Genomic DNA, 44,126 nt, shown 5'->3' on the forward strand with positions numbered 1-44,126 from the left:
TTTCTGCCGGTGATGACGCTTTAGCCGAGGATTTTTTCTTAATGGAAACTGACGATGCTGCCAGTCATTCGGGTGGATGGACTCAAACAGTCGAGTCCGATGACAACTTTGCTGGTGGCAGTGACGAAGGAGATTTGAGCAATGGATGGACCGAAGCGTCGGATGTTGACGATGACGGCGGGAAAGCCGGAAAAGGGAAAGGTGTGGGCAAAAACGAAGACATAAACCAAGACTTGGAAGATTCAGACAGTCTTGATGCCTTTAATCATGACACAGACGACTTTTCCGATCATGGTGATTGGTAGCGAGGACAACTCACTGCTTTATTGGAGACATCCGGTTACGAAACAAACGATAATGACGGCAATACGCAACAAAGGCTGAACGGTATGAGTGTCGTTTTTTCCAAGAAAGCTGGTCCACCTCATGGCATCAGGTCATTACCTCTTCTCTCTGGCAACCTGATCGACCTGTTCTTTGCGTCCTTCAGCATTAATGTGCTTTCGTTGGCTTTACCAATCATACTTATGCAGGTGTATGACCGCATTGTGCCCACACGATCAATGAACACCTTGCTGTGGCTCGTCGTCGGCTTTTTCTGCGTTGTATTGATTGAATCGGGGTTACGACTATGCCGTTCAACCATAACAAATTGGATCTCGGCCAGGTTCGAGCACACCATGTCGGTGAACTGCATCGAGAAATGGCTTAACGGGGTGCTTGATCACTTCGAGAAGGATGGCACCGGCGTCCATCTCGACCGCCTTCGCGCTGTGAGCACGTTGCGTGGCTACTATGCCGGACAGTATTTTCAGCTCTTGCTTGATCTGCCTTTTGCTTTGCTATTTCTTACTGTCGTCGGATTTCTGGGAGGACTGTGGACGGCAGGATGCATCCTCGCTATTTCCATGGTGTTCTTAATCATCATCTCTTTTACGAGGAGACGTTACAGCATAAATCGCAAACGTCAAAAGATGCTTGGTGACCGACGTTACAACTTTCTTGTCGAAGCATTATCCGGCGTTCATACGATTAAAGCCATCTCTCTCGAAGAACAGATGTTGCGCCGACACGAACGACTTGAAGCCGAAGTGGCGAAGAGTGATTTCGATGTCATTAGTGTGGGCAATCTGCCTGTAAGCCTTGGCGGGATTTTTTCTCAGCTCATACTTTTTACTGTATTGTTTGTCGGAGGCACACAGGCCATTCAAGGGTACATCACGCTGGGCAGTCTGGCAGCCTGCACCTTGTTAAGTGGACGTTTTTTCCAACCGATACGCAAAGTGGCCGCGTTTTGGGTTCGGCATGCGGACATTGAAATTGCGCTCACCCAAATTCAACAGATTGAGGCATTGCGACAAGAGTCCGATGTCTCCGCACCCTGCCTTCCTGATGAAATTCTTGGCCGCATTCGGCTTGAGAATCTTTCTTTTCGCTACAATGAACATTTGCCATGGGTAGCGAACGCTATCGACCTGGAAGTGAATCCGAAAGAGATGGTCTGTCTGCGACACAGAGGATCGCATGGCACAACAACGTTACTCAACCTTATTTATGGTTTGGTGATTCCAACAGAAGGCCGAGTATATATTGACGGCATCGATATGGCCGAAATTTGCCACAACAACTTCAAAGGCCGCATTGAGTTCATTCCACAACAAGGAACACTTTTTAGCGGAACTATTTTCGACAACCTGACGTTGTTCAATCCAGCCTACCGCGAAGCGTCCCTGGATGCGGCCGCACTGCTTGGACTTGATGAAGTCGTCTCGGAACTACCTTTGGGGTATGAAACACAGGTTGGAGCCAGACTTTACGAGTTTCTTTCTACAGGTATTATCCAACGTATCTGCCTGGCCCGCGCTCTCACGATTCGCCCTCGAATCCTCTTATTGGACAAAGTGAACGACTCCATGGACAGCGAAAGCGACCAGCTCTTTTTTTGGCTGCTCGGTAAGCTTAAAGGGTGTTGCACTATTATTATAGTTACATCCGATCCTCGTATTATATCTCTGTCCGATAGGGTCTACCATCTTGTTGATGGTGTGTTGATCAAAGAAGAGGCCGAACGATGCTAGAAGCAAAGACCGGAACAACCGAAACCAGGGAACTGGCCTGGACACGATGGGTGTTGCAGTCGGCACGAGTTTGGGATGATGTATCCGATATTGTACAGGTTATCGGGATCAAGGGGGTGGATGAAGACCATAGAAAGTTCACTCAGTATGCTCTTGATCTTAACATTGTCATTCAGGCGTTTCATAACTCCAATGTATCCCTCGATAACCTGAAAAAAGGGGAGGAAATTTTCACACTGCTCATCGACTACGCCGGACTCCATTTCAATCGTGAAGAAAAGATTATGACCGAGATGAATAGCCCGCTCAAAGAGGCACATCTCGAACAACACGCTTTTTTCCTGAAAATGATCCAAGATCATTACAGCGATTTTAAACGCGGTAGGCTACAAATGGTATCCGGACTCAAATTGTCCATATTAGACTGGTGGGTTAACCACATCAACGTGGTGGACTACAACACCTTCGTCCTCGGACAAAAAGCTCCTCCGGACACTGTTGAGAACGGGAGGCAGGCATGATGGTCACTCCCTCCCAAACATTGGGTTTTGTCTTCCCGGGAGGACTCGGGCCATGCATCCCGCCTCTTTTGGATGCATTGGGCTGGAGAGGCAGCGATGCGCATTTGGCAGAATCGTTTCCGCACCTGAGCGATAGCATCGACTTGTCCGACTTGCTCAATGTAATGGCGAATCTCAAATTTGGAAGCCGATCAGTACACATTCGGCAAGACGCCTTGGACCCGCGTATGTTGCCCTGTCTTTTTGTAGACGAGAACGGCCGCGTTGCTGTTTTAGCCAAAAGCGACGGAAGATCTCAACTTGTCTTTGATGCAGACACGCAAAGCTACAGCACCCTGTCGCCGCAGCCTATCAAGGGGACGGCCTTCTTTTTCACTCCGGTAGATATTCAAGGGCACTCTTTGCACCGCAAGCAACAGCAATGGTTTCGGAAAGCGTTGAGCCGTTTCCATAAAACCATAAAACAGGGCTTGCTCATTTCTTTTCTTCTCAGCGTCCTGGCATTGATTATGCCCCTCTTTGTTATGATGATTTATGATCAGATGCCTTTTTTCGAAAACAACACCACCCTGGCCTACATCAGTATGGGCGTTATAGTATTTGTGTTGAGCGATTTTGGGCTTCGTGTCATGCGAAATGGCATCTTAAGTTTTATCGGAGCCAGGTTAGGCAATATCGTCGGCAATGAAGTCTTCAGACGAATTTTATACTTACCCCCATCCTTTACGGAGTCGGCATCTATTGGTTCTCAGGCCGCCCGTATACGAGATTTCGAAACCATACGCGATTTTTTTTCAGGACAAGCATTCATAGCTTTACTTGAAATCCCATTTATTACCCTGCTTGTTGTGGCTATGGGATTTTTAGGTGGATACGTCGTTTTTGTTCCACTCCTCGCTATAGGGTCATTCCTTCTGCTGGCGCTTATCTACTTGCCCAAAGTTCGTCGATCCAATGCCGCCGTTGCCAAAGCCAACGCCGCCAGACAAGAACTGGTCATGGAAATTCTGCTCAAAATGCGGGCTATCAAAATGACCAGCACTCCCGGCATGTGGGAAACCCGATTTCGGCAGCTCTCAGCTGAATGCTCCGCGCAGTCATACCAAGCGGCTCAACTGGCTTCACAGATCAATGTTTGGACGAATTCGCTTATCATGGGAGCCGGCGTCTGCACCATGGCGTTTTCTGTCAAAAATGTTCTTGCCGGTACCATGAGCATGGGTGCGTTGGTGGCCTGCATGATTCTGGTCTGGCGTATTCTTGCTCCATTACGCTCAGCATTCGTGGTTATGCTGCAGGTGGAGCGGATCAACAAGAGCGTGAACCAAGTTGATCGGCTTATGAATCTCGACATTGAACACCGAAGCGAGTCATTGCTCAATTTGAATAGAAATATCCGTGGTCAAGTCGCGTTTTCCCAAGTGTCCATACGGTATATGAAAGATGCCCAACCAGCCTTGCTGAGTGTCAGCTTTAAGATAGAAAACAATGAAATTCTTGCTGTAGCCGGACATGATGGAGCTGGGAAGTCCACCATTCTAAAACTCATTATGGGACTGTACTCCCCGCAAGCAGGCCGCATTACGCTCAACAACACCAGTTTGGGACAGATAGATCCACTTTCCCTGCGCAGAAGCATTAGCTATGCCCCTCAGGATCCTCATTTTTTTTATGGTACCATTGCCCAGAATTTGCGTTTGACCAATCCATTGGCATCCGATGATGCACTACGCGATGCCTGCAAACGATCTGGCATATTAGAAGCAATTGAGGCCATGCCCGAAGGCATGGGGACACGTATTGGCGATCATCGCATGAAGCAGATACCGGTTTCCTTTTTAAAAAAACTTAATCTGGCTCGGGCATTGTTGCGACCGGCTTCATTGGTACTCCTTGACGAAGTATTGGAACGACCGGGAGCAGATGAATCCAGCATCATTTTGGATGCACTGGAAGAACTTCGAGGGCATGCCAGTATTGTCATGGTCACGAATTCCGCTCCCTACCTCAAACTCGTGGATAAGATTCTCTGGCTGGAAAAAGGACGTGTGCGTGCATTTGGCGCCAAGGACGCCGTTTTGCCTCTTCTCCCCGCAGAATATCGTTGCTGATGAGACAAGAACCGATGCGCCTATGAGGGATACTGTATGAAAAAAAATGCTCCACGTGTACTTAAGCGCGACACGCTTCACCTTTCACAGGCGCTTTTACTGGAAGAGACCGGCGTTCCTCGGTTGGTGCGATATGTCATTATATCATTGACTCTAATCATTGCCGCGTTCATCACCTGGGCCAGTCTGACGAAAATAGATGAAGTCGCAGTTGCTACAGGAAAGATTATTCCGTCCGGGCATGTGAAACTCATTCAGAGCGAAGATGGCGGCATTGTTTCGGAGATTCTGGTGATGGACGGCCAAGCTGTGGAGAAAGGTCAAAAACTTGTTCTGATGGACCCAACGGTTTCCGTATCAACACTGGATCAGCAAAAAGTACGTCGGATGTCGCTTCAGTTACGTGAAGAACGTCTTCAAGCGCTTATCAATGACCACGAACCAGATTTTGGTTCGATTCCGGCAAAGTATTCTCGACTGGCTGAACAACAATCACTTCTTTATGCGCAAAAAAAGGAATCACTACAAATAGCCAGCGACATTCTCAACAATCAAATAAAGCAATACGAAGCTGAATATACTGAGCTGGACAACAGCGAGCAAACCCTTCGGCAGCAGTACAAATTGTTAGAGGATGAATATAAAACCTATGAAGACCTTTATAAGAAAGAGCTTGTAGGTAAACGTGAATTTTTTAGTATTAAACGACAATTTCTGCAGGTTCAGGAATTGCTCAACCAAATCCCCATGCGACGTATTCAATTAACCGAAAAATTGACGGAAACCAAAAATCGCCTTCTCAAGCTCAAAGAGGAAGCCTTGGATAATTGGATGACAGAACAGGCCGGAGTCCAGGCTGAGCTTGCCGAAATTGATGAAATCATCAAGCGATTTGAGATGGATGTCTATCAACTTTCGATCAAAGCCCCTACAAACGGAGTTGTGCATAATGTCCAGGTGTATTCGGCGGGAGAAGTCGTCAAACCTGGAGCCACGCTTATGGAATTGGTGCCAGTTGGTGAAAAACTGGTTGCCGAAGTCCGTATTTCCTCCCGTGACATAGGGCACGTCAGCCTCGATCAGACCGTAACGGTAAAACTGACAGCGTATGATTTTTCAAGGTATGGCGGCATGAAAGGGAAACTTGTTGAAATCTCACCCACGACCATTGTCGGAGAAAACGGCAGCGTGTTTTACAAGGGCATTGTCGAGTTGGATAAAAACTACATCGTCAAGGGCGATAAAAAACTCCTCATTCTCCCCGGCATGACCGTTCAGGCAGACATTAAAACAGGCAACAAGACTCTCATAGGCTATTTTCTAAAACCTATCACGCTGTCGCTTCAACAATCATTTCATGAGCGCTAACCGTTTACAGTCAGGGAGTGATTCGCCGCCGATACTGGCATGTCGGCCATATAAGGGAAAGGTGGTAATTCTATTGAAGCCTCCCCGGTAGACTTTTCGTTGCCATCACAGCTCAGACCCCATGCTGGCCTACTCCACTTTATACATTGAGAGAGCAGAGTCCATGATGGGGTGAACATGCTGTGCGAAGGAAAGTGGATATGCTTTAGAATCTACACCAAGGAGAATATATCATGTCCGTCGACCTTGCATCTACGTTTGTGCAACAGGCTCTTCAGGACCCCTCTCTCTGGAAAGAAATTGAGCAAGCCCCGAGCGCCGCACATGTGACACAAATTGCTAACAATAAAGGCTTCCAGTTCAATGAGCATCACCTGAAGTTGGCCATGGACTATGCCGAGAAGCACCTCGCCAAGGGACACGCGCAAGAAAAAGGAGTGCCCGCGCAAACGAAAAGCCTCCTGGACGCTGCCCACACGGGCTTCCAGACCTTCGAGGCATTTGCAGAGCCCTACAATCCTGGAATTGGCGTAGCGGCGGCAATGGATGGTATCCACCAGATAAAAATCGACCAGGCGCAAAAACAGCGCGCCATAGCCATTGCCCAGGCCATGGCCCAGCAAAATGGCATCGTGCACAAGCAGGCAACATACATACACGACGAGATAAAGCAGCTTGAACAAAACGGCATGAGCGGCGACCAGGCTGCCAAGTACGAGATGTACCGGCAGGTGGCGCTCACTGGAATAATGAAAAGGCTCAAGGATGGCGACGCATCCATCGTCCCTTCCGGCCAAGATGCGGCCATATATCCCGAGAGCCTGGAACACCCTGGCAATACAGCCACCTCGATTCTGCGTGATATCGCCTTAAATATCCTCGGTCATCAGTTCTTCCCTGGCATGGACGCAGCCAAAGCTGTTGCGACCATGCAAGAGCTGGCGTCCAACTCCACCGTGCTTTCCAAGGGGTACACGGACATGATTGGCGCGTTGAAAGCGGGCGGCGTCTCCACGAAAGATGCGCCTCAGAAAGTGAGCAACATGCTGGCTGATTTGAAGAGCATGGGCTTCTCCCGGACAAACTGCGCGTTGGTGTTGGAGTCTGTCGCCTCCATGGCCAAAGCCAAGGGGTTGCCCGCCAAATCCGTCGAGTACCTGGTGGGCCAAATGCCCAACATAGCCAACGGTTTTTTCCAGACTGTGAAGGGCTCGCCCTCCCCGGCCGACTACCTCAAGGCTTGTGGCTACATCCAGATGTATGTCGCCACCTTGGGGCAAGAGATCACCGGCGGCAAGGACATGACAACGAACAAGCTCCAGACAATGATGACCAATCTGGGCACCCAACTCTTCGGCCTTGTGAGCACGGGCAGCAGCTACCCACAGGCTATGGGCAAACTTTATCGCGAGGCGAGCCTCGCCGGACAGGACGGCAGCCTGACACAGGCGATCCTCGGCGCTTTCACCGCGAAAGGTCTTTCCACTCATCAGGCCAAGACAACCCTCGTCAGCCTGAGCAGCAAATTGCAAAGCTGGGCCTACTCCAAGGTCGACAGCTACAAAATCCTCAACGCCATAGCTCAACTGGCCAAGAGCAAGGACCTCTCAGTCAACAGTCTGAAAATGTACATGGACAGCGTTGGAGAGTTGACCCAGGAACTCTTCTCCGCCATCCCGGGTAAAGCTTCGCCCGCGGACTACGCCAAGGTCACCGATCAGCTGGTCAGCTACATCCAGGTCTCCAGCAAGTTCCTGCAGGATGGCCAAACCATCGACCAGCACGTCATGGACCAGCTCTCCAACAACTTATTCAATGGCGTGACCAAGCTTCAAAGCACTTACGGCGTCTCTACAAGCCAAGCCTATGCCATGTACTGTAGCCGAGTCGCGCTTGAACAGGCTTTTTCCGATGGCGGCCAGAAATCCCCTGCTGCGGACAAGGCCTTTGGTGATGAGTACGCAGCGCTGATAAAGCAGGGCAAGACGCCAGATCAGGCCGCCCAGGTTCTATCCTTGTGCGCTGGCTACGTCTCGGCCAAAGCCACACAGAGCGTTGCGCCCTCCCAGGCCTTGCAGGAGTACTTCCAGGGGATAACGGCCTACGCCAAAACCTACGGATTCGCCAAAGCCACGCAGATAATGACCTACCAAGGCATGTACGAGACTGCGCAGCACAGCTCAAATCTGAAAGACGATCAACTCTCCCCACAACAGGACATGGATACGGACGACATCACTGCGGGGCATCAGTTTGAAGACGCTCTAGCCAAGGCTGTGTACCAGGGCGCAGACCCTGTAGACGCAGCCAGGTCACTCTACGCAGAAGCCAAGGATCTGGCCGATTCGGTAAATCAGGGCCTCGCCAGCGTCGGGACGACAGTCTACAAGGCGGCTAACGACGGTTACACTTCCAAAACGGAGGTAGAAAATGACGTCGCCAATGCAAAAAAATACTATTTGAGCTGTGTGAAGCGCAATCTGGCTGAAGGCATGCCACCTGTCGCAGCCATAGCCGAAGCGGGAATAGAGGCCAAGGCCAATGCTCTAGCTCGAATATGGGGAAAACCACAGGGCTACTACGCGCCTTTCAGGGAAAATTTTGAAAAGTATCTCAAACAAGGCATGTCCCCCATGAGCGCCCTGGTCACGGCATACAAAGAATTCGTCAAAACATACGGTAAGAACGAGAGTTCTGGGGGAGAAATCTATAAGTATCTTGCCGAACAGTTTAATGATTATACAAAAAGTGCCGTCATCAACGCCAGCAAGAGCATAAACTGGGCGAGTACATCAGCACACGCCTTCTGGCCGCTCTTTAAAATGGCTGGCAAGACTGAATTGAAAAAGGGCCTCAAGTCCGTATTGACGGACCTTTATCAGGAGGCGCGTTACGGCTCAGTCCAGGACTCGGCCCGGATGAACGCAAACGAAGGTCTGGATGCCGTATTCAATGACGCCGAAGGGCTCGGCGATCTGACCAGCGAAACACCACTTACGGATTTGCTGGGCGGTGCTGACGTTGTCTCCGATGTCCTCGCCGATTCCTGGGCAGGCATAGGCATAGATGTCGGCGTTGAAATCGCCTCCGAAGGGGCTATGGACATAATTGGGGAAGTGATTCTTGGCATCTTCGCCTGTTGCTGAGACCATCTGAATGTTGTCCGCGTGGCAGGCTTACGCCACGTACGGTGCTCTCTGGCCCACTACACCGAAAATGAAGTAGGAGGAATCCATGGACTCAAAGCACATTGTCGGCAAAATCGTAGGCGCGGCATACGTGACCAATGACCTGGATGAGGCTAAGAACTTCTATGCGAACGTTTTTGGCTGGAGCTACCGACCCGCTTCCACGCCATTTGACAACCAGGCATTTCTGGCGCTGAAGGATGACGCAGTCGTCGCCAGCATGGGGGATTACCCCGCGGACCGCCATCCAGACTCGAAACCTGGCTGGCGGATCATCATCGCCGTGGAAGATGTGGAAGCCGCTATTCAGGCAGCTGTCGAGTCGGGTGGCAAGATCATTCTCTCGCCCAGCGACAAGCGCGCAAATGGTGTGGGCATGGTCCAGGATGCTGATGGAGCCATGCTAGGACTGGTTCCGTTGGAGGCCGTCTCGAAGTTCAAGTTTAATCAACAGCGTATGGAGGATGACAACCAAGTTGTCGAAAGACTCAGGCGTCTTTCCCATGTGATAGGATGATTGTATTCGGGAGACAGCTCAGCAGCATTGGCAAGGTGGATTTGTTCATAAATCCTCCTCTGAAGCCCCTTCCAATACAGGCCAAATCAGCGACAGCGACGAAGAGGTGGGCCTACCTTTTACATACACATCCTTTTGTCCTTGACGAAAACTGCGTAGAGGCCAGGGTCAATGTCCTGCGTACTGTTTGTACGCGGATGGCATCAACCACGTTCAAAGACACGAACTCCTTGGTCAACAGTTCAAGAGCCCTACTCGCGTAACGGTGCAAGAGAAGTGGTTCGGTAATCCCCCCCCCAAAATAGTGGTCCTCAGAAGTAGAATTTTCTCGTAAACTTAAGCGAGAAGATTCGCATGAAAAAGCACGTTTCACGGACAGCCAGATTTTGAATATTTTGAAGCAGGTCGAGAACGGAATTACCGTTTCTGGGTTGTGCCGTGAGTACGGCATAAGCAATGCGACTTTTTACAAATGGCGAGCCAATATGAGGGATGGATGTTTCCTTGGTGGCTTGAATGAAAGAACTGGAAGCGGTTTTCCAATAAAAGTTGTACATACTATCAAAAGTATATCTGATTCCTATTTTCAGAAAATATAGAGTTCAAATCATCTTGACAACTCAAGTCGCAGTTCTTCTAACATTGTATTATTCAGCAAATAAAGCACGTATCTCTATGAATCCACAAACATCTCCATCTCATACCCAGTAATCAAAAAAAGACCCAACATCACTGTTGGGCCTTGTATTCATATTAAAGAAAGGTGAATGCTGCTTTATTTCTGCTTCTCTTTTATTTTCTCCATGGCATCGGTTCCGTCAGCGGCTTGCACGCCATCAAGCCAGGTTGCTATCGTATCGTTGTGCGTAGCGATCCAGTCTGCGGCAACCTTATCAGCCGGAATTTTCCGGTTAGCATAGTCCATAATCCACTGACTCTGTGTTTTGGCGTCGACCTTCATATTTTTCAAAAAGCGATAGACTTGCGGATGACGGTCTTTCAAGTCAACACTGACAACCGTATAAACTTTGGAATCACTCGCAAATTTTTCGGTTCCAGGCACACCGTCAAGATAAACCATATCAAGTGTCACATTCATCCAATGAGGTTTCCAGCAACCGAAAACAACCCATTCATGATCTTTCATCATGCTCTTCACTTGGGTGAGCATGGCAGCAACTGTGGCCCCGGTTTGTTTCCAATCACCGAGTCCGGCCACGTTGTTGGCGATAATTTCGCCCATATTCGTATTCATTCCCGAACCGGCTTCAATATTATACACGGTATGTTTGAATTGATCGGCATGCTTGTTGAGATCAGCGAATGTCTTGACGCCTGCTTCGGACACATATCGCGGTACACACAGACTGATTCTGGCTGTATCAAGGTTGGTTTGCGCGACTTCTACAGCTTTTTTTTCAAGAAGCGGATCAAGCATCGGATTTTGTTGTGGTATCCATCCCCCGAGAAACGCATCCACTTCGTCCGACACAAGCCCTTTGTAAATAATGGGAGGTCCAATTTCCAATTTCTGCATGGGATAACCAAGAGCGTCCAGTATCTGGTGAACAACTTCGGTTTTCACTTCTACTCCTGGCCACGGAGGAACCCCAAAACGCACTTTTTCCAATGCAAGCGCTGGTGTGGCAACAACGAGCAGCAAGGCCGACACGATCAGATACATGGTTAACTTCTTCATACATTCTCCCTTGTTATAGTTCGTCATGCCGGGCCGAAAAGCGAAGTCCGAATCTCTTCAATAAATAGAGAGTGACTCCAATCGCTCTTTCGCCGTTTCAAAAAACATGCTCCAGCCGTCACACAACCAGCTTGGAGCTTCACCGCCTGCCCCGGCACGAAACTTCGGGCAATCTCCCATGCACAAACGATAATATGTACAGGCAACGCACTGTTCGGGAAGCGAATTTTTCCGCGAGACAAAATCCTGATAACGAGAACTTTGCACAATGCTTTCAAATGCATCGTCAAACAGATTGCCTAAGAGGTATTGTTCTCCGACAAAAAAGTCGCAGGGATACACGTCTCCATTATATTCAACAACGAGATACTGATCACATTGGTGGCAAAGACGACATTCCGTGTTGGCGATCCCCGCCATTTTTGCAATGAGAGAATCGAAATTACGAATTGACACGTATCTGCGGTGTGATGTGTACCAAAATTCAAAAATTGATAAGAGAAATGTTCCCCATTGTTTTCCGCTTATAGTAAATGAACATGAATTCCCCAAATTGTCAAATTCAACACACGGTATGAACTGAATATGGTGAATCCCCAGTTCGAGAAGATGACGGTACACGCGAAGAGGGGAATCTACATTTGCGGTAGAGACAAGAACAGTGCCATTGAGCGGAACACCATGGCTCTGCAACGTTCGTATTCCATGAACAACTTTGGTGTAACTTTCACGGCGAGATGCCGTCCTCCGATATACATCGTGGAGATCGGCGGGCCCATCAAGACTACACCCAACAAGAAAACGATATTGAGCGATAAGTGTTGCCAAATCCGATTGTACCAATGTCGCATTTGTTTGCAGCGCGTTTGCAATCTGTGCGCCGCGAGGAGCAAGCTTTTTCTGTTCGTCAATGACCCGACGAAAAAAGGATGTCCCCATGAGGGTCGGCTCACCACCTTGCCAGATCATGGAGTATACCGGCTGCGACGTTGCAAAGTACCTCTTGAGGAGGGTACGCAATGTTTCGTCGTTCATGCGATGTTTCCCGTCGCTCGGGTACAGCGCCCTCTTCTCAAGATAAAAACAGTATTCACACCGCAGATTGCAATCCGCAGACGTAGGCTTTATGAGCAGTGCAAACGGTTTCATGGGAGTGCGGGACATAATTTTTTTCGCAGCACCAATCTCAACCGCCTACCCTGCTCTTGATTCTTGAACCCGCTTCGACGTCATTGAGGTCCAGATGGTTGCGCATGTATTGATTGGCGGCATTGCACGGTGGATGGTAGTCCCATGCGGTATGTCGGCCCGTCATGTGTGATGCGAAAACAAGACGACGCCGTTTTTGGCTGGCATGAACACGCCTGTCGAGCGCTTCCATATTAACATGGTTGTTCACCATGTCGTGAAACCGTCGGACAATCTCTGCATATTCCGGGTGTTGAGCGAGGTTCTTCAACTCTTCCGGATCGTTTTTCAAATCAAAAAGCTGAGGAGGATCGGCGGGGCACGCAATAAACTTATACCGTTCGTCACGAATCATCACGATCGGTGCAACAGCCCCTTCCCCGAGGTATTCTGCAATAACCGGCTTTTTCGTTGAATCGGTGTTGTGACGAAGCAGGGGCACCAGGCTTTGTCCATCCATTGCATCTGCCTGGACGTGATGTTGCGAGACATTGGCCAACTCAAGCAGTGTTGGCAGCACGTCAACGAGGGAAACAGGAGTATCGTTACGTCCTTCCGGAAAGCGCCCTGGAGCATTCACGACAAACGGGACACGAGCGGAACCCTCAAGCAGTGACATCTTATACCATAGCCCGCGTTCTCCAAGCATATCCCCATGATCCGCTGTAAGAATCACCACCGTGTTCTGACGCATCCCCGTATCATCAAGAGCCTTGAATATCTGACCAATTTTATCGTCTAAATAACTGATTTGTCCGTAATAAGCGTGTCGTGCATTGCGAATCGCCTCCTGCGACATTTCATCTTCATCCATAGCGTATGCACGACGAAGACGTTGGCTATGGGGATCACACTGTTCATAGGGAATATGGCCTACTCGCGGCATGTCGATAGCATCGTGATCATACCGATCCCAATATGCCTTGGGACAGATATACGGATCATGCGGATTTGTGAACGAAACAACCATACAGAACGGACGATTATCGCCGTCGCGAGCCATATCATAAATATGGCGTTGGGCTTTGAAACCGACCTCATCGTCAAAATCGATTTGGTTGGCGCGTTCATTGTGCCCTGCCTCTGTCACACTCTCCATATTGTGATACCACCAATCAAATCGATGACCGGGCCTCTCCCAGTCCGGTGTCCACCCATGATCGGCAGGATAAATATCTGTCGTCAGACGTTCTTCAAAACCATGCAGCTGATCTCCACCGACAAAATGCATTTTCCCACATAATGTCGTGCGATACCCTTCGGCTCGTAAATAATGCGCGAATGTCGGAATATCACCAGGAAATTCGGCACCATTATCAAATGCACCAATACGTGAAGGATATTGTCCCGACATCATAGAAAAGCGAGAAGGTGCGCACAGAGGACTGTTACAATAGGCGCTCGTAAAAACAACACCATCTTCAGCCAATGCATCCATATATGGTGTTTTGGTGACATGATTTCCATAAAATGAAAGTGCAGAAGCCGCCAGTTGGTCACATTGTAGGAGAAGTATATTAGGGCGCTGTTGAGACATCATAAACTCTCTCTCTTCAGTTTTGCATCGACATATAACGTTCAATACGTTGTTTCATTTCAAGCATGGCGCTCACAATCTGGTCAACAAGTGTCGTTCCAGCGACACGAGCTTCAAGAATACCCAACCCAAGAACCATGGTGACACGGTCGTGCTCCAGAAGAGGAACAGCCATTCTGTACACGCCGGAGTAGAACAGTCCTGCATCGATCTGGATGCCTGCTTCCAGAGCTTGATGGATCATTGCAAGCACATCTGCTGCATTCAAATTGGCATGATGTTGTTCACATTCTGACTGTACAAAGGTTTCGTCTGTGAGCACGTCATGCTGAAAGAAAAAGAGTGATCCAATGACAGGAAGTTGCAGAGGAACACTTTTTCCAGCAGGCCATAATGAGGGAGATTGTGGCGAGGATATGCTTTCGAGACACAACATAAACTCCCCAGAACAGATAAAGAGATTCACCGAGGCTGCAAATCGTTCTTGCAATTCAGCCATGCACTGCCGAATCAAGTACATGGGACCATGTTTGGCAGCGACGGTCTTCCCCCAAAAATACGCTTTCATGCCAATCACATAGCGCCCATCGTGATTTTTACAGAGCACCTCGTGCTGCATCAGCTCTTTCAAAATCTTGTTGACCGTCGTCGGACTCGGATTCCCGAGCAGACGCTGTACCTCGGAAAACCGAAGCCCTTGTGGACTTTTACTGATTTCATCCATCACGAGTAACGCGCGAGAAAGTATTGACGGAGACATGGTCTACTCATATATGTAGTTAGCTATTTATTTGTGTAATAATAGAGGACAGCACGGTCGTTGTCAAATGTGTCGTCTGGTGTTCATTCCCAACCGTATTTGTCTGATAACCTCAAAACAAAACGGCGAACGAAACAACGTGCGGCCCCTTCTTGAACCAATCCACCGTGAAACCTCCGACTTACGATTCGACGAAATGAGATTGCGTCTATCCTTGTTTGTCCAGGTCAAAAGAGATAACATCAATCTCTATTACGTTATCAGTGGATGTTCTTGTAAAAAGGAAAATTTGGGCCATGGTTGGCTATAATATGGAGGTGAGCCCGTGTTACGTGTATTGCTTGGAGGTTTTCTTCTCTCTCTATTCCTCAACCTATGCCCTTATGTTGCGTATACAGATCAAGCGCAAGAGCCTTTTCCGCTTGCTTCCGATGCATTCAGCACCACGCTTTTCAAGCTTCAAGACATTACAAATGTCAAAACCGTAACGTTTCAAAACAGAAACTATCCAAATGATAAAAAACAAAAACAATTTAATTTCACAATATGGAACACAAATCATAAACTCCAAAGTTTTAATAGAGATATCAGCCGATATACCGGTTTTAAGCCGAGTCAATTGAATCAAAAAACACAAATAAGCACCAATTTGTGTCATGATTCGTCTTGTGTCCCGTCTACAATACAAGCAGAAGGAAATGCGATTGGTTTTTTCATCAACCCAAAGGATCGATCTGGAAATTTAATTAATGCATCATCAGAATATATTTTTCCCCCCAATTATAGATTATTTAAGAACTTTGATGTGTTTGAGTTTTCCTATGAACTCCAGGTTCCTTATGCGACCGGTATTGCATATACAGGCGTATGCCTTGACTTAAAAGATAATCGCAACCGACTTCCTCTTTGGTACTGTATCAATGTCTTTGATTCTCGAAAAAACGAAATAAAAAAACAAGGAGACTGGGTCCAGGCTCGTGATATAGGAACGGGAACTCCCATTATTCATGGAGCAATTGGGCGTATGGGGAAGTACTCTTCAAAAACGAAAAAGAGTTATGGACCACAAGACAAAACCTGGCGAGGATTCAAAAGCTTTGGCTTTTCTATTTCTCGACAACAACTCGCCCAAGCAGTGAGAGATACAAAATCGGTGCTGAGAAGATACAATCCCAACTCTAAATTCAACAAACTTTCCGAAAACCCCAGCGATTATTCAATTACCAGTATCAATTTCCAAGGAGAGGCGGTCGGAAACAGCTCCCTGGGGATGAGTGCTCGAAATCATAAGGCAACACTCTATAAATCCAGATCGAGAAAGCCATTTGGGAAAAAGGTAAGGTGGTGAGACTGGGCGTTCGTCTCTGGTGTTTTTTTTAAATTTTAAACTACAGACTGTACAGCGTTACCCTCAGAGAAGTCTTCACAATTTTGCAGCAGGAGCATACCTCCAACAAACCATTCACGAGCCATGCATTTCTTCTTCCTCGTAGAGCCAAGCCTGGAACAATTTGTAACCAAGAGACATAATAATAGCCCCGAGAAACAGGCCGATGAGGCCCATGAGCAGCATGCCGCCGATGGCGCCGAGGAGGATGACAAGCATGGGGATGTCGACGCCTCGTCCGAAGAATATGGGTCGCAACACGTTATCGCTCAGTCCGACAATGAGGAACCATATGAGAAACACGATGGCTCCCGTGGTGGAAAAGATTTTGAAACCGTACGCCACCAGCAGCAGCGTGACGGGAAGGACGGGGATCTGCATAATGGCCACGACCATGATGATCAGCGCCCAAAGTCCGGCATGCGGGAAGCCCGCGACCAACATGCCGATACCTGCCAAAAAGGCCTGAATCACCGCAACACCCACAACGCCCATAGCCACACTTCGAATGGTGGCAATCGCCATGATCGCGTATTCCTCGCCGTGTTTGCCGGAAAATTTTGTAAACAATTGTTTTGTCAGGGCCGCACCACTTTCCGATGATCGCAGAAACAGCCCTGCGATAATCACCGAGGCCACAAACTGGAAGACGGCAAATCCGAGTCCGGCCGAAACTGAAACCAACCAGGAAGCGACATCTTTCACTTGCGGCCCAAATTGTTGAAGCGCCTTGATCAAGTCTGTGCTGAGCATATTCCACGTGGACGTTATCGAACTGCCGAGAAAAGGAATATTATCGAACCATGCAGGCGGTGGGGGAAGCTGCAAGGCATTGTTTTCCACGGTGCTGATGAGACTGGAGGCGCCGTTCAACACGGAATCTGCAAACAGTACTGTCGGAACAATAATCAGGGCCAACCCCGCAAAAGTAAAAAGTACGGCGGAAAGACCGAATCGTCCACCAAGAACGCGGGCCAATCGCTCCTGTGAAGGGCGTACGGACACGGCAATAATGATAGCCCACAGAACGATGGGAACAAACGGCTTGATGATCATCAAACAACTCATGATAATGACGGCGACTAAAGAAATGCGGAGTGCGGCTTCCATAGCTCTGCTCATGAACTCTTTTTTGTCCACAACGTTCTCCAGTTGTTTTCATTCAACCAATCTATGCACATGCTCAAGCCTCCGCTCTCCATACCGTATCCACCAATTTACGGCCAGAAATAATGACCGAACAGACTCATCATACAGCACCTCTACCGGACAGTCGCCACTTTTGTCTGTAGCCTCCTGAAATCATATCTCTATTTAAGGCTCTTTTACTCTATTCATGGTCAATCAAATACAGCAATGGCGACACACTTTTGATGCTCACCGTGCATACTATACTCTCTCGTTCATAAGTGTATTGACCAAATATGTCTCCCTAGCTTACCTCCATCATAGAGAAATAAAAAAATTCTTGGAGGATCGAATGCGTGACAAAGCAATACGAATAGTAACTGTAATGGTATGTTTTCTAAGTCTGCTGATGAGCGGAACAGCCTTAGCGAAAGACAAAGATAAAGATAACAAAGAAATCGATGCGCAAGCAGAAAAGATACTGCGTTCGATGTGCGACTTCTTAGCCGCACAAAAAGGATTTATCGTTCAAGAAGAGGTATATGAGGATGAAGTCTACCCCAACGGTCAGAAGGTGCAATATCATAAAACCGCAACGGTGAGCTTGAAACGACCGGACGAACTGCGTTCCGACGTGAAAGGCGATAACGCCGACCGTCTTACCGTGCTCAAAGGCGAAAAGCTCGTCGTACTCGACCGAGAAACAAACCAGTACCAAGAGATCAAAGTCCCTGCCGGCATCGATGCAACCTTGGACTTCATGTTGGAAAATTTCAACGTCAACGTCCCGACATCCGACCTTCTGACGAGTAACCCTTTTAAGGCGGTATTCCCGAATGTTGTCGCCGGGTACGACCTGGGCGAAGTGGAGTGTGACGGCAAAACATGCCAGCATGTGGCCTTCCGACAATTGGAAGTCGACTGGCAAGTATGGATCGAGAAGGGCAAAACCCCTCTGCCCCATCGCATCGTCATTACCGACAAAACACTGCACGGCAACCCGCAGTATATGCTGATCATGTCCAAATGGGAGCTGTCGCCAAAGTTTGATGACAAGGAGTTCGATTTCACCCCACCCGAGGGCGCGACGCCAGGCGTGGTTCTGAGCGACGCAGATGTCACAGACGCCAACTAAACAGGGGGAAGCCATGTGCATAAGCAAGTGGAGACGCCCCTGGCGCTCGGTATTATTTGTTTGCATTACACTGAGCTTGGTGTGTGAATTTCCAATACTGCCCATAGACAACGGAGAAACAGTGGAGCTGGCTTACGCCCAACCTCGTGGTGGGCATCGTGGCGGCGGTCCGCACCGAGCCCGTGCGGGTGCCCCACGCCGAGGTCGCCCCGGCGGCGGGAGGCCTGCTCGTGGCCATATGCGCCCAGCACCAGGCCCGCGACCTGGCCCCAAACCCGGAAGACCTGGAATTCCGGCCCGTGGCCACGTGCGGCCCGGACCGAAACCCGGAAGACCTGGACCGAAACCCGGACGACCTGGTGCCCCTGTACGGCCCATGCCAGGTCCCAAGCCGGGACGTCCCCCTGCGCATCGTCCACCAGGGCCCCGGCCTGGAGCCCCTGTTGTCAGACCAGGTGGCCCAGCAGTGAGACCGCCCTATTATGGTCCCGGTCGGCCACTTCCAGCGCGCCCAGCGTATGTCCCCGTTCCTGTTGGGCGTGGACCATGGACAACCGGCGCTTGGTGGGGAACAGGACCGTCACCATGGTGGTACGGCCGCCCCTTCTTGTGGACACTTGGCGCCGCCGCAACCACGGCGATTGTTGCCGGGGTGACATATCACGTCATCAATGGGCTCTACTACCGCGAATACCAGGACAGCGGCACGACGGTCTATGTGCAAGTTGATAATCCGAGATAAATACGCTCCGCGCGCGAGTCTGCTGGAGAGGCTCGCGCGCGGATAGAAGACCAGACTTCCGCACATATATTTTCTGGGTGAAAAACGGAAAAGCATGTTCTTCCAAAGGAATCTCTTTATGCTCTTTTTGCCAGGTCAAGGGGACTCTCTTGAGGATGCTTGGCATGAAATTGGACAAGATCCTGAATCCGTCTGTGATTCCAATATGGACAACGTCTTTGGTTTTATAGATATGCCGACCCCCACCATACAAAGATGGATCGTCGTCGAACATTGAGGTGTTGACATCAATGTTTATGATGACCATATCTCACGTCCCCATGGTGACTTCATCAGGCTGACGTCTCCGAAGTCCTTTGTTAGGACCCCATTGTTTCACGATGGATATACGACAAAATCACCATTATTTCTTCAAGAACTACGAAACGGAAAGCACTGATTATGGAAAGCAGACAGAATCAATCTGTTCAATACATATCAAAAGAAATAAAGCATCGAAGAGCATTTCATACAAAAAACGTCCGGTTTACCCCTTGCTGCCGTATTTACGCACGCTGTCAATTGTAAAGTCAAAAACTCAATAGCGCGGTGTCGCGAAAATATAGACGGGCGCAGTCAACAATTTGCCAAATTAAATAGATCGGACACTACAAGTCGAGAATTCCATTGTCATCCACAAGAAAACAATCTTATATTCAATAGATGTACATTTTAAAAACAATACAACCATTCCATACAAACACAACATAAAACAACTTCATACAAGAATACACTCTCACGAATAATAAATACATCATGGATCAATGATATAAACACAACATAACACATTAATTATTTATAATCTGAGTACATTTACAACTAACGCATGAAAAACTTATGGTTTTATCATCATAGAGGGACATTTTCATCACGCATCACGTAGAGCAGGACAAACATATTCACAAAAAATTATCCATTTTCTTTGACAAACAAAATTTTTTTTGATTATATTCTTAGTTAAGAAAAGAAGGCGGTTGCATTGTATTTCAAGATGTAATGTAGCGTTATATAAAATTAATTTTGTGTATTACTCCGTATGCAGTCAAATAAAAGCATTATATTAAGAATATTTAATTGCTTCACTCTTTGGGTGCCACGTAAGGGATTTCAGGACACTCGTATCGTCCCATGACGCTTCTTTGAAAACTTTAGGGCGTGCTACTGTCCCCTACCCTTCACAATCTCCGACAATGAATTGTGAGCACCTGTTTTTCTCTGCAAGGTATGGGGAGATGATTCTCCTCGCGTTTGACGTAAACATATTCTTTCTCTGTATTTCAGGATATACTCATGATATGGTATCTTCTGCCACTAGAATAAGAATAATAATTTGTTAGTAGCACATATTCCCGGTAAGTTAACGACGTAAACTGTACTCTTATCCATAAGAAGTGAAGCATCATGCCAATACGAATGGAAAACAATTCTGTACGCAAATCATACCGAATCCCCTTACCTGCCACTGTTGAGATCGAGGATCAAATATACACGGTCTATGATTGGTCATTGCAAGGATTTAAGGCGAGTGTCCCCAAAGGAACACTCCCTCCGGGATGGGACGGACAGGTCGCATTCATCCTCCCCCTGCAACATATGAATGTTTCATTTCGAGCAGACGCTGAATTGCGACGACAAGAAGATGAAAGTGCCGGCTTTGCATTCAAAGAACTGCCAAAGCAAACGAAATCCATCTTGTCTAAATATGTGCAAGCAAGCATCGAAGGAACACTTGATGACGTGGAAGGGGTGATTGTCAGCGCAGAAACAGCCGTGTCCCCCGTTATTACAGAAACACCACTGAACTTTTCAGAACGCCAACAATTCAAACATCGTTTTTGGGGAAGAATGTTTCTGTTGGTACCGCTTATTCTTCTGGCGGTCCTGCTCATTGGCTTCATTCTGTACAATAACTTCTCCAAAGTGCGCAGCACGCGAGCCGTCATCTCTGGAGGACTCATTGATATCGCACCGGAAATCTCCGGCTACCTTACCTCGGTTGACGTCAAGGACAATCAAACCATTCACAAGGGCGATCTGTTATTCACATTAGACGATCGTGACATGCTGCGACAGATTGAGAATTTTAAACAGATCATCGCCGTTGAAAAAAAGAAACTTAAATCCCTGAAGGTCGATTTCCAGGAAGAACAAAAATCCATGGATATCTATCGTAAAGCAGCCCAAAGCGATTCCGAACGCTATCAATCCGACATCGATGGTGTCAGTGCTCAAATTGACGCGGCTCAAAAAGAATACGATCGGGCACAGATGCTGCTCTCAGATGGCGCCGTCAGCAAATCCTACTGGGATCAACGACGCAAGGAATTGCTCTCCCTCAAAGCACAGCGTGAGGCTTTAAGGGCACAACTGCGACTTGCCAACGAAAACATCGTCAGTACCGACAATGGGAAATATCTGTCTGACGGGAAAGCGCACGGCCACGCGCAGGAAATTGAGGCGCAGGTCAAAGTGCAGAAACAAGTCGTTGCGCAAAAGGAGCTGGAACTCTCCCAAGCTTTGTCCCAGCTTGAAAAGACACGAATTGTCAGCACGGTGGACGGCACGGTGTATACGGTCAAACGTCAACCCGGAACGTATCTGCGCGCCGGAGAAAGCGTCATGGCAATTCATGCCATGGATGTCCGGCCGTGGGTTCTGGCGCGATTCACGTTTGAAGAGGCCCAGCGCTTGGCGCCCGGGGCCAACGCCACGGTCTACTTCCCATCGATTAACGAATACGCACCGGGGATTGTGCAGGCTCTGGGACACCAGGCTCTGGGGATACGTGATGCCGTATCGCAAGACCAGGAAATCAGTCTGAGTGAAGTTCCTGCTAAAATCATGCTGGTCTACGTTCCCAAAGGCATAGAACCCGGCATCGGTGCAACCGTCAGCATCGACACTCCGTGGTTGCAATCACTGAAATCATTGCTCTAATTACGATATGACGACTTCTAACACCTCCCCATCATTTTCACGCCCATCCGGTGTTCGCGCCGCGTGGGCGTCCTTGCCAGCCACCGTGTTCTATGTGCTCCTGGCCTGGGCCATTGTCGCGGCACTTCCCGTACGAGCCTGGAACCTCAAAACTCAGGCGCTTGTCTCCATGAGTCTCTTCGGCTTGTGGCGCTATTCCTGGCAGATATTGCATTTCATCCGGCATTGGATCTATCGCCGCCGGATGTTCCCACGACTTCGAGACGAAGCCATGGCCGTGGAAAATCCATATCCCAAACGTCTCTACATCATGGTGCCGTCCTATCAGGAAGAGCCTGAAGTGAGCCGAAAAGTCTTTACAGCACTCATCCGTGAAGCCCGTACCATCCCAAGTCAGGTTCATATTTACGCATCGGTCGGGTCAGACGAGGAAGTGCAGTTCATTAGCAACGTCATCAGACACGCGGACATTGATGAGGAGATTGAAACGGTTTTCATGCATCAGTCCGAAGGAAAACGCGTTGCCATGGGACATGCCTTGCGCGCCATAGCTCGAGACTACAATACGCTCATGTCCTGGCATCCGGATGCCGAAAATGATGTCGTCGTATTCATGGACGGGGATACATTGGTGCAACCGGGGATTTTTCAAAAAACACTCCCCTACTTCCGCTCTAACCCCAAAGTTGGTGCATTGACCACCGACAACGTCGGACAGACCGCGGATACCTCCAGCATCTTCAACGATTGGTACACCGCCAAATTCGCCCAGCGGAATCATATCTTTCATTCTCACAGCCTGTCTCGACGAGTGTTGACGGTAACCGGTCGTTTTTCGCTTTACCGAGCCGATGTCGTTGTGGATGAGGAGTTCATTCGGTTTCTCGAAGCCGACTATCTCGATCACTGGCTTTTCGGTCGATTCCGCTTTCTCATGGGCGACGACAAATCCACCTGGTATTACCTGCTCAAGAACGGCATGGAGATGCTCTACATTCCAGACGCCAAAGCCGTGGCATTGGAAACGCGACAAACGCATTTCATCAAGACAAGCATGTCGCTCATGCAACGCTGGTATGGCAATATGCTGCGCAACAATTGGCGTGCTATTCGCCTTGGCCCAAAACCCATGGGCTTTTTTATCTGGTGGTGCATTCTCGACCAACGATTCTCCACCTTTACGCCGCTTGTCGGTCCCATTTCCGTCCTGTTACTCAGTATTTTCGATTCCTGGTTTTATCTCGCCTTCTATGCGTCATGGATAATTCTTACCCGGCTCGTGCTTATGTGGTTTTATGTCATCGAAGGGATGCCTATGACCATTCTCCACATCCCGTTGACATTATATAATCAGTGGGTCGGTTCGCTCGTCAAAATATTCTGCATGCACAGTCTGTCGAAACAAACATGGGATAAAGACAACTCCACGGACACCAACGAAACGGCGGAGCAAGAAAAAACACAACGTATCCAAGTACAGAACGTCGGCGATGGGTTTGCGCGTGGTTTTGTCCGATTGACAATGCTCTCCTTCAATCTCGGAAGCCTTATCATTTTGTGTGGCATTATTTCCGGTGCGTTCATGCTGCCCACAATGTCGGAGCTGGAGTCTTACCGCTCTTTTTTCTGGCCGGAACGCCTCGCTTCAGCAGACACAAGCGCCCCTCAAGGCCAGGACGACACCGTTTCCATTACGACTGACAGTATCCAACGGATCAACGCGGCCATCGCCTCGCTTCCAGAGGGCAAAACGCTGTCCATTACCCTTCCGTCTGGGGGGATAATCCTGGACGAACCCCTTATCGTAAACAAAGATCATGTGCATATCCAAGGTGCCGGAACCCAAAAAACGCGGCTTATTTCCCACCTTACCACCGCGCAAGCCGCGGCCGCTATTCAGGTCGGCGGGCATAAAGGTCCGGTAGTCGGGCATATGGAAGGAGCCGCCAACACAGGCGATACCGTCGTCGGCATCGATAATTGGCCGAAAGACAGTCGCTATGTCTGGCTCGGTGCGCCTAATGACGACGCATTTTTCGATTCAATCGGTGATACAAACTGGCGCCAGGCCAAACCGTGGATCAGACAATTCATTGCAGATGTCATATCGACTGGCCAAGGCTATATTGTCTTGAAGCAAGGCCTTCCTGAAGCTTTTCCACCGGGAACGGAAGTTCGGGCAACACGTCTTGTGTCCGATGTCAGTCTCTCCGGATTCACCATCGAACAAGCGGTGCCGGGGCACACCATATCGGACGTTATGGGCGTATATGAAAACAGCTTTCCCGAATACGAAGTGGATGCAATACGTTTCGACTGGGCAACCCAATGCCGGATTGACGATGTTGCCATTCTCGCAGCAGGCAGTCATGCTTTGGTCTTTGAAAACAGCCGCGACATCACGGCGGATCATCTTACCATCGACGGATCATGGAACAAGGGGAAAGACGGTAACGGTTATGTCCGCTTTGCACGAGCCTATGACAACGTGCTGGAAAATTCCCGCATCGCCAACATACGTCACCTTGCCTTCCAATGGGGTGCATCGGGCAATGTGGTGAAAAACTGCACGATAGAAACCGACGTCAACTTCCACGGAGGATACAGCCAGAACAACCAGGTGCGACACTGCACCATCACCCCTCCTCCTGGCCACCCTTGGGGAAAAGTCACCACTATGCCCTCTGGCGGCGCCCACTGGGCTCCTCCGGACGGAGCAGGGAATGTGGTACTGCCTAATGGAGCTCAAGAAGAGTCGAAATCGATGCCCTTTTTGCTGCCGTACGTCATTAAGTAGTCAGAAAGTACGCCAAGATTGCTTTCGGGATTGCTCCCTCTAGATATCCCATGATGATACTCCGCAGGAGTAATCCCCCAAATGACAAAAAAATAGGATGGAGAATCTATTGAAGTGATGATGAACCACGAACACAAGGAATGCTGAATGCAAAGATACTCCCTCCTCCGGGAAAGGACTCACACCATATCTCCCCCACCGTGGTACTCAACAATTCCTTTGCAGATCGGGAGTCCCAGCCCCGAGCCTTTTGGCTTATCCGTCAGCGTATTCCCAAGTTGGCGAAACGTATCGAACATGTCATCGATTTCCTGCCCCCGAGCACCAACGCCGGTATCTTTGACACGAACAACAATATTTTCGCCTTCTACATCGGCCTGACACGATCCCTCTCCCTCCCCTTCTTTCAAAAACTTCCTGAAGCACATAAATATAACTTCATCATCGCCCTCACAAACTGGCTTCGCCTCCAGCGCAATATTTCCCGTGAGGAAGCCGCGTCGCTCCTTGAAAATGACTTCGACGCCTATCTCCAGGAATTTCTCGATACGCCTCCACCGAACGATTTAGGATCATAACCTTCCTCCTACCTCTTCCGCTCCTCCAAAAATCCCAAATCCACGTGGACGAGGGCGGGGACACCGTTGTATTTTTGGAAAGCTTCATTTTGTTTCACTTCATCCAAATCCGAGGGGTGCGGGGCTGTCTCGGCATCGCGTAAGTAATGTTCGACGGCGTCCTGGACGTTGTCCAATGCAATGTCCATGGTATCACCCGTGGTGACGAGTCCCGGCATGTCGGGAAGAATGACGATAACGCCACCCATAATGGCATCTTCTATGAGGATAGCTGGATAATACATTGCACTTCTCCAAGTGATCTATAGCACAAAACGAGGAATCATATTCTTTAGGTATATGATGTGAACTGAGTAGAGTCTCGATATGCTGCTTCAAAGTGACATATCGTAAAATAATCATTTTGTCATAAGAAAACATATCTAATAACCAATAACTTACAATTGGTTATACACAAACACATGTTCAAGCCATCACCGATTGGTTATCGAAAAAAACATAGCGTAAGCTTGCCATGCGGGCACGGAATTCCTCGTGCATCCTCTGGCATTATATGGGCTCAATGTGGCAGCGATAAAAACGGTATTCTTCGAGCGAAAGGAGCTTCTTCGTGAACAATGATGTCGGCCTGTAGACTTACCGACGCAAACCTGTTTACGGGAGCATGCTGCTCGTGCTTGATCAGCACGATGTAGTGAAATATTCGTATGAATCACAAAACATTAAACCAAGATTACGGTCAATGGAGGCGTGATTCTTCTCCACGCACAGGAATACCCTGGCTGTCTCTCAGGAGAAAGACACATGTCGTATGATCTTCGATCTGGAAGGGAGAAAGGATAATGGGGGGGGTGGGGTTTCCCCCATTATACAAAGGTGTTCAATCCGCGCAGGGATGAAAAGATCCCCGAATTGTACTGATAAATGGAAGATTCCACAGACGCGGACAAATCAGAGGCATTTTCCGTCCAATAACTGGAAAACTGCAATTGCAGATCCTGACGCAACAGGGGTCTGGAAACCTTAGTCTCCGTTTGATTCAAGGTAGCGGCAAGGACCTGAATCTTCTCGAACTGACTTGCCAGCTCGGGATTGGCCGCAAAATAGGCTTCAATGACTTCCTTGTCCTCGTCCTGAGTATATACGCTCATTTTCCCAGTCGACGGGTCTGTTTTCAGACTAAATTCGACATCTTCGGATACCCCTAAACTGAGCAATCCTTCCGTGACCGTGCCGCGAAATGCCACTTCCAGGCTCTCTTTGTATTCTTTGATACTGGAGTGGGTCACGCGACCATCATCGTCCGGGGGAACGCTGTTCAAAACATTTTTCAACCGACTCAAGGCTGAAAGACCTGTAGTCTGATTGGCCGACGCATAGCCTTGATTATTATGTGGCGAAGACTGCGAAACGGAATGCCGTTGCTGGTTGCTCCCGTCGGTATTATTTTCCCCGGTGGTCAAACCAGTGAACTGATAATTTCCGTATCCATTAATTCCGAGCAGGCTCATGGTAGTATCCCAAATGTGGTTGATGTGTACTGGGAAGATTCTTCCCTCCCAAAATCCCTCGGAATAGGATAAGCATATTCAATGCCAAAACACGCGGCATTAAACATCACCAAATCAACCAGGAACTTTTCTCAATGCCACCACCAATCAGAGTAGAACTCGTCCCTCACGATCCTCAATGGGCGTATGATGCCACGACTGAACAGGCGAAACTCCAATCGCTCATGGGGCCGTGCCTGGTGCGAGTCCATCATATCGGATCCACGTCAATTTCAGGCATCCATGCGAAACCCGTAATCGACCTTATCCCGGTAGTGACAACTTTGGACGCCCTTGATGTCCGCCAACACAATCTCGAATCCGATGGCTATGCCTGGTGGGGAGAACTCGGCTTGCCCGGTCGTCGCTATTGCACCAAAACCGATCCCGCAACGGGTCACCGTCTCGTTCAACTCCATTGCTTTGCCAACGGCTCCTCGGAAATCACACGGCACCTCGCCTTCCGAGACTATCTTCGTGCTCATGCCGTTATCGCCCACGAGTACGATCACGTTAAACACCACTGCCAACACCTCCACCCCATGAATTCACATGACTACAGTGATTGCAAAGCAACATGGATCACGCGTATCGAACAGGAGGCGCTGAGATGGTATGAAGCGCTCGATATCGAAAAGAAAAAGTAGGAATTTTCCCGGCAATGGACTTTCTTCTCGTCAAAGAGGCTGTTAAATTATAAACCTACAATGACTTTCTCCCTGTAATTCCAATCCACCGGAATGGACGATGGAAATCACGTAATGTTTCACCCAAGCCGTACACAACGTCTTTTCCTGCTGACAATTCTTACAGTCTGGATACTCCTACCAACTCTCCCGGTTAGTGCGGAAACCTCTGTTTTCCGCCCTGGACAGCAATCCCATTCTCTTTTACCCGGCATTGATATGCTGATAGATCCAAGTCATCGGCTGACTGTCCATGACATGGATGATCCGGACATTCTTCGGGGGTTTAAGCCAAACACATTGTTACGCAATCAATTCGGGTACAACGAAAGCAATTTTTGGTTCCGCTTTACCCTGCAAAACCAAACTCCGAATGACTCTTCCGCGTTACTGTTGGTCGGACGGCTACAGCACAGCCTGGTGCAGCTCTATTATAAAGATTCGGGCGGGGAATGGAGAGTCTGGAACTCGGATCACCACATGCTCCAGTGGAGAATTACTACGCTCCAAATTCCGCTTCCTCCACCAGGGGGAACCCGAAGTTATCTACTGCGTATCCACGGACAAGAAAAACCGTTGATCCTGGATTTAGATATCATTTCATACGATGGTTTTCGTCGTATGGCCTTTTTTGAAATGTTCATATTCGGGATTTATTTTGGAGCGTTGGGGCTTGTTTTCCTCGTCGGATTGACCATGGCTCTCTCCATCCAACGGTGTATCTTCTTTTTCTTCAGCCTCTATGTGTTCAGCAATGGCCTCTTTTTAGCTATGGATATCGGAATTCTGCCCATGTTCATGGGCTTACTATTCTGGCAGGAAATGCTCATTTGGCAGTCGCTGTTCTTTCTCATGCTGTTTTCCTGGTACTTTCTCAACTTGAGACGATATAAATATATCGCACATATCGTCCGCGGCATGATGGCGCTGTGTGTCATTCTGTATATTGCGTCGTATGTAACAAGGGGTGCCTGGCGGCCCATACATGAGTTGTATGCTATACCACTCATTTCATTGATCACGGCTTGTATCCTGCCGTACGCCGCCATAAAGCGATACCGCGAAGGGTTCAAGCCCGCACTGATCTATTTATGGAGTTGGCCTCCGCTGTTGGTGGGGAACTTTTTAGGTATTGCCTACCATGAAGCATGGGTCAAACCCTACGTTATTGCTGAATATAGCGTCCAAGCAGGTGCACTGCTTCAAATCCTGCTCGGGTGCTATGCCCTGGCTGGCGCCATCCGCACCCAACGCGAGAAAGATCAACTAAAATTGCTTGAAATCGAACAAGAAACCGCCTCACAGCTCGAACGCGAAGTAATAGATCGGACGCAGGAACTTGCAGCGGCGAATGAGAAACTCACGGTGAATGAAAGAAATTACCGGAACGTCTGCGAACGAGCCAATGACGGCATTGTCATTGTTCGAGACAGGCGTATTCTCTACGTGAACCCACAGATCCTCAACATGTTGAAAATTGAACGACACCAGGCGATACAGAGGGAGTTCACGAACTTTGTAGCTCCGGAAAAACGTGAGGAATTGGCCGAACGACACGATATTCGCTTCCATTACGCCGGAGATGATACACGAGCCCCTATCGGCAAATACGAAACGATTTTATTACGATCGGACGGCTCTCGCATTGAAGTGGAAATCAATTCCGGATTGACAAATTATGAGGGAGCGCCCGCCATTCTCGCCATTGTTCGAGACATTACAGAACGCAAGCGCATCTTGCAGGAATTGGAGTGGGCCAAAGAAGAAGCTGAACACGCCAACCAAGCCAAAAGTATCTTTCTGGCCACAATGAGCCATGAAATTCGTACACCCTTAAGTGCTATCATTGGTTTGGGACACCTCGCCTTGCAAACCCCTTTAACCGAACAGCAACACAACTATCTCACGAAGATAGACAGAGCCGTCAATTCTCTGCTGCGATTGCTCAATGACATTCTGGATTTCTCCAAGATTGAAGTAGACAAAATTGAACTGGAACAAACCAACTTCCATGTCCGCAACACCTTCGAGAATTTGAACTCCATTATCGGAGTTCGGGCTGATGAAAAGGGACTTACGTATTCATTTTCCGTTGATTCTTCGATTCCCACGTGTCTGTTTGGGGACGCTTTTCGCATTGAACAAGTTTTACTGAACTTGGCCAGTAATGCCATCAAGTTCACCGATAAAGGTTCTGTGTCCATCTCTATAGAACTGCTTGAAGAAACAGAGACCGATGTCACCCTGCTGTGTGTGGTACGCGATACCGGCATCGGCATGACCGCCGACCAGCTTCGACATATCTTTGACCCATTTCAACAAGCCAACGCAGCCATAGCACGAACCCGCGGCGGCACAGGCCTGGGGCTGGCGATCAGCAAACGCTTGGTGAACTTGATGCAAGGGGATCTTACAGCCAGTAGTGTCGTGGATAAGGGAAGTACTTTCAGCGTAACACTTCGATTCGGAAAGTGTAAAAACGAGCAGGAAATCCATGCTGCACTCATTCCGAATGGGCACGTCTCTGACTTGCTCCAAGGATCCAAGCTGCTCCTCGTTGAAGACAGCGAGGTCAATCTCCAAGTTGCTCGCGAATTGCTGGAACACGTCGGCATATCGGTTCATGCAGCCCGAAACGGACAAGAAGCCGTGGACTGCGTCGCCAAAGAGCATTTCGATATTGTCCTTATGGACATGCATATGCCGATCATGGACGGTATCACCGCCACACAAGAAATCCGAAAGCGTTATACTTCCGATGAATTGCCCATCATCGCCATGACGGCCAATGCCATGCACGGAGATCAACGCACGTGTTCACAGGCAGGGATGAATGCCCATATTGCCAAGCCCTTCAAGCCCCACGATCTCTACACATTACTCATCAACAACCTCCATAAAGAAGTGCCTCCTCTGCATGTCGACAATGCGCAAGACATCCCTCCGGTTCAACACGTAGAGCCCCGCATTGAAGGAATAGAGAGTGGTCCTGCTCTGTCCAAGCTCAACAATAGCATCTCGCTTTACCAGAAAATCTTGGCGCGATTTGTGTACGAACATCGCAATTCGATCGAAAAGCTTCAGCAACTCTTGCGAATCGGTGATATGACCACAGCCGAACGCCTTGCTCATACCCTCAAAGGGGGAGCGTCAATCATTGGGGCCAAAGACGTCCAGAAACATGCCTTGCTTCTGGAAGAGGCACTAAAGCACGATGAGACACACCAGATTGCTCTTCTTGTCGATAATCTTTCAGCCGCATTACGCCAGGTCTTTGTCAGTCTCGACCTCTATCTCCAGGATGACGAAACACAAGCATACGACGAAAACGGTCATACCGATCAGACCAAAACATTGTCCACGGATGAACTCGGACTGTTGATCATTGAATTGACGCAACGAATAGAGGAAGGGGAAGCAGGCCTTCAGGCGCTGATCACACCACTAAAAAACATTGCTGGATCGCCAGCACTCAACGAGGCGACACGGCTGTTGGAAAAGCACATCAACGACTATAATTTTGAAATGGCCAGAGAGGAGCTCAACATCATTGCCCGAGAGCTGGGCTTTGAAATTTAATACGGCTTCACGCTCATGCAAGGTCCAATGCTGACTATGAGGGTACCCATGAGACAGCATCGTCTTTTTTGTGCGCTGACTCTGTTGGTGTGTATCTTTATCTTCCCCGTGCGTGTACACGCGGCCTCCGGGGATACACTTGTCGTCACCATGCGCCCCTTCCGAGAAAAGGGCATCGACATCACCAAGGAATACAAAATTCAGCTTCTGGATTTGATTCTGCATAAGACCGAAGCGACCGACGGCCCTTATCGCATTGAGGTCATGCACGATGAGCAGATCCCGCAAAGCAGAGTTATAAAACTGATCGACAGCGGGAAACTCACGCTTATCGCAACCATGACCTCACGCGAACGTGAAGAACAGCTTTTACCCATACGCATCCCTATTTATCGAGGACTCTTTGGGTATCGGATTTTCATCATCCGGCGTTCCGACCTGGACAAATTCGCGGCGATACATACGGCAGACGAACTCAAGGCACTCTGGGCTGGCCAGGGACATGATTGGCCGGACACAAAAATTCTTCGAGCCAACGGCTATCATGTGACCACGAGTGCGGATTATCGCGGATTGTTCAGCATGCTTGAAAAAGGACGATTCGATTATTTCCCTCGCGCTGTCAGTGAACCCTGGCGCGAAATTGAGGCGGAAAAGACACGCGATATCGTGGTGGAACCCACCTTGATTCTCCATTACTACGCACCGGAGTATTTCTTTGTCTCCAAAACGAATACGAAACTTGCGGACCGCATACGCCGTGGATTCGAAATTATTTTAAATGATGGCTCATCTGAGACGTTATTCAACACGCATTGGTACATTCAGAACACATTACAGAAGGCGAAAATAGCTGAACGAACAACGTTTTACCTGGAGAATCCGTTCCTGACTCCGCAGACGCCTTTGGACAGAAAAGAGCTGTGGTATCAGCCATAAGGCTCCTCAAAAAAAGTATCGGTCGTCATGAAGCACTCTGCAACACCTTTGGTCCCGATACGGCATTCGCTGGCCATACAACTTTTGACTGTGGTGCTTACCGCATACGTCATTCTTGTGGTTGGCATGACCTCGGCCCAAGTTGCTGCACAATACATCCATGTAAAAAACGAGATTCTGCACGAGTTGGAAATCCTGGAAACAACGCTGAAACCAGGATTGCGTCAGGCTCTCTGGGAGATGAATACACCACAAATCCGATCGATCATGATCGGTGCGGCTCAACTTCCGGTCATGGTCGGTACGGTCATCGAAGACTCATCCGGAAATGTTATTTTCAGAGTTGGTACCGTTCGGGACCACCAGAGTGTTCTTGACGTGAAGGAAGACGGGACATCCCAAAAAAACTCATCGTCTTTCACCCTCTTTCATCGTTCTTTTACCATGCATTACACCCGCGGCAACCAGGATTTTGAAATTGGTCGGGTGACTTTGTTCACCAGCTCGGGCGTCGTGATGAATCGCCTGCGGTTTGGCGTATCTCTTTTAATCGTCAGCGCACTTGTTCGACTGATCATCATAGGAGGATTGTTTCTTTGGATATTTCGACAAATATTGAGTCGCCCCCTGGCAAAATTTACGCAGGCTGCGCAACATTTAAGCATGGAAAATCTGGAAAAAGCCAATGTCCACATCCGAACCAAGGGGAGAAATGAGCTGAAAGTCTTGGAAGAGGCGTTCAATTCCATGGTGCAAAATCTGCTTCTTTCCCGTGAAAATCTTCATGAGCTGAATCAATCCCTTGAGCTGCGTGTGAAAGAGCGCACGGAAGAACTCTCGGAAGCCAATACACGCCTCAGGACAGAAATTGAGGACCGCAAACGGACCCAACAGGCTTTGGAAGAATCGGAATCCGAAATGCGCGCTCTCTTTGCCAGCATGAACGATGTCATCATGCTGATGGATAAGGATGGACGATATTTGAAGATTGTTCCGACGTCTCAGGACCTCTTATACCGTCCCCCCAAAGAACTCCTCGGCAAAACCGTCCATGATGTTTTTTCCCCAGAGCAGGCTGATGATTTTCATCATTCTATTCAAAACAGCTTAAGCAAACGCCACATCGAAAAGATGGTGTACAGCCTTTCTCTTGAAGGAAAGGATGTATGGTTTGAAGGGACGATTTCACCGGTCTCGCACAACACCGTTTTGTTTGTGGCTCGGGATATCACCGAACGCATTATCGTTGAAAAACGTCTGCATAGAGCCAAAGAGGCCGCCGAGGCCGCCAACAAGGCCAAAAGTGAATTTTTAGCGAACATGAGTCATGAAGTTCGCACGCCTATCAATGCCATCATTGGCTTGAACCATTTGGCCCTGCAAACGGAATTATCTGCGAAACAACGTGAATACTTGCTGAAGATTGAGAATTCCGCTGGCGTTCTCATGCGCTTGATTGACGATATCCTCGACTTCTCTCATATCGAAGCATACCAATTCGAATTGGAACATCACAAATTTTCTCTTCGCGAGATCATGACGCAATCCAGTGAAATTATTGCCTCCCAGTGCAAAAAGAAAGGTCTGGAATTTAATCTTGCTATCGATGAATCCATCCACGATCGGCTCACTGGGGATGTCTTCAGACTCCGCCAGGTCATGCTCAATTTGGCTTCCAACGCCGTTAAATTCACACAGAAAGGCTCCGTCTCTCTCATCGTGACGCAAGAAACGGAAACACGGCGTCACGTCACTCTGAGATGTTGCATACAGGACACCGGAATCGGCATCAGTGAAGACCAACGGGCCCAACTCTTTCAGCCCTTTCACCAAGCCGATGCCTCGTTTTCCCGAGCGTACGGTGGCACAGGCCTCGGGCTCGTTCTGAGCAAGAGTCTCGTTGAATTGATGGATGGCGAAATCACGGTCAAGAGCACATTGGGCATGGGAAGCACATTTATTTTCACCACCCGCTTTGAAAAAAGCGACATGCTTGAACCCGAGATGCTTCCCAATATCCCTATAGAGCAATTTCATTCTGTATTGAACGGCTTCCGTGTGTTGCTTGTCGAAGATAATGCCGTCAACCTGGAGGTCGCCAGCGAACTGCTCCAACAGGTCGGCATCAACGTGACGCCGGCCCGCAACGGCAATGAAGCGGTGGAGTACGCCACGAACGGCACATTCGATGCCATTTTGATGGATCTCCAAATGCCGGTTATGGATGGACTGACGGCGTCTTTGGAAATTCGTGACCGGCTAGGCGATACCACCCCTCCCATCATTGCCATGACAGCCAATGCGATGCCTTCCGATCGCAGGAAATGCTTGGATGCCGGTATGAATGATCACATCTCCAAGCCCATTGCGTCGTACGCATTGTATGCACTCTTGGTACGATGGCTCAAACCCGATGCCACATTTTCCGTCTCCTCTGCCCTACCACCGGAATCGGATGATGTTCTACACTTTCCCTCGATAGAGGGTTTGGATACAGCCCAAGGCCTCAGGAACGTCAATGGCAATACCGAGCTGTACAAACGCGTTCTCCTCACCACCCTGCGCGAGCATCGCAACGTGACGAACACGGTAGACCATCTGCTCATGCGCGGAGACATTCACTCCGCTCGCCGTCTCGTCCACTCACTCAAAAGCGTTGCCGGGACTATTGGGGCCGAAAAACTGCGCGAGGCAAGCATCATTCTGGAAATCGTTTTACACGCCGGCACGGCGAATTCCAGTGCGCTCCTTGCGGAATGGACATCGGAAGTTCATCGCGTCATAAACGCTTTAGAACGTTTTACGCAAAAATCTTCCCCCGTGCTTCACGATGCGCAAGAAAAGACATCAACGAATGTCCCGCCGAATACAGAGGAGCTGAAACACCTCGTCACCGAGCTTGAAATGCTCATTCTCGAAGGGGACACCGCTGCACTCGATATTGTTGAAAAACTCAACCTCATGCTGCAGGCATCGGACGTGTCACATGACATCGAGACATTGAAGAATTTGTTGCACGAATATGAATTTGAGAAGGCACGGGAAACCTTGCTCAATGTGATGCATGCACTTAAACTCGACTAAATTAAAGCTGTTCATTGTGGATATAGGATTAATGGAGACCACATGCCCGACCGCGAACATCGGCCCAAAATACTCATTGTCGATGACGAAAAGACCAATATCGATGTCATCGTCGGCTTGCTGAACACCCAGTACAAAACCGTTGTTGCGCTCAACGGCGAGCAAGCGTTGAAACGCCTTGAACGTCCACCATTACCGGACCTTATTCTTTTGGATATCATGATGCCGGGAATGGACGGGTATGAAGTCTGCCGGCTCATCAAAGAAAATCCCACAACGCGCCATATTCCCGTTATATTTATCACCGGGAAAAGCGACGAACAGGATGAAGCCAAGGGATTTCAAGCCGGGGCTGTGGATTACATCACCAAGCCATTCAGCCCCATTATTGGCATGGCACGCGTCAACACCCATATCGAGCTCAAACGCCGTGGCGACATGCTGGAAAAGCTTGCCGGATTAGATGGTCTGACCGGCATTCCGAATCGTAGACGATTCAATGAATACCTTGAAGCAGAATGGAAACGGGCATATCGCCACCACACCCCATTATCCCTCTTGTTGCTCGATATCGACTACTTCAAACTCTACAACGACTACTACGGCCATTTGAAGGGAGACGGAGCCCTTAAAAGAATTGCCGAAGTTCTTTCAAGAACAATGCTCCGCCAAGAAGATCTCGCAGCCAGATACGGCGGCGAAGAGTTCGCTTGTATCCTTCCTCAAACACGCTCAGAGGGAGCAACTCTTCTCGCGCAAAAAATCCTGGACGACATCCGCGAACTGAAAATTCCTCATCAACTATCAGAAGTTGCTGAACACGTTACCGTCAGCATCGGTATCAGCAGCCCCGACGTGACCAATCTTCCATCCCCTCACGATCTTGTCGATCAAGCCGATAATGCGCTCTATCAGGCAAAACATGCGGGAAGAAACCGATACGCCCTGTTCACTCCGAACAAATCGGATTGAGCGGAATTCCGGGATATCGTCACGATGCGTTGAAGCGATGCATGCGTTGTCGTGTGCATGACCTCATATAAATTCCTGTATATATTGCACCCCGCTAAAGTTTTTGAAGAGGGGATGGGGTCTGGGGAAGGGGAGAAACTTTTTCCAAAAAGTTTCTCCCCTTCCCCAGCCGCCGGAGGCACCTCTCCTCCCAATACTTACCGCCTTACTGCTTGCAAAACACGCGAGGCTGCCACGGCAAAGGCGATATTTCGCTTTGTGCTTGTGCTTGTTTCAAGCATTCCTTGTTCGCTTATCGGTGAACTTTCGGATGCCAGGAGGAGTGCTTCTTCAAAGGCGATACGTAACTTGAGAAACGACGACTCAATTTCCGGATAGGTATTATTCTCGCGCCAGGGCAGTTTGATGCGTTCATCATACTGACCGACTTTGTGCGATGGCGTCATGAGCGAATAATATTCTTTCGGCTCCCAGTCGCTTCGTTCGTTCTGCTCCGGCCAGCAGTGCATCCAGCCGGTGTCCGGGGGTTTGGGAATGGTACTTTCCACCCGCACAGACGAAACGGCCAGTTCTCGCTCATGTTCCGTCAGAGTAATGGTGTAGTGCAAGGTGGGGCGATAATTGCCGCGTTTTTTGATAATTTTCCATGAAATATTCATAGGCTCGACTCCATGATCACAACCTCCCCGAAGGGAGGCGGTGTGTGGTCTTTGTTCGCTGTCACCCATAACACCGGGTACGGCGGTTCCTCGGGAAATCCAAGGCTGTTCAAATCCGTGAAATACACCACACAGGCAGGGAGAATACCGTCTTGATCCAACCGATCGAACGGAGGACGAAAACTCGTTCCTCCTCCGCCCTTGGCCCGAAAATTTAAAGGAAGGTCCCACCGCCCAAGCCGTTCTTGCGACGTCACCTGCGCATCACAGGTGAAGACCGTCATCTCGCTCTCGAACGCTTCCAACATAGCTGAAAGCTCGGCGGCAAACGCGTCAAGGTCCGGTTGTGTAATACTTCCCGAAACATCCACGGCAACAGCGATCTCAGACAGTTCCCGGCTGTGCAGTCCGGGGAGGTACAATCCCGCATGCAAATACCGTCTGTTGGGCCGCACCCAAGAAAAATCATTGCGTGCCGCATCATCCAGAAATTGCCGTAACAATTCCTGCCAGCACAACCGCGGGCTGAGGATATCGGCAACAAGACGCTCCAGCCCCGCGGGCAGATCACCGGCTTCACGGGATGCGTTCACCGCCTGGGCAAGGGCCGCACGCCAAGACGTTTCGTCCTGTTCAACCATGGAACTCTCGACATCACCATCACCGTTGTCATTGGTAGCGGCATCGCGCACTTCACCGATGAGCCCGGAACCATCACCATGTTCTTGGGCAACGTTACCTTCTTCGCTGAACGTGCCTGAAGCACTGGAGGATGAATCCGCGTGCGCATCGCTGTCTTGCCCAACGGACGTGCTGGCGTCGTCGTCCTGGGTGGTCCCTCCGGACGAACTCCCGGAACCCTCGATGTCCTGGGTTGTCTCTTTGTCTTCGTCGGCTCCGTCCGTGGCACCGGCTTTGTTTTCTTCGTGACGGGTGATGAGATGACGATAAATGGCATCGGCGCTTTTCCCCTCGTAGGCTGCATCGTGCAAGAATCCACTGGGCAACTCAACGCCAGCTTCGATCAGTAGCGGATTGATGGCATAATCGCAGGCCTTGTTCCATAACGTTGTATCGCGATCCCCCCGACGCAAATGATGCAAGCAGGCACAATGCAACACCTCGTGGCATTGCACCCCGCGCACCTTCTCCAGCGGCAACGCATTGATATATGCGGGATTGTAGGCCAGGACGTTGCCGTCGGTCCATGCGTTCCGACATGTTGTGTCTTCACGCAAGGTGAGCCGCAGGGCCAAACTGGCAAAAAAAGGATGATTCAACACGAGATCGCTTCTCGCCTTGATCATTTTCATACGTGCGTTCGTATCCATCGCTACACAAGAACATCGCTATTGGCACAAGCCCAGCCCTTGAACGCCTCGGTTTCCACAATGTCGGGTTCGACAAACGCGGCTTCGCGCATCAGCAACACACTGAATTCAACGGGTAAGCGCGAGGCAAACCGAGCAATATCCGGCATGGTCGCGCAGGAGGCTTCCCGTGAGACGGCCTCGCACAGAGCAAGCACCACGGCAGGATCGTCGGGAAGAGGAACCGTTTCCGGATTTGCCATCACTTCGTTGGGGGTCGGCATGCTATCGCAAATGCGCAAAAACTCCATGCACTCGGCGGCGGCCCCCTGCCCGACCGCGCCGCTAATCAGCGCGGACAAGATGTTCACATCCGAAGGAACACTCACGATGTGAGAAACAAATGCCCACGAACGCGGTGTCGGAAACGCCTTTGCATTCGCCTTCGGATCAAAAGCATGCAACAGCTTCGGACGAAAACGCAGAAACGCACGGATACGCGGATCTACTCCGTTATGCTTGGCCCAAACCAACCAGTCGTCAATATCGGGTTCCACGTCGAGATGGACCATTCTGTTGGCAAGGGCGGACGGCATGCGATGCGTGACTGCTCGATCGGATTCACGATTGCCCGCGGCAATCACGGTCCACCCATCCGGCAAAATGTACTCCCCGAGGCGACGATCAAGAATAAGCTGGTAGCAGGCCGCTTGAACAAGTGGTGGAGCGGTGTTGAGTTCGTCGAGAAACAACACGCCCTGCCCGCGCTTGGGGAGAAACGACGGCGGCCGCCACACGGTTTCCCCCGCCTCATTGAATGCCGGCACGCCACGCAAATCCACCGGATCAAGTAAGACGGCGCGAATATCCACCAGGTCCAACCCCTTACGAGCCGCGACCTGTGCCACCACCTGACTCTTCCCCACCCCAGGCGGCCCCCACAAGAACGTGGGCTGGCGCAGTTCCAACAAGACTCCCAAAGCCTTCTCTATAGCTGACGGTTGCATCTCTTTTGCCTCCCGTTTTTGAGGAGGATTTATTGAAATTGATTATCATTGTCAACACAAAAACTTGGAGAGCAAACCCAGCGAAGAAACAATTTTTCTTGAATGTGAAACAATTTCACTCCATAATCGCTTCATATTATGAAGCGATTATGGAGGATATATGCCTCAATATGTCTGGCAACACCGTCATTGGCCGCAATTGACGTGGGATTCTGATACGTTGTTGCAGCCTTTGGCACACGTTCGAAAAATCCAAGGTCGATTTCTCGGAACCATTGCCTCTCTTGATGTTGACGAAGGCTTACGGGCATCGGCGCTTGCCGTTGAGGAAGACGCCATGCAAACAGCGGCAATTGAAGGAGAAACGTTGGACAGAGAAGGCGTTCGCTCGTCTATTGCCCTCCATCTTGGTTTGCCATACACCGGACTACGCCCAGCAGACAGAGCGGTCGACGGGCTTGTCCAAGTGTTGCTTGATGCCACGCGCAATTATGATGATCCACTCACAGAAGAGCGGCTTTTCGGTTGGCATGCAGCCCTTTTTCCAACTGCACATTCCGGCCTTCAACGCATTCGTGTTTCGGCGTGGCGCAACACGCCCATGGCGGTCGTCTCCGGACCATTCGGGAAGCAACGTGTGCATTATGAGGCTCCTCCAGCAGATGGGCTTCCCGAGGACATGCGACAGTTCCTCACCTGGTGGACCACAAGCCGAAACACGCTCGACGGTATCATTCGCGCCGCACTGGCACATCTCCATTTTATTACACTCCACCCCTTCGACGATGGAAATGGTCGATTAGCACGAAGCCTTGCCGATATGGCACTCGCGCAAGATGAAAAGACTGGAATGCGTTTCTACAGTCTCTCCGCCCAAATCATGAAAGAACGTCATACCTATTACGACATCCTGGAGCGTACGCAAAAAGGAAACGGTGATTGCACGGAATGGCTCATCTGGTTTTTCGGCAGTCTGGAACGTGCCATAGAAACCACCGGCGAAGTGCTGAACACCATCTTGCTCAAAGCAAAATTCTGGAAGTGCCACACCGAGGTCATTCTCAACGAACGACAAAAGAAAGTCCTCAACCGCCTCCTCGACGCCGGACCCGGCAAATTCGAAGGCGGCCTGACCACGAAAAAATACATGCGAATGACCAAAACGTCCCGCTCCACTGCCTGGAGAGAAATCGATGATATGCTCCACAAGGGACTGCTCGAAGCATTACCCGGCGGAGGAAGAAGTACGGCCTACGCTGTGGTATGGGGGACTTCGGTCGGGTGAAGGGGGTGTGAATAGAGGTCGACGGAGTGAGACGAACGAAAATTCTGCAGCATCTCAACTTGCCCATTGACTCTTCTCGTGTGGGGGCTATGTTTCTAGTGTCCGGACATTGTCCACCAAACAACACGAATCGTGGAACTCTATGAGGAGCATTACCATGCCTCTGAGAACCGAACCCAAGTCGGAACTTATAGACATTCGCACGACGGCGCATGTCAAACGCCTATTGCAGGAGGCCGCCGCCGCCAAAAGCAAGACGGTGACGGAATTTATTTTAGATGTCGCTCTTGCCGAAGCAACCGAAATTGTGACGGAACAGCGGTTGTTTCAATTGAAAGATACGGAATGGACAGCATTTCAAACGGCTCTCGATGCCCCGACGACCTCGAAACCTCGTCTTGAAGCGCTCCTCAACGAACCGAGTGTCTTCGAGTGAAGGTAACGGCCCCTCTCTCGCCGATCAAAAAGTTGTGCAAAACGCACGACACAGGACCATTTGACTGTGGATACGAAGAATTCAATCGATATCTGAAACGCTATGCTCTCGCCAGCCAACAAGCCCATAGCGCCCAAACCTATGTTGCCACCCGCGGAGATCTCGTGGTGGGCTACTACAGCTTGGCTGTCGGCGGCGTGGAACACCGCACGGTTCCGGAACGCGTCGCAAAGGGGCTTGCCCGCCACCTCGTCCCGGTGATGGTCTTGGCCCGTCTCGCCGTGGATGTGCGAGAACAAAGGCATGGCCTAGGAAAAGGCCTCCTCAAAGACGCTCTTCTCCGCACAATCCAAGCCGCAGATATCGCCGGAATACGCGCCCTCTTTGTCGTTGCCAAAGATGACGCAGCAAAAGCCTTTTACGAACACTTCAACTTCGACCCAAGCCCAACTGATCCCTATCGTCTTTTTCTGGTGATGAAAGATTTGAAGACGTATCTTCGGCGGGAGTGAAGGAAAAGCTATAACGACACTGCGCCTCGACCGTCACCAGCGAGGAAAACGTCGTTCCTTTGAGGTGCTGTGAACATCCCAAGCCTCAAGACTTTGCTCTCAGCCAACGCGATTGCCGTTCCCGACGATTTGATTGATTGTGTTGTTGATACCGTTGGCAGTGGCGTTTTGGTGAATGGAATTATCCATCATTTGAGTATGCCCAGCGAAAAGCTGTTGAAGTTCAGCCAAGAACGCAGCGTCTTTCAAGAGAAAGACAAGGCGATCTTGTACGCTCTGTTGGGCTTGCGTATCATCGGGTTTCTGTTTGAGACCTTCCAATTCTTTGACGGCCGACTCCCCATCCTTCTTGAAACGAGCGGCAACCGTGTCCCACACGGTTTTGACGAGAGCTGTCGATGCTCCTTTCAGCTTTGTTTTCAACGCATCAAGCGCCCCGGTTTGAGCCGCAACAAGACACGGCATCGTCCACTCTACAAGCGCGTTGATATCCATAATGTTCTCCTTAAAAATGGCATTTTGTATAGACAGTATACTATACGAGAAATATGCCACTTCCACAACGGGAGCATATCGCGTGCCACCCTATTCTTCTCTTCAGCATGCGCTTTTTTCACACATCAAACACGTTGCTAAGGCTACGCGCATTCTGTCATAAGAATCGGAAACACAGAACCGAAGCCCAGACAAGGCCATACGCATGACAGATCACTCGACTTCCGTTTCCCACACGCAAACTGCGACGGCTGGCGGAGGGGCTACAATTATTCAAATCTTCGGGGACAACAATAGCGTGTCCGGTCCCAAGCCGGTCTTGCATGTCCATGCCCCTTCCCCCGAACCACCATCGCCGCAAAGTCTGGAACAGGACGTCAACACGGCGGCAATGTTGCAACCGGGACAAGAATCAACCGCGTTTATCGGACGCAATGATCTCATCGACGGTTTTCAGCATTGGGCAACAACGCACCATGCAGACAAACCGGTCTCAGTCCGGGTTCTTCATGGCAAGGCTGGGGTGGGCAAAACGCGCTTTGGGTTGGAATTGTGTCGACGATTGAACGCAACCGCATGGCCAACGAATGGACACGAGTCTTCGCTTGCGTGGAAAGCCGGATTTGTCAGCAGTGATGAAGCAATCCGCTTCATGAACCAGACCAACTTGGTCGATTGGGGATGGAATACACCAACCCTTCTTGTGTTCGACTACGCTTTGACCATGGCGGACGTACTGAAGAAGTGGCTGGCCCAACTCTGCACGGTGAGAACGTCCCGTTTTCCACTTCGTATTATCTTGCTCGAACGCCATGCGGATAAAGACAGCGGTTGGCTGGAGCGAGTCTTTGCGTCGGGATTCATCGGAATTGCGCCACACGGACCAAGCGCTCTCCTCGACACCGCCCCCATTCGTCTTCCCGGACTCAACGACATCACCGCCCAACGCGCCATTCTGCAAGCGATGCTTGACCGACTGAGGAGCACGGTTTCGTTGCCAGCAGATGATGACACCCTCAAAACTATACTCCACAAGACCGACTGGACCGCAGCCCCTCTCTATCTCATGATGGCGGCCATGGTCATGCATGAACAGGGCGGTTTGCACCATATTTTGAGTCTACGACGCACGGATTTGGCGATGAAGATTGCTGAACACGAGCGAAAACGCTTCACTCATGGCCTGCATGAAGAGTCCGCCTCAACCACGTTCCTGTGCCATATCGCCGCGTTTGCTACATTATGCGGTGGTATAGCGAGCGAGCATGTCAAACACATCATCCAGCAAGAAAAAGAACAGCTTGTTTTTGATTCCGTGGATACGGCGATGCTTACCACGCACATCAAACAGATACTTCCAGGAGAAGATAACGGCATCGCTCCCATCCAACCTGATATTGTCGGAGAAGCGTTTGTGCTCTGCAATTTGGCAAATCATGATGAAACCGGAAGCACGAAGGCTGCGATCAGTGCCTTTGATTACGCCCCACGCGCAACGGCCGTCAGTCTGATCCGAACAATTCAAGATTTTGCCTCGACGACAGGAGGAACTCCGCCACAAGAACAAACACGTGCTCTTCATTGGATAGAAGCCGTGGGCAATCGCGAAGATTTGCCACTCCCCATGTTACAAGAGCTGGTTGCATCTTTACCAGATGATACCCATGCTCTGCGAGTCCAGGCGGCAGCATGGCAAGAACGCATCGTCAAACACGTACAATTGGTCACGCCCAACCCTGCTCGCGGCTGGTTAAGGCGTCTGCTCACATTGTTCAGAAAGAAAAATAGAAACGAAATTTTATCACAGGCTGAATTCGCAAGAAATCTCCAGAATCTAGCCGTACGATACGGCGACCTCGGCCGACACCAACAGGCCTTGGAGGCCAGTGAAGAAGCCGTCAC

Annotated in this window: 33 protein-coding genes and 1 pseudogene; 23 read left to right on the forward strand and 11 right to left on the reverse strand. The window is 49.7% G+C overall.

The annotated features are described in order from the left end of the window. From G451_RS34745 to G451_RS35145, 8 genes and pseudogenes are all read left to right on the forward strand, one after another. A partial coding sequence (locus G451_RS34745) for a hypothetical protein (RefSeq protein WP_034644228.1) occupies positions 1-305 on the forward strand: 305 nt, incomplete at its 5' end. Between the two features lie 84 nt (positions 306-389). After that, a complete protein-coding gene (locus tag G451_RS0126305; RefSeq protein WP_027186567.1) occupies positions 390-2,078 on the forward strand; it encodes a peptidase domain-containing ABC transporter in 1,689 nt (562 codons plus the stop codon). Beyond that, positions 2,072-2,599, forward strand: coding sequence for a bacteriohemerythrin (locus G451_RS0126310; RefSeq protein ID WP_027186568.1), 528 nt, complete (start codon positions 2,072-2,074; stop codon positions 2,597-2,599). Before G451_RS0126305 ends, G451_RS0126310 begins: the two co-directional genes overlap by 7 nt. Then, a complete protein-coding gene (locus tag G451_RS31930) occupies positions 2,596-4,710 on the forward strand; it encodes a peptidase domain-containing ABC transporter (RefSeq protein ID WP_051261943.1) in 2,115 nt (704 codons plus the stop codon). The genes G451_RS0126310 and G451_RS31930 overlap by 4 nt, the downstream gene beginning before the upstream one ends. A gap of 36 nt (positions 4,711-4,746) precedes the next feature. Beyond that, entirely contained in the window at positions 4,747-6,078 is a 1,332-nt protein-coding gene (locus G451_RS0126320; protein WP_027186569.1) for an HlyD family type I secretion periplasmic adaptor subunit, read from the forward strand. 233 nt (positions 6,079-6,311) lie between these two features. Further along, entirely contained in the window at positions 6,312-9,224 is a 2,913-nt protein-coding gene (locus G451_RS0126325; RefSeq protein WP_027186570.1) for a Nif11 family protein, read from the forward strand. A gap of 88 nt (positions 9,225-9,312) precedes the next feature. After that, a complete protein-coding gene (locus G451_RS0126330; protein ID WP_027186571.1) occupies positions 9,313-9,783 on the forward strand; it encodes a VOC family protein in 471 nt (156 codons plus the stop codon). Between the two features lie 383 nt (positions 9,784-10,166). Continuing rightward, a pseudogene (locus G451_RS35145) lies at positions 10,167-10,296 on the forward strand (transposase); the annotation flags it as partial. A 262-nt stretch (positions 10,297-10,558) separates the two neighbouring features. Here G451_RS35145 and G451_RS0126345 read toward each other — a convergent pair. Genes G451_RS0126345 through G451_RS0126360 form a run of 4 tightly spaced genes read right to left on the reverse strand, consistent with a single transcriptional unit; the run spans position 10,559 to position 14,967 of the window. Then, on the reverse strand, positions 10,559-11,482 hold the full coding sequence (locus tag G451_RS0126345) for an ABC transporter substrate-binding protein (RefSeq protein ID WP_027186574.1): 924 nt from the start codon (positions 11,480-11,482) through the stop codon (positions 10,559-10,561). 57 nt (positions 11,483-11,539) lie between these two features. Then, complete coding sequence (locus G451_RS0126350; RefSeq protein WP_342663779.1) at positions 11,540-12,646, reverse strand: anaerobic sulfatase maturase; 1,107 nt, start codon at positions 12,644-12,646, stop codon at positions 11,540-11,542. Positions 12,647-12,668: 22 nt separating this feature from the next. Beyond that, entirely contained in the window at positions 12,669-14,210 is a 1,542-nt protein-coding gene (betC, locus tag G451_RS0126355) for a choline-sulfatase (protein ID WP_245587881.1), read from the reverse strand. A gap of 13 nt (positions 14,211-14,223) precedes the next feature. Continuing rightward, positions 14,224-14,967, reverse strand: a complete 744-nt coding sequence (locus tag G451_RS0126360; protein ID WP_027186577.1) for an IclR family transcriptional regulator — start codon at positions 14,965-14,967, stop codon at positions 14,224-14,226. Between the two features lie 325 nt (positions 14,968-15,292). Here G451_RS0126360 and G451_RS0126365 point away from each other — a divergent pair, with 325 nt between their 5' ends. After that, positions 15,293-16,315, forward strand: a complete 1,023-nt coding sequence (locus G451_RS0126365; RefSeq protein ID WP_027186578.1) for a hypothetical protein — start codon at positions 15,293-15,295, stop codon at positions 16,313-16,315. A 114-nt stretch (positions 16,316-16,429) separates the two neighbouring features. Here G451_RS0126365 and G451_RS0126370 read toward each other — a convergent pair whose 3' ends face one another. Next, the gene (locus tag G451_RS0126370) at positions 16,430-17,494 is read right to left on the reverse strand and encodes an AI-2E family transporter (protein WP_084448822.1); all 1,065 of its coding nucleotides are present in this window, start codon (positions 17,492-17,494) and stop codon (positions 16,430-16,432) included. Between the two features lie 340 nt (positions 17,495-17,834). On the opposite strand from G451_RS0126370, the gene G451_RS31935 reads away from it, so the two are divergent. The 5 genes from G451_RS31935 (at position 17,835) to G451_RS35150 (ending at position 25,710) form a co-directional block, all read left to right on the forward strand. Further along, on the forward strand, positions 17,835-18,617 hold the full coding sequence (locus tag G451_RS31935) for a DUF2092 domain-containing protein (protein WP_051261944.1): 783 nt from the start codon (positions 17,835-17,837) through the stop codon (positions 18,615-18,617). Positions 18,618-18,630: 13 nt separating this feature from the next. After that, complete coding sequence (locus tag G451_RS34890) at positions 18,631-19,359, forward strand: hypothetical protein (protein WP_156921837.1); 729 nt, start codon at positions 18,631-18,633, stop codon at positions 19,357-19,359. Between the two features lie 1,440 nt (positions 19,360-20,799). Continuing rightward, entirely contained in the window at positions 20,800-22,335 is a 1,536-nt protein-coding gene (locus G451_RS0126395) for a biotin/lipoyl-binding protein (protein WP_027186581.1), read from the forward strand. Positions 22,336-22,342: 7 nt separating this feature from the next. Next, entirely contained in the window at positions 22,343-25,132 is a 2,790-nt protein-coding gene (locus G451_RS0126400; protein WP_027186582.1) for a glycosyltransferase, read from the forward strand. A gap of 140 nt (positions 25,133-25,272) precedes the next feature. After that, positions 25,273-25,710 (forward strand): hypothetical protein, encoded by a 438-nt coding sequence (locus G451_RS35150; RefSeq protein WP_027186583.1) that lies wholly within the window; start codon positions 25,273-25,275, stop codon positions 25,708-25,710. A gap of 8 nt (positions 25,711-25,718) precedes the next feature. On the opposite strand, the gene G451_RS31945 is transcribed toward G451_RS35150, so the two are convergent. Both G451_RS31945 and G451_RS0126415 read right to left on the reverse strand, forming a co-directional pair. Further along, entirely contained in the window at positions 25,719-25,994 is a 276-nt protein-coding gene (locus tag G451_RS31945) for a type II toxin-antitoxin system HicB family antitoxin (protein WP_051261946.1), read from the reverse strand. Between the two features lie 582 nt (positions 25,995-26,576). Further along, positions 26,577-27,221 (reverse strand): hypothetical protein, encoded by a 645-nt coding sequence (locus tag G451_RS0126415; RefSeq protein ID WP_027186584.1) that lies wholly within the window; start codon positions 27,219-27,221, stop codon positions 26,577-26,579. Positions 27,222-27,355: 134 nt separating this feature from the next. On the opposite strand from G451_RS0126415, the gene G451_RS0126420 reads away from it, so the two are divergent. The 5 genes from G451_RS0126420 to G451_RS0126440 all read left to right on the forward strand — a co-directional run bounded on the left by G451_RS0126420 (position 27,356) and on the right by G451_RS0126440 (position 36,520). Continuing rightward, positions 27,356-27,907, forward strand: coding sequence for a GrpB family protein (locus G451_RS0126420; protein WP_027186585.1), 552 nt, complete (start codon positions 27,356-27,358; stop codon positions 27,905-27,907). A 114-nt stretch (positions 27,908-28,021) separates the two neighbouring features. Continuing rightward, positions 28,022-31,525 (forward strand): ATP-binding protein, encoded by a 3,504-nt coding sequence (locus G451_RS33480; RefSeq protein WP_051261947.1) that lies wholly within the window; start codon positions 28,022-28,024, stop codon positions 31,523-31,525. A 48-nt stretch (positions 31,526-31,573) separates the two neighbouring features. Then, complete coding sequence (locus G451_RS0126430; RefSeq protein WP_051261948.1) at positions 31,574-32,464, forward strand: type 2 periplasmic-binding domain-containing protein; 891 nt, start codon at positions 31,574-31,576, stop codon at positions 32,462-32,464. Between the two features lie 27 nt (positions 32,465-32,491). Beyond that, on the forward strand, positions 32,492-35,548 hold the full coding sequence (locus G451_RS33485) for a hybrid sensor histidine kinase/response regulator (protein ID WP_027186587.1): 3,057 nt from the start codon (positions 32,492-32,494) through the stop codon (positions 35,546-35,548). A gap of 42 nt (positions 35,549-35,590) precedes the next feature. Next, positions 35,591-36,520, forward strand: coding sequence for a response regulator (locus G451_RS0126440; RefSeq protein WP_027186588.1), 930 nt, complete (start codon positions 35,591-35,593; stop codon positions 36,518-36,520). Positions 36,521-36,717: 197 nt separating this feature from the next. Here the strand turns inward: G451_RS0126440 and G451_RS0126445 are convergent, their stop codons facing one another. The 3 genes from G451_RS0126445 to G451_RS0126455 are packed head-to-tail and all read right to left on the reverse strand — an operon-like array spanning position 36,718 to position 39,496. Further along, positions 36,718-37,179: a hypothetical protein gene (locus tag G451_RS0126445; protein ID WP_027186589.1), complete on the reverse strand. Its 462-nt coding sequence runs from the start codon at positions 37,177-37,179 to the stop codon at positions 36,718-36,720. Then, positions 37,176-38,492 carry a vWA domain-containing protein gene (locus G451_RS0126450; RefSeq protein WP_051261949.1) on the reverse strand — a complete coding sequence of 439 codons (1,317 nt, stop codon included), beginning with the start codon at positions 38,490-38,492 and terminating at the stop codon, positions 37,176-37,178. The genes G451_RS0126445 and G451_RS0126450 overlap by 4 nt, the downstream gene beginning before the upstream one ends. A gap of 20 nt (positions 38,493-38,512) precedes the next feature. Next, positions 38,513-39,496, reverse strand: coding sequence for an AAA family ATPase (locus G451_RS0126455; protein WP_027186591.1), 984 nt, complete (start codon positions 39,494-39,496; stop codon positions 38,513-38,515). A 160-nt stretch (positions 39,497-39,656) separates the two neighbouring features. On the opposite strand from G451_RS0126455, the gene G451_RS0126460 reads away from it, so the two are divergent. The 3 genes from G451_RS0126460 to G451_RS0126470 all read left to right on the forward strand — a co-directional run bounded on the left by G451_RS0126460 (position 39,657) and on the right by G451_RS0126470 (position 41,729). Next, positions 39,657-40,781 carry a Fic family protein gene (locus tag G451_RS0126460; RefSeq protein ID WP_027186592.1) on the forward strand — a complete coding sequence of 375 codons (1,125 nt, stop codon included), beginning with the start codon at positions 39,657-39,659 and terminating at the stop codon, positions 40,779-40,781. A gap of 157 nt (positions 40,782-40,938) precedes the next feature. Beyond that, positions 40,939-41,217: a type II toxin-antitoxin system TacA family antitoxin gene (locus G451_RS0126465; protein WP_027186593.1), complete on the forward strand. Its 279-nt coding sequence runs from the start codon at positions 40,939-40,941 to the stop codon at positions 41,215-41,217. Next, positions 41,214-41,729 (forward strand): GNAT family N-acetyltransferase, encoded by a 516-nt coding sequence (locus tag G451_RS0126470; RefSeq protein ID WP_027186594.1) that lies wholly within the window; start codon positions 41,214-41,216, stop codon positions 41,727-41,729. The genes G451_RS0126465 and G451_RS0126470 overlap by 4 nt, the downstream gene beginning before the upstream one ends. A 99-nt stretch (positions 41,730-41,828) precedes the next feature. Here G451_RS0126470 and G451_RS0126475 read toward each other — a convergent pair whose 3' ends face one another. Continuing rightward, positions 41,829-42,224: a hypothetical protein gene (locus G451_RS0126475; RefSeq protein ID WP_027186595.1), complete on the reverse strand. Its 396-nt coding sequence runs from the start codon at positions 42,222-42,224 to the stop codon at positions 41,829-41,831. Between the two features lie 205 nt (positions 42,225-42,429). On the opposite strand from G451_RS0126475, the gene G451_RS34755 reads away from it, so the two are divergent. Then, a partial coding sequence (locus G451_RS34755; protein ID WP_034644234.1) for a hypothetical protein occupies positions 42,430-44,126 on the forward strand: 1,697 nt, incomplete at its 3' end.

Origin of the sequence: Desulfovibrio inopinatus DSM 10711 (assembly GCF_000429305.1) — a bacterium.
Classification (GTDB): Bacteria; Desulfobacterota; Desulfovibrionia; order Desulfovibrionales; family Desulfovibrionaceae; genus Alteridesulfovibrio; species Alteridesulfovibrio inopinatus.

Coding starts and splice junctions, on each gene's coding strand:
- G451_RS0126400 (WP_027186582.1), top strand. CDS start 22,343: ATGACGACTTCTAACACCTCCCCATCATTTTCACGCCCATCCGGTGTT.
- G451_RS0126450 (WP_051261949.1), bottom strand. CDS start 38,492: ATGAAAATGATCAAGGCGAGAAGCGATCTCGTGTTGAATCATCCTTTT.
- G451_RS0126305 (WP_027186567.1), top strand. CDS start 390: ATGAGTGTCGTTTTTTCCAAGAAAGCTGGTCCACCTCATGGCATCAGG.
- G451_RS0126440 (WP_027186588.1), top strand. CDS start 35,591: ATGCCCGACCGCGAACATCGGCCCAAAATACTCATTGTCGATGACGAA.
- G451_RS33480 (WP_051261947.1), top strand. CDS start 28,022: ATGTTTCACCCAAGCCGTACACAACGTCTTTTCCTGCTGACAATTCTT.
- G451_RS33485 (WP_027186587.1), top strand. CDS start 32,492: ATGAAGCACTCTGCAACACCTTTGGTCCCGATACGGCATTCGCTGGCC.
- G451_RS0126445 (WP_027186589.1), bottom strand. CDS start 37,179: ATGAATATTTCATGGAAAATTATCAAAAAACGCGGCAATTATCGCCCC.
- G451_RS0126430 (WP_051261948.1), top strand. CDS start 31,574: ATGAGACAGCATCGTCTTTTTTGTGCGCTGACTCTGTTGGTGTGTATC.
- G451_RS0126465 (WP_027186593.1), top strand. CDS start 40,939: ATGCCTCTGAGAACCGAACCCAAGTCGGAACTTATAGACATTCGCACG.
- G451_RS0126395 (WP_027186581.1), top strand. CDS start 20,800: ATGCCAATACGAATGGAAAACAATTCTGTACGCAAATCATACCGAATC.
- G451_RS34890 (WP_156921837.1), top strand. CDS start 18,631: ATGTGCATAAGCAAGTGGAGACGCCCCTGGCGCTCGGTATTATTTGTT.
- G451_RS31935 (WP_051261944.1), top strand. CDS start 17,835: ATGCGTGACAAAGCAATACGAATAGTAACTGTAATGGTATGTTTTCTA.
- G451_RS0126320 (WP_027186569.1), top strand. CDS start 4,747: ATGAAAAAAAATGCTCCACGTGTACTTAAGCGCGACACGCTTCACCTT.
- G451_RS0126330 (WP_027186571.1), top strand. CDS start 9,313: ATGGACTCAAAGCACATTGTCGGCAAAATCGTAGGCGCGGCATACGTG.
- G451_RS31945 (WP_051261946.1), bottom strand. CDS start 25,994: ATGTATTATCCAGCTATCCTCATAGAAGATGCCATTATGGGTGGCGTT.
- G451_RS31930 (WP_051261943.1), top strand. CDS start 2,596: ATGATGGTCACTCCCTCCCAAACATTGGGTTTTGTCTTCCCGGGAGGA.
- G451_RS35150 (WP_027186583.1), top strand. CDS start 25,273: ATGCTGAATGCAAAGATACTCCCTCCTCCGGGAAAGGACTCACACCAT.
- G451_RS0126345 (WP_027186574.1), bottom strand. CDS start 11,482: ATGAAGAAGTTAACCATGTATCTGATCGTGTCGGCCTTGCTGCTCGTT.
- G451_RS0126415 (WP_027186584.1), bottom strand. CDS start 27,221: ATGAGCCTGCTCGGAATTAATGGATACGGAAATTATCAGTTCACTGGT.
- G451_RS0126460 (WP_027186592.1), top strand. CDS start 39,657: ATGCCTCAATATGTCTGGCAACACCGTCATTGGCCGCAATTGACGTGG.
- G451_RS0126310 (WP_027186568.1), top strand. CDS start 2,072: ATGCTAGAAGCAAAGACCGGAACAACCGAAACCAGGGAACTGGCCTGG.
- G451_RS0126455 (WP_027186591.1), bottom strand. CDS start 39,496: ATGCAACCGTCAGCTATAGAGAAGGCTTTGGGAGTCTTGTTGGAACTG.
- G451_RS0126360 (WP_027186577.1), bottom strand. CDS start 14,967: ATGTCTCCGTCAATACTTTCTCGCGCGTTACTCGTGATGGATGAAATC.
- G451_RS0126420 (WP_027186585.1), top strand. CDS start 27,356: ATGCCACCACCAATCAGAGTAGAACTCGTCCCTCACGATCCTCAATGG.
- betC (WP_245587881.1), bottom strand. CDS start 14,210: ATGATGTCTCAACAGCGCCCTAATATACTTCTCCTACAATGTGACCAA.
- G451_RS0126325 (WP_027186570.1), top strand. CDS start 6,312: ATGTCCGTCGACCTTGCATCTACGTTTGTGCAACAGGCTCTTCAGGAC.
- G451_RS0126350 (WP_342663779.1), bottom strand. CDS start 12,646: ATGTCCCGCACTCCCATGAAACCGTTTGCACTGCTCATAAAGCCTACG.
- G451_RS0126475 (WP_027186595.1), bottom strand. CDS start 42,224: ATGGATATCAACGCGCTTGTAGAGTGGACGATGCCGTGTCTTGTTGCG.